36 protein-coding genes and 1 other RNA gene (2 of these 37 only partly in view) are annotated in these 44,086 nt (G+C 71.3%); 28 read left to right on the top strand and 9 right to left on the bottom strand.

Going from position 1 to position 44,086, the window contains the following annotated elements:
* From P9K36_RS13820 to P9K36_RS13810, 3 genes are all read left to right on the top strand, one after another.
* Positions 1-802, top strand: partial view of a BamA/TamA family outer membrane protein gene (locus P9K36_RS13820; RefSeq protein WP_043757642.1) — the 3' end only. Its footprint begins 1,157 nt before the window's first position; 802 of the gene's 1,959 nt are visible here — the last part of the coding sequence; its start codon lies off the left edge, out of view; its stop codon occupies positions 800-802.
* Positions 803-5,155: a translocation/assembly module TamB domain-containing protein gene (locus P9K36_RS13815; RefSeq protein ID WP_043757637.1), complete on the top strand. Its 4,353-nt coding sequence runs from the start codon at positions 803-805 to the stop codon at positions 5,153-5,155. It abuts the gene before it with no gap.
* Positions 5,156-5,284: 129 nt separating this feature from the next.
* Complete coding sequence (locus tag P9K36_RS13810; protein ID WP_043349643.1) at positions 5,285-5,602, top strand: HPr family phosphocarrier protein; 318 nt, start codon at positions 5,285-5,287, stop codon at positions 5,600-5,602.
* Between the two features lie 3 nt (positions 5,603-5,605).
* Here the strand turns inward: P9K36_RS13810 and nth are convergent, their stop codons facing one another.
* The 4 genes from nth to P9K36_RS13790 all read right to left on the bottom strand — a co-directional run bounded on the left by nth (position 5,606) and on the right by P9K36_RS13790 (position 10,046).
* Positions 5,606-6,226, bottom strand: coding sequence for an endonuclease III (nth, locus tag P9K36_RS13805; protein ID WP_236961385.1), 621 nt, complete (start codon positions 6,224-6,226; stop codon positions 5,606-5,608).
* Between the two features lie 162 nt (positions 6,227-6,388).
* A complete protein-coding gene (locus P9K36_RS13800; RefSeq protein WP_043349638.1) occupies positions 6,389-7,252 on the bottom strand; it encodes a hypothetical protein in 864 nt (287 codons plus the stop codon).
* A gap of 103 nt (positions 7,253-7,355) precedes the next feature.
* Positions 7,356-8,447, bottom strand: coding sequence for a GTP-binding protein (locus P9K36_RS13795; protein WP_043384296.1), 1,092 nt, complete (start codon positions 8,445-8,447; stop codon positions 7,356-7,358).
* 66 nt (positions 8,448-8,513) lie between these two features.
* Positions 8,514-10,046, bottom strand: a complete 1,533-nt coding sequence (locus tag P9K36_RS13790; RefSeq protein WP_051044599.1) for a D-alanyl-D-alanine carboxypeptidase family protein — start codon at positions 10,044-10,046, stop codon at positions 8,514-8,516.
* Positions 10,047-10,311: 265 nt separating this feature from the next.
* Here P9K36_RS13790 and queE point away from each other — a divergent pair, with 265 nt between their 5' ends.
* The 4 genes from queE (at position 10,312) to P9K36_RS13770 (ending at position 13,163) form a co-directional block, all read left to right on the top strand.
* Complete coding sequence (queE, locus tag P9K36_RS13785; protein ID WP_043345774.1) at positions 10,312-10,944, top strand: 7-carboxy-7-deazaguanine synthase; 633 nt, start codon at positions 10,312-10,314, stop codon at positions 10,942-10,944.
* A gap of 210 nt (positions 10,945-11,154) precedes the next feature.
* On the top strand, positions 11,155-12,438 hold the full coding sequence (locus tag P9K36_RS13780) for a hypothetical protein (protein ID WP_236961390.1): 1,284 nt from the start codon (positions 11,155-11,157) through the stop codon (positions 12,436-12,438).
* Between the two features lie 101 nt (positions 12,439-12,539).
* Complete coding sequence (locus tag P9K36_RS13775; RefSeq protein WP_158498453.1) at positions 12,540-12,707, top strand: hypothetical protein; 168 nt, start codon at positions 12,540-12,542, stop codon at positions 12,705-12,707.
* A 27-nt stretch (positions 12,708-12,734) separates the two neighbouring features.
* Positions 12,735-13,163: a hypothetical protein gene (locus P9K36_RS13770; protein ID WP_043757630.1), complete on the top strand. Its 429-nt coding sequence runs from the start codon at positions 12,735-12,737 to the stop codon at positions 13,161-13,163.
* Positions 13,164-13,171: 8 nt separating this feature from the next.
* Here the strand turns inward: P9K36_RS13770 and P9K36_RS13765 are convergent, their stop codons facing one another.
* Complete coding sequence (locus P9K36_RS13765; protein WP_043757628.1) at positions 13,172-14,083, bottom strand: hypothetical protein; 912 nt, start codon at positions 14,081-14,083, stop codon at positions 13,172-13,174.
* 175 nt (positions 14,084-14,258) lie between these two features.
* On the opposite strand from P9K36_RS13765, the gene rfbC reads away from it, so the two are divergent.
* From rfbC to rfbA, 4 genes are all read left to right on the top strand, one after another.
* Complete coding sequence (gene rfbC, locus P9K36_RS13760) at positions 14,259-14,810, top strand: dTDP-4-dehydrorhamnose 3,5-epimerase (protein WP_043345777.1); 552 nt, start codon at positions 14,259-14,261, stop codon at positions 14,808-14,810.
* Positions 14,811-14,901: 91 nt separating this feature from the next.
* Complete coding sequence (gene rfbB / locus P9K36_RS13755) at positions 14,902-15,951, top strand: dTDP-glucose 4,6-dehydratase (protein WP_043757626.1); 1,050 nt, start codon at positions 14,902-14,904, stop codon at positions 15,949-15,951.
* Entirely contained in the window at positions 15,951-16,856 is a 906-nt protein-coding gene (gene rfbD, locus P9K36_RS13750) for a dTDP-4-dehydrorhamnose reductase (RefSeq protein ID WP_043757624.1), read from the top strand. The genes rfbB and rfbD overlap by 1 nt, the downstream gene beginning before the upstream one ends.
* A complete protein-coding gene (gene rfbA, locus P9K36_RS13745) occupies positions 16,853-17,752 on the top strand; it encodes a glucose-1-phosphate thymidylyltransferase RfbA (protein ID WP_043757622.1) in 900 nt (299 codons plus the stop codon). Before rfbD ends, rfbA begins: the two co-directional genes overlap by 4 nt.
* Before the next feature lie 28 nt (positions 17,753-17,780).
* On the opposite strand, the gene P9K36_RS13740 is transcribed toward rfbA, so the two are convergent.
* Complete coding sequence (locus P9K36_RS13740) at positions 17,781-18,047, bottom strand: hypothetical protein (protein ID WP_052083618.1); 267 nt, start codon at positions 18,045-18,047, stop codon at positions 17,781-17,783.
* Positions 18,048-18,216: 169 nt separating this feature from the next.
* Here P9K36_RS13740 and P9K36_RS13735 point away from each other — a divergent pair, with 169 nt between their 5' ends.
* From P9K36_RS13735 to P9K36_RS13715, 5 genes are all read left to right on the top strand, one after another.
* Positions 18,217-19,314 carry an OpgC domain-containing protein gene (locus P9K36_RS13735; protein ID WP_043757619.1) on the top strand — a complete coding sequence of 366 codons (1,098 nt, stop codon included), beginning with the start codon at positions 18,217-18,219 and terminating at the stop codon, positions 19,312-19,314.
* Positions 19,275-20,207: a GDSL-type esterase/lipase family protein gene (locus P9K36_RS13730; protein WP_043757616.1), complete on the top strand. Its 933-nt coding sequence runs from the start codon at positions 19,275-19,277 to the stop codon at positions 20,205-20,207. The genes P9K36_RS13735 and P9K36_RS13730 overlap by 40 nt, the downstream gene beginning before the upstream one ends.
* Positions 20,208-20,263: 56 nt before the next feature.
* The gene (locus P9K36_RS13725; RefSeq protein ID WP_043757614.1) at positions 20,264-21,604 is read left to right on the top strand and encodes a lipopolysaccharide biosynthesis protein; all 1,341 of its coding nucleotides are present in this window, start codon (positions 20,264-20,266) and stop codon (positions 21,602-21,604) included.
* Positions 21,601-22,740, top strand: a complete 1,140-nt coding sequence (locus P9K36_RS13720; RefSeq protein ID WP_043757612.1) for a GNAT family N-acetyltransferase — start codon at positions 21,601-21,603, stop codon at positions 22,738-22,740. The genes P9K36_RS13725 and P9K36_RS13720 overlap by 4 nt, the downstream gene beginning before the upstream one ends.
* Before the next feature lie 341 nt (positions 22,741-23,081).
* On the top strand, positions 23,082-23,336 hold the full coding sequence (locus P9K36_RS13715) for a hypothetical protein (protein ID WP_043757611.1): 255 nt from the start codon (positions 23,082-23,084) through the stop codon (positions 23,334-23,336).
* 10 nt (positions 23,337-23,346) lie between these two features.
* Here P9K36_RS13715 and P9K36_RS13710 read toward each other — a convergent pair whose 3' ends face one another.
* Both P9K36_RS13710 and pepN read right to left on the bottom strand, forming a co-directional pair.
* Positions 23,347-25,716 (bottom strand): PAS domain-containing sensor histidine kinase, encoded by a 2,370-nt coding sequence (locus tag P9K36_RS13710; RefSeq protein WP_043384266.1) that lies wholly within the window; start codon positions 25,714-25,716, stop codon positions 23,347-23,349.
* A gap of 187 nt (positions 25,717-25,903) precedes the next feature.
* Complete coding sequence (gene pepN, locus P9K36_RS13705) at positions 25,904-28,525, bottom strand: aminopeptidase N (RefSeq protein WP_043757608.1); 2,622 nt, start codon at positions 28,523-28,525, stop codon at positions 25,904-25,906.
* Positions 28,526-28,924: 399 nt separating this feature from the next.
* Here pepN and P9K36_RS13700 point away from each other — a divergent pair, with 399 nt between their 5' ends.
* The 9 genes from P9K36_RS13700 to murD all read left to right on the top strand — a co-directional run bounded on the left by P9K36_RS13700 (position 28,925) and on the right by murD (position 39,281).
* On the top strand, positions 28,925-29,365 hold the full coding sequence (locus P9K36_RS13700; RefSeq protein WP_043757605.1) for a VOC family protein: 441 nt from the start codon (positions 28,925-28,927) through the stop codon (positions 29,363-29,365).
* A 53-nt stretch (positions 29,366-29,418) separates the two neighbouring features.
* Positions 29,419-29,817, top strand: an RNA gene (gene rnpB / locus P9K36_RS13695) — RNase P RNA component class A.
* A gap of 499 nt (positions 29,818-30,316) precedes the next feature.
* The gene (gene rsmH, locus P9K36_RS13690) at positions 30,317-31,309 is read left to right on the top strand and encodes a 16S rRNA (cytosine(1402)-N(4))-methyltransferase RsmH (RefSeq protein ID WP_043757603.1); all 993 of its coding nucleotides are present in this window, start codon (positions 30,317-30,319) and stop codon (positions 31,307-31,309) included.
* Entirely contained in the window at positions 31,306-31,719 is a 414-nt protein-coding gene (locus P9K36_RS13685) for a hypothetical protein (RefSeq protein WP_043384256.1), read from the top strand. The genes rsmH and P9K36_RS13685 overlap by 4 nt, the downstream gene beginning before the upstream one ends.
* Before the next feature lie 6 nt (positions 31,720-31,725).
* The gene (locus tag P9K36_RS13680) at positions 31,726-33,615 is read left to right on the top strand and encodes a penicillin-binding protein 2 (RefSeq protein ID WP_043384253.1); all 1,890 of its coding nucleotides are present in this window, start codon (positions 31,726-31,728) and stop codon (positions 33,613-33,615) included.
* A 10-nt stretch (positions 33,616-33,625) separates the two neighbouring features.
* Positions 33,626-35,083, top strand: a complete 1,458-nt coding sequence (locus P9K36_RS13675; protein ID WP_043757600.1) for a UDP-N-acetylmuramoyl-L-alanyl-D-glutamate--2,6-diaminopimelate ligase — start codon at positions 33,626-33,628, stop codon at positions 35,081-35,083.
* 20 nt (positions 35,084-35,103) lie between these two features.
* A complete protein-coding gene (locus tag P9K36_RS13670) occupies positions 35,104-36,552 on the top strand; it encodes a UDP-N-acetylmuramoylalanyl-D-glutamyl-2,6-diaminopimelate--D-alanyl-D-alanine ligase (protein ID WP_043757598.1) in 1,449 nt (482 codons plus the stop codon).
* A gap of 77 nt (positions 36,553-36,629) precedes the next feature.
* Positions 36,630-37,715: a phospho-N-acetylmuramoyl-pentapeptide-transferase gene (gene mraY, locus P9K36_RS13665; protein ID WP_043356717.1), complete on the top strand. Its 1,086-nt coding sequence runs from the start codon at positions 36,630-36,632 to the stop codon at positions 37,713-37,715.
* Between the two features lie 201 nt (positions 37,716-37,916).
* Positions 37,917-39,281, top strand: coding sequence for a UDP-N-acetylmuramoyl-L-alanine--D-glutamate ligase (murD, locus tag P9K36_RS13660; RefSeq protein ID WP_043384245.1), 1,365 nt, complete (start codon positions 37,917-37,919; stop codon positions 39,279-39,281).
* 13 nt (positions 39,282-39,294) lie between these two features.
* On the opposite strand, the gene P9K36_RS13655 is transcribed toward murD, so the two are convergent.
* Entirely contained in the window at positions 39,295-40,770 is a 1,476-nt protein-coding gene (locus P9K36_RS13655; RefSeq protein ID WP_043384241.1) for a PAS domain-containing methyl-accepting chemotaxis protein, read from the bottom strand.
* A gap of 263 nt (positions 40,771-41,033) precedes the next feature.
* Between P9K36_RS13655 and P9K36_RS13650 the strand changes: the two genes are divergently transcribed.
* The 3 genes in view from P9K36_RS13650 to murC are tightly spaced (at most 49 nt apart) and all read left to right on the top strand, a layout consistent with a single transcriptional unit that may run on beyond the window.
* Positions 41,034-42,200: a putative peptidoglycan glycosyltransferase FtsW gene (locus P9K36_RS13650; protein ID WP_043356321.1), complete on the top strand. Its 1,167-nt coding sequence runs from the start codon at positions 41,034-41,036 to the stop codon at positions 42,198-42,200.
* On the top strand, positions 42,197-43,306 hold the full coding sequence (gene murG, locus P9K36_RS13645) for an undecaprenyldiphospho-muramoylpentapeptide beta-N-acetylglucosaminyltransferase (protein ID WP_043757595.1): 1,110 nt from the start codon (positions 42,197-42,199) through the stop codon (positions 43,304-43,306). Before P9K36_RS13650 ends, murG begins: the two co-directional genes overlap by 4 nt.
* 49 nt (positions 43,307-43,355) lie before the next feature.
* Positions 43,356-44,086, top strand: partial view of a UDP-N-acetylmuramate--L-alanine ligase gene (gene murC / locus P9K36_RS13640; RefSeq protein WP_043356325.1) — the 5' portion only. It continues 676 nt past the right edge of the window; only the first 731 of its 1,407 coding nucleotides appear in the window; its start codon is at positions 43,356-43,358; the stop codon falls past the right edge of the window.

The following is a 44,086-nucleotide window of genomic DNA, read 5'->3' as shown; positions in this document are numbered from 1 at the left end:
GCCGGCCCTGTGGGGCACACGCAACGATCTGCTGGCCAACGCCTTCATCACGCGTGAGGTGCAGCAGAGCTATCTCGTGGATGGCGGCGGTGTCTCTGGGGCGATCCGCCACCGCTTCTCGGACACGTTCTCGGCGCAGATCGGGCTCGACGCCCAGGCGGGCCGGTCGAAGGATGCCCTCGGTACCGTCAATTACCGGCTGATCGGCGTCCCCGCCTCGGTGACCTACGATTCCACCGACAGCCTCCTCGACCCGACGCGGGGCATTCGGGCGATCGCGTCGCTGGCGGTCTATCCCGGCGCGATCTCGTCGCCCGGGATCGTCGTGGCCAAGGCGCAGGGCTCGACCTACTACGCCCTGGACGACGAAGCCCGCATGATCCTGGCCGGCCGCATCGGCTTCGGCTCGGTCTCCGGGGCGCCGCTGGGAGAAATCCCGGACAATTTCCGGTTCTTCGCCGGCGGAGGCGGCTCCGTGCGCGGCTATCCGTATCGGACCCTCGGACCAATCGGCCCCTACAACCTCCCGATCGGCGGCCGCAGCCTGCTCGAGGCTTCCCTCGAGGCGCGCATCAAGGTCACGGACACGATCGGCGTGGTGCCGTTCTTCGACGCGGGCACCGCCTTCGCCTCGGCGACGCCGGATTTCGATGAGAAGATCCGCAAATCCGTGGGCATCGGCCTGCGCTACTACACCGGTATCGGCCCGATCCGCGCGGATCTCGCCTTTCCGCTCGATCCCTATAAGGGCGGGCACGTGCGGCCGGCCGTCCTGTATCTCAGCCTGGGACAGGCGTTCTGAATGGCTCTTCGGACCGGACTCACGCGACGCCGCGCCACGCCGAACCGCGGCGGCGGCCGGTGGCTTGGCCTCGTCCTGGTCTGCCTGATTCTGGCGCTGCCCTGGGCCGTCACGCTGACCTCCGCCGAAGAGGGGGACAAGTCCGTGCTCGGCGGACTCCTGTCGCGGGCGCTCTCGACGCCCTCGTCCCGGGTGGCGATCGGCGCCATCGACGGCGCCCTGTCCTCCGACGCCACCATCCGGGACGTGGCGATCAGCGACCGCGACGGCGTCTGGCTGAAACTCGACCGGGCCCGCATCGTCTGGCGCCGGCTCGCCCTTCTGTCGGGACGCCTGGAGGTCGACAGCCTCGAGATCGGGCATCTCGACGTGCTGCGGCGACCGATCCCCGGTCCACCGCCGCCCGAAGCGAAGCCCGATGGCCGGCTGCTCCCGGACCTGCCCGTCAAGGTCGAGATCAAGGGTTTCAAGCTGGCCGAGCTGACGCTGGGCGAGGCGGTGGCCGGGCAGCCGGCGCGGCTGTCCGCGGAGGGCCGGGCGAAGCTCGGCGCCGCCAGCGAAGGGCTCGACCTCCAGGCCAGGGCCCTGCGCCTCGACACGCCGGGCCGCTTCCTGCTGTCGCTGCTGTTCGTGCCGAACGGCGAGCGGCTCGAGCTGAAGGCGAACCTCGTGGAGCCGGCGGGCGGCCTGCTCTCGAAGGCGGCCAACCTGCCCGGCACGCCGCCAATCGACTTCGAACTCGATGGAACCGGGACGTTGGACGCCTGGGGGGCCAAGCTCGACTTCACGGCCGGACCCGACATCGGTGCCAAGGGCGGTGCGAAGATCTCCCGGATCGGGGCCGAGCGGCGCCTCGCCCTGGATCTCGCGGCACGGATCGAGGGCCTGATGCCGGGCCCGGCGGCCGCGATCTTCGCCGGCACCACCAAGCTCGACGGCGGCATCGCCTTCGCGGATAGCGGCGCCTTCCGGATCGACCGGCTGGAACTGACCTCCCGCACGGCGCGTCTGGCCGCTGGCGGCAGCCTGACCCGCGACCGGGTCGCCGACCTGACGCTCCAGGCCCGCGCCCTGCCCACGGAGGGCGACGTCACCCGGGCCGGCGAGGCCGAGATCGGCAAGCTCGTCTTCGACGGCAGCCTGAAGGGACCGCTCGCGGCACCGACGGTCCGGGGCCGCCTCGACGCGGCTGCCCTGCGCAGCCGCGATTCCAGCCTGGACCGGATCGAGGCCAGCCTCGGGATCGACCCGCAGGGCGACCCATCGGCGCAGCGTTTCGCCATCACGGCGGACGGCCGGGTCGAGGGATTGAAGCTCGCCGACCCGGCCCTGCGCCGGGCGATCGGCAGCCGGGCCAACGTGACGCTCCGCGCCTCGGCCGGCGCAGACGGCGTGGTCGATATCGCGGCGCTCCGGCTCGACTCCGACACGGCGCGGGCGGCCTATGTCGGTCGCGTCGGCCAGAACACCCTGACGGGCACCGTAGACGCGGCCCTGCCGGACCTCTCGGTGTTCTCGGGTCTCGCGGGCCAGGGCCTTGCGGGCAGCCTCGACGCCAAGGCGCGGCTGAGCGGCGATCCGGCGCGCAAGGCCATCGCGGCCGACCTCGCCGTGACCACGAGCGGCCTCGTCACCGGGATCCAGGCCGCCGACCGCACCCTCGGCCGCGCACCGACCCTTCAGGGGCGCGTCTCCCAGACCTTCGACGGCTACGGCTTCGACCATCTGCGCCTGGAGGGGGCCGGCGTCGCCGCGACCCTGCAGGGCGAGGCGACGGCGTCCCGGGCGGATGTCACCGGGCGGCTCGATCTCAGGAGCCTCGCGGATCTCGACGGACGCCTCACCGGCAAGGCCAGCATCGATGTGCGCCTGACCGGATCTCTGGAACATCCGGATGTGACCGCGGCTCTGACGGCGCCGTCCGCCACCGCGGCGGGAAAGCCGATCCGGGACCTGCGCGCCGAGGCGGTCCTGCGGGACGCGCTCCTCGCCCCGGACGGAACGGTCCGACTCAGCGGCGACGTCGCCGGCAAGGCGCTCACGGGCGGTGCCCACCTCGCGCGCGTCGGCGGCGATTGGGTCCTCGACCGGCTCGGTCTCGATCTCGGCTCTGTCGCCGTCGCGGGCCACGCCATGGTCGCGGCCGACACGTGGCTGTCGGCCGGCGCGCTCACCGTGCGGGCCGGCGATCTGACGGACATCGCGCCCCTGGTCCCGGAGCCGGTCACGGGCCGACTCGACGCCGCGCTGACCCTCGCCCGTGACGGCGGCCGCCAGGATGCGGCCATCCGCGCCACCGGAGCCGCGCTCCGATACGGGGAGACCAGCCTCGCGCGTCTCGATGCGGATCTCTCGGGCCGCGACCTGCGCGCGCATCCCGTTCTCGAAGGGCGGCTCGAAGCCGACCGGCTTGTGGCCGCCGGCCAGCAGGTCGACACGATCCGGCTCCTCGCCAACGGCAGCCCCGCCTTCAGCGACGTGACCCTGACCGCCCGGTCGCGCGGCTTCAATCTCGATGGCGCCGCGCGGGTCGTTCCGGCCGAGGACACGCGGATCGAGATCCAGCGTCTGTCGGCCGCCCGGGGCGGCGATCGCTTCGCCCTCACCGGGCCGGCGGCGATCACGCTTCGGGACGGCGGCGCCGTGATCGACGGCCTGTCCATCGCGGCGGGCGCGGGTCGCATCACGGCCGCGGGCCGTGTCGGGCAGGCTCTCGACCTGCGGGTGGCGATCCGGTCGCTACCCCTGTCGCTCGCCCGGATCGCCGCGCCGAGCCTCGCCCTTTCGGGGACCCTGGACGGCGAAGCCGATCTCCACGGGCCTGTCACGCGCCCCGAGGGACGCTACGCGATCAGCGTCGCGAAGCTCGTCGCCCCGCAGACGCGGCAGGCCGGACTTCCGGCGATCGACGCCACCGCCAAGGGCACCCTGTCGGATGGGCAGGCGAGCCTGGACGGTCGAGTGACGGCAGGGCGCGGCGTCGCCCTGACGGTCTCGGGATCGCTGCCCGTGGAGGCAGGGGGGCCGTTGGACCTGCGCGCACGTGGGACCCTGGACGCATCCCTCGCCAATTCCCTGCTCAGCGTCGGCGGCCAGAGCGTCACCGGCAAGGTTGCCATCGACGGCGGCGTCACCGGTACGCTGGCGGCGCCGCGGGCGCAGGGCGCGGCGGTGCTGACCGGCGGCAGCTTCACCGATCCGCTGAACGGCCTCCGCTTCACCGGGATCGAGGGGCGCGTCACCGGTCGCGGCGACAGCGTGGTGGTCGAGCGCCTGACCGCGAGCGCCCGCAACGGCGGCCGGGTCTCGGTCACCGGCCGCGTCTCCCTCGCGCCCGACTTCCCGGGCAGTTTCCATGTCGTTGCCGACAAGGCCGAACTCGTGTCGAGCCCCTTGATGACGGCCGTGTCGAGCGTCGACGTCACGCTGGCGGGTCCGCTGGCGCGGACACCGCGGATCGCCGGTCGCGTGGATGTCGTGTCGATCGATGTCGCGGTCCCGGATCGGCTCCCGGCCACCATCCGGCCGCTGCCGGGGGTCCGCCACGTCAACACGCCGCCGGAGCTGCGCGCGCGCCTGGCGCAGCGGGCAGAGAGGAAGGCCGCGGCACGTCCCGGGCGGCGGTCCGGAAAGCCGGCCGTGCCGTTCGACGCCACCCTCGACGTGACGATCGATGCGCCGAGCCGCATCTTCGTGCGCGGGCGGGGCATCGACGCGGAACTCGGCGGCGCGCTGCGTGTCACCGGAACCTCCGCGTCGCCCAACGCGAACGGCGCCTTCTCGCTGCGGCGCGGTCAGTTCGAACTTGTCGGCCAGCGCCTGGATTTCAGCCGCGGCCGGCTGACCTTCGCGGGCAGCCTGACCACGCCGGAACTCGATTTCGTCGCCGAGACCAAGGCCACCGACGTGACCGCCCGCATCGCGGTCTCCGGCTTCGCGGACGCACCGCAATTCTCCCTGACCTCGGATCCAGCCCTGCCGCAGGACGAGATCCTGTCGCGGATCCTGTTCAAGAAGGCGTCGGCCGGCCTGTCGCCGTTCCAGGCCCTGCAGCTCGCCCAGGCGGTCGCCCAGCTCTCCGGGGGCGCCGCGGGGCCCGACATGTTCGAGCAGGCCCGCAAGAGCCTCGGCCTCGACAGCCTCGACGTTTCCACCGGCGCGAGCGGCGGGCCGGCGATCGGCGCCTCGCGCTACATCTCGGATCGGGTCAGCGTCGGCGTGAAGGCCGGGGCGAAGCCTGCCGACACGGCCGTCGGCGTCGATTTCGACGTCACCCGCCGGATCAAGCTGAAGGGCGAGGCCGGGAGCGACGGCCGCACCAGCCTCGGCGTCGGCGCCGAGTACGAGTGGTAGCCGGCCCGATCCACAGGACCGGCTTGCGCGTCCTCAGCAAGGCTACGGGATCGACACGCCCGGTCAATGGTTTAGGTTCGGCACAGGCGGCCGCCAGGGCCGCCGATCGGGCGGGAAACACGACGGACGATGGACGAGCTTTTCGAGACGGATGACGATCCGCCGGTTCCGGAGGGCGGCCTTCTCCGCAAGCTCCCGATCATCAACAGGCGGGGCCTCCATGCCCGCGCATCCGCGAAGTTCGTCCAGACCGTTGAACGCTACGACGCCGCCGTGACGGTGACCCGGGCGGGGGAGACCGTGGGCGGACGCTCCATCATGGGCCTGCTGACGCTGGGGGCCGCCATGGGCACACGCATCGCCGTCACGGCCGTGGGCCCGGATGCGGAAGACTGTCTCGACGCCATCGAGGCCCTGCTCGCCAACCGCTTCGGCGAAGACGAGTAGCGGCTAGGCCGTCGATCGGCCCGGCCACGCGCAAAGGTCGGAGACGGGGCATCGGGGGCAGGCAGGCTTCCGGGCGGTGCAGATGTCGCGCCCGTGTCGGAACAGCCAGACATGGGCATTGTCCTTGAAGCCCTCCGGCACGCTCCGGGCGAGGCCGTCGGCCACCGCGTCGACCGTCGGGCCCGGGGCCAGAGGGATCCGGTTCGAGACCCGGAAGACATGGGTGTCGACCGCGATCACCGGCTCGTGGAAGGCGAAGTTCGCCGTCACCTCCGCGCTCTTGCGGCCGATCCCCGGGAGGCGGCACATCTCCGCGGCGCTGCGCGGGACGCCGCCGCCGTAATCCGCCACCAAGGCCGCCGACAGCTTGACGATGTTGCGCGCCTTGGATGGCCCGAGCCCGACCGGCCGGATGATCTCGACGATCCGGGCTTCCCCGAGCGCCACCATGCCGGCGGGATCGCGGACCTCGGCGAACAATGCCTCTGCGACCCGCGAAACGGTCGGTCCGGTGGACTGGGCCGAGAGCAGCACGGTCACGAGCAGGCGGAACGGGTCGGTGCGGTCGAATCCGGCCTTCGGATCCGGATCCCTGTCCGCGAGACGCGCGAGGACCGCGGCCACCGTGGCGGCGTCTCCCGCCTGACCGGCTTCAGACGCCGGTCCCGCGGCGGCCTTTCGGCGCGGAGCGGATCGAATGCCATGGGTCAGGTCGCGGGTCATGGGCGCCAGCTAGGGTTCGGACGCCTCCCGCGACAGGCTCCCTGCGCGCGGCGGATTGACCGCTCAGGCCCGGGCCCGCCGCCAGGGTACCGCATTGGAGCCGGCGCAGAGGTGGAGCGTTCCGGACACGACTGCGCCGGCCCGGCGCCGGAACTCGACCTGCAGCGCGCCGCGACGGGCGAACAGCCGGGTGACCACCCGGACCAGCGATGCCTCGGCCGGGTCGGCGATGATCGGCCGCGCAGCCGTCCGGGCGTCGAGGGCGAGGAAGGTCTCGACCGCATCGCGGACGGCGGCTGGTTCGGTCACGGCCAGCATCTCGGACTCCGCGGGCTCCCAGCCTGCCGGGCGGATGCCGATCAGGTTCCCGGCCGGAACCGAACGCGGTCGCGCCGGACGGCTCGCCGCCAGGATGGGACGCGGCGGTCCCGGATCCTGCACGGGCGCGGACTCACCGACCAGGCGGAGCGGGCGGCGCAGCGCCCCGAGCCGTTCCCGCAAGGCCCGGTCCACGGCCTCGGCGGCTGCGTGCTCCACCAGGGCTGCGGCGTCAGGCTCCGCGGGCTGCCAGGGCCGGGCCCGGCCGCCCCAGACCGAATGGGGCATCGCCAGCGGGACGACCCCGCGCAGCGTCTCGCGGCCGTCGCGCGCATCCCGGCTCCAGGCCAGGGCGACGGCGACGGAACGCGCCGCCGGACGATGCTGGGCCAGCGGCAGGAGATGATCCGGGTCGCGCAGCGGATCGCTGACGGCATTGCGCACCAGCATGGCCCGCCAGGCGGCGACCGCCGCCGCATCCACGGCACCGGGCCGCTGGAGATCGACCCGCCACGTCTCGGCCTGCGGACCGGCTCCGGCATCCGGAATTGCCGTGTCGTCCGCCCGCTCGGACAGGCCGCCCTGTATCACGGTGAAGCGTCGCACCATCGCGTGTCCTGCCTGTCGACGATCCGTCCCGATCCGGGACGATCCGGCGCCTCAGGGGCGCCATTCGGCTCGATGGCTTCAAGGATGGTGCCGCCCGCCGGCGTCAGGGGCCGGGGATCGCCAGGGGGTTGTTGGTGAGCGCCGCGGCGTCCGGCGCGTCGATCCGGGGACGGCCCAGGAAGGCGTCCCAGAGCTGGCGCACGAAGGCGGGATCGAGATCGCGCAGGATCAGCACGAGCCGCGAGGTGTGGTCTGGATCAGGCCAAGCCGGCAGCGTGATCGGCGCGTGGAACACGTGCTGGACGCCGTGGACGACGAGCGGGCGCTCGGGATCGTCGGCGAGGGCGACGATGCCCTTGAGCCGCAGCAGCTTCGGACCGTGGCCGGAGCGCAGGAGGTCCATGAACATCTCGAAGGCGGGGCGCGGCACGGGCGCCGGGCTGGTCAGGCAGATCGCCTGGATCGCGGCGTCGTGGCGGTTCACGTCGGCGTGGTGGCGATCCTGCGCCAGCGCCGCGTCGCCGAGCCAGGCACGCACGTCGGCCGCCTTGCCGTCGAGACCGAACAGACCCCCGAGGAGCGCCTCCGCGGGGGCGTCCGGCGCGACGATCGGGGCGGCCGGGTTGAGCGCCGCCAAGCGTGCGCGGATGCCCGACAGGTCGCCCGCGAGATCGGTCTTGGTCAGCACGATCCGATCGGCGACCGCGGCCTGCCGCAGGGCCTCCGGATGGGCGTCGAGGGTCTCGGCGCCGGTCAGCGCATCCACCAGGGTCACCACGGCCTGGAGGCGGTATCGGAGCACCAGATAGGGATGGTAGATCAAGGCGTGGAGGATCGGTGCCGGATCGGCGAGGCCCGTCGTCTCGATCACCACGCGCCGGAACGGCCGTATCCGGCCGTTGTCGCGCTTGCGCAGCAGATCCTCGAGGGTGGCGATCAGGTCGCCCCGCACCGTGCAGCACAGGCAGCCGGCGCCGAGAAGGATCATGTCCTCGTCGACGGTCTCGATGAGCAGGTGATCCAGGCCGATCTCGCCGAACTCGTTGACGATCACCACCGTGTCGGCGAGCGCGGGATCGCGCAGCAGCCGGTTCAGCAGGGTGGTCTTTCCGGCGCCGAGGAAGCCGGTGAGCACGGTCAGCGGGATGGGCTCCGGGCGACGCGGGTCCGGAGCGGGCACGATGGTGTCTGACATAGGCGGCGAAGTGGGGTGCGTCGGGCTCCGCGGCAACGCGGCGCCACGCCGGACACCCGCGATGGCCTACTCGTCCGCCGCGGCCTTCTTGGCGGCCGGCTTCCTGGCCGGCGCCTTGGCCGCCGCCTTGGCATCGGGCTTGGCATCGGGCTTGGTCTCGCCCTTGGTCGACCCGGACCTGTGGGCGGCGGCCTTCGGCGCGGACTTGGTCAGGCCCTTGCCGGGCTTGGCCTCGGGCATCCCGGGCGTCTCGTCGGCCGTGTAGGCGCTCGCGTTCCGCGGCACGCCGTGACCCGGCTTCGCGGCGACCTTCGGGGCCGTCTTGGCGGCGGCCTTCGCGGCCTGGGCGCGTTCGAGCCGGGCCGCCTGGGCCTGCTTGGCTGCCTCAAGGGCCGCCGCGCGCTTGGCCTTGGCGGCCTCGAGCTTGGCGGCGCGGGTGTTGGCGGCGGCGGCCTTCTGCTCGGCCTCCTGCGCGTCGAGGATGTTCTGGCCTTCCGCCGGGTTGCGGCCGATCCAGACGGCGATCGGCTGAAGCGGCGCCCGCGGCGGCAGGGAGCGGGCCCGCAGGGCAGGATTGGAGAAGGCGGCCAGCGCCAGCGCCGGCGAATTCGCCGCCGAGCCGCCGATCAGTTGCGCGGCGGAACCGGGAGCGCTCAGTGCGCCGGCCCCGTCCTCGATGGCCGGCGGCTTCTTGCCGCCGCAGATGAAGGGGCGCATGTCCGGCGGCGCGGACAAGGCCGAGGCCGGGAGCGCGTCGAGGGTCGGGCTCGTCCAGCCGGCGCTCTGGCCGAAGGCGTAGTCGAACAGGTCGGCGGCCTTCACGTCGCGCTCGCGCGGGCTCGGCTGCCCCATCACGATGGTGACGATCCGCCGACCGTTGCGCGTGGCGGTCGCCACCACGTTGAAGCCGCCCGAGCAGATGAAGCCGGTCTTCATGCCATCCGTGCCGGGATAGCGTCCGAGCAGCCCGTTGTGGTTCGCCATCACGGCGCGGCCGAACTGGATCGCCGAGATCGAGAACAGGTCGTGGGAATCCGGGAAATCGCGGATCAGAGACCGGGCGAGAACCGCCATGTCGCGGGCGGAGGTCCATTGCCGCGGATCGGGCAAGCCGTTGGGATTGTACCAGCGGCTGTCATGCATGCCGATCCGCTGGGCAGTCTCGTTCATCAGTGCGGCGAAGTTGTCGACGGTGCCGCCGAGCGACTCGCCGATCGCGTAGGCGACGTCGTTCGCCGACTTGACCATGATGATCTTCAGGGCGTTGTCGAGGGTGAGCTGTGTCCCCGGCTTGAAGCCCATCTTCGAGGGCGGCTCGGCGGCGGCGGCGGCCGAGATGGTGATCATCGAGTCGAGCGAGACCTTGCCCTGCCGCACGAGATCCAGGGCGACGTAGGTGGTCATCAGCTTGGTGATCGAGGCCGGATACCAGGGATCGGTCGGCGCCTGCGCGTAGATCACCTTGCCGGAATCCACGTCCGCCACGAGGATCGGCACCGTCACGGCATTCGCGGCGCCGATCCCGATCAGGCCCGCCCCGAGCAGACCCGTCAGCGCCGCAAACCCGACGGTGACGCGTCGGTAGAGAGAAGAGGACATTCGAGCCCGACTCATCAGAGGATCGCCTGGTCGACGCCGCGGGGCGTCGGTTTTCCGGCCGGCCAGCCGGAGAGCGGCGCAACCCGGCCGGCCGAAAGCGGTCGCCGGACTGCATCTCGGCATGAACGAGTCCACCATGGCAAGAGCAAGGCGAGATCGCACCGCGCGTCTGCTCGGCGCGGTTGTCGGTGGCCCACCGGACAGGCACGGCTTATGTGCAGTCAGAGCGCGGAGCGGACCGCGCGCGGACGTGACTGGGACAGTTGTGGCTTACGCGGTCAAGGAGATTTTCCACACACTTCAGGGTGAGGGCGCCCAGGCCGGCCGCGCCGCCGTGTTCTGCCGCTTCGCCGGCTGCAACCTGTGGTCCGGTCGCGAAGCCGACCGCGCGTCAGCGGCCTGCCGATTCTGCGACACGGATTTCATCGGGATGGACGGGGAGGGCGGCGGCCGCTTCACGGATGCGGCGGCGCTCGCCGACGCGATCGCCGCCACCTGGGCGGGAGGCGCCGAGAACCGCTACGTCGTCTTCACCGGCGGCGAGCCGCTGCTCCAGCTCGACACGCCCCTGATCGAGGCCGTCCACGCGGCCGGGTTCGAGATCGCGATCGAAACCAATGGGACTTTGCCCGCGCCGCCCGGTATCGACTGGATCTGCGTCAGCCCCAAGGGAAGCAACGCCCTGGCGCAGACCTCCGGCCATGAACTGAAGCTTGTCTATCCGCAGGCGGACGCCGATCCGGCGGCTTTCGTCGGGCTCGCATTCCAGCACCGCTTCCTCCAGCCCATGGACGGGCCGGACCGCGCCGCCAGCACGGAGGCGGCGATCGCCTATTGCCGCCGCGATGCCCGCTGGCGGCTGTCGCTGCAAACCCACAAGATCATCGGCATTCCCTGACAAGATCAGCGCAAGACGGGGGACGCCGCTCGACAGTGCTCCTCCCATCGCGCGGAGAATCGGAAACGATCAGCCCTGTGTTTCAGCTGCGGAACAGGGCCGTTGAGCGCCGATGGATCTTTCTCACAGCCGCGGATCATCTCCGCGCCAGCGCGGAATGCGCACGCTTCCGAATGCCACGGGATCTGGCCGGTCGATCCCGATCCGCATGTGACGAACCTGTCCGGCCGTCAGCTTTGGCATTTCCGGGGCGGGGTACCGGTGGCGGCCGAGATAAACGGAATCCGCATCGCCGCGGATGACGCGCGGATCGCCCAGATCGGCATCCGGCGGGACACCCAAGCCCGCCCCTATCCAGCGCATTTCACCCACGCACCGGCAACCGGCGAGATCCTGCGCAACCCCGCAACCGCCGAGGAGCCGGCCACGCTCGAGATCGACCGCGGCAGCTTGACCGAGCTTCCTCTGCCGAGCGGCGTGCCGGTGCTGCTCCGGGCCGGGCGCCCGGCCGCGCTCCACCTGTTTCAGGAAAACCTGGGCGCCTTGGACACCTGGGACGGCCGGACGTTCCTGCCCCTCGGCCGTCTGCCCGCCGCTGCACCGCGAACCACGCCGACGGCGTCTCCCGCGGGGATCGCCTACACCACCGCCGACGCGCTGGTCTCGGCAGGACTTCCGCAACTCGGTCTCCGCCTCGCCTCCGGCGAAGTCGGCCTACCGCGCCTGCGCTTTCTCTCCGCTCCAGGCTGGGACGGGATCGACCTCCTCGCCCTGGCCGAACGGGACGGGCGGCTCATCCTGTGCCGCAGCACGGTCGGCTCGGATGCCCTCGCCCTGCTGGACCTCGACAGATCCGCGTCCGGAAGCCGGTTCTCAGGTCCCTGGAAAAACCGCCTGGGCGACATGTTCTGGACTGGACCCGACGGGTTCGTCGCGTTCCGGGCGGGCGGCGCAGGCGCGGCTTTCGTTGCTTGGCCGGACGGCTTCGCGCCGATCACCGCGCAAGCGCCGTGGCGCGATCGGGCCGACCAGCACCACCAGCTCGGCATCCTGGAGGGTCGCTACCACCTCGCCGCAGTGACGCCGGACCGGACGCTCCGCCCCCTCGACGGGCCGCGCCTCGCCGCCGGACCCGTCGCCTACTGGGGCGCGGACCGCTTCGACCTGCCCTGGCAGCCGCCGGCCGAGACGCTCACGCTCGGAGCGCACGCGGGCGCTCTCCTCGTTCCGCTGCTGGCCTTGCCCCGCGATACCGTGCTCCTCGCCCTGGACATCGACGCTCCGCGCGCCGCATTCCTCCAGGGCGCCGCTCTCCGCGAACCGGTGATCGGCCACGTCCTGCACCACGCCCACGGGGTTGGCCTCCACCGCCTTCCGATCACCCTGGAGGTGGCGTCACGCGGCGACGCCGACGCGCTCCTGCACGACAACGCGCTGTACCTCTGGACCCGGTCCGGGCGCAGCTGCCACGCGCTGCGGCTTCAGACGGCCTGAGGTCGCTTCCGACCCGCGCGGCGCTCGCGCTGCTCGTCCTCTGGTCGCCCCCGGTCCAGGCCGCCGCCCATCAGCTCGTGCTCATTCAGGATTCCGGATGGATGGAGCCGTTCCTGAGCGCCGAGGGCTCGCAATTCCGGCCCTTCGTCGAGGCACTGGCGGCCGCCATCCGCGTGCCGGAGGGCACGATCGCGATCGGGACCTTCGACCAGGACGGTCAGGTTCCCGGGCGCACGTCGCCGCGCATCCTGCACAAGATGCGCAAATAGGCGCCGCCGGGCCCGGACCGCACCGCCATGACGGCCCTGTTCTCGCTGAACTACTCGGCGCTGAGTCGAGCCGTGCTCGCCACACGCGGGAGTCTGGACTTCGAGGAAGCCGCCGCTCAGGCCGGCCTCGACATGGTCGCGGCCTTCTTCGGGGTCGCCCGGGGCGAAGCCGAGCGCCACCTCCCGACCGTCGATCCGGCAGCCTTCGCTACCGACGCCCCGCTGCGCCTTCTGGATCGGACGCCGCCGGCCCCGCCGGAGGAGACGGCGATGCGGTTCTATCTCTATCGCGACGCGGTGACGGGGCCGTTCCCGCTCTCCGCGCTCGTCGGCATGGCGCGTTCGGGCGCCCTGTGGGCGGACACGCCGATCCATCCGCTCGGGGGAGCGTGGATGCCGGCCGGCGGCCAGCCCGAGCTGGCGCCGCTCTTCGTGCCGGCGCCGCCGGACCTGTGACGTCCCGCTCAGCCTGCCATGGCCCTCCGCTGGGCGCGCGCCGCTCGGACCGCCAGGCGGGCGAACCGTCCGTCGACGTGCGACGGATCGGGATCCTGCCCGGCCAGGATCGTGCGGCGCAGGGCGACCAGCGCGGGATCGCCCCAGGCGTCGAGCACCAGCGCGAACGCCGCGTGGCGTCCGGCATCGAACGGGATCGGCCGACCGGGCCGGTCCCGGGCCGGATGCGCCGGATGGAGCGCGCCGCAGGGCACCCAGCCCTGCGGGATCGGCGCGGTGGCCGCATGGGTCCGTCCGAGCCGCAGCAGCTGCGGCAGGACGTGGCTCTGCGGTCCGGACCCCGCTTCGGCCGGATCGGCCCCCGGGGCGAAGACCTCGATGCGCCCGCAGCGCGTGATGAAGACCCGATCCGGGTGCGCCGCGAGCGACCGCAGGATTCCCGCATCGCCGGACGCCAGGAGCGGCCGGCCCGCCAGCGCCCGAAGCCTACGGATGCCTTCGGGATCGGCCACCCGCAGGCAGGCATCCACGGCGCGCAGGCCGAGGCCGAGGTCGAACAGGGACGCGGCGCGGTCCTGCGGCCGGATTGCCGCCGCATCGGGCCCCAGCTCGGTCAGTACGGTGCGCCCGCCCATGGCACAGGCCGCTTCGGGGAGGCAGAGCGCGACCGCTTGGCTCCAACCGTCGTTGAAACCGGTCTCGTAGGCGAACGGCCTGAGATCCGGCGGCACCACGAGGGCGAGGGCGCCCCGGGCCGTGACGATGCCGATCCCCCCATTCTCGAGGGGCCGGGCCGCCTCGTCAGGGTCCCGCGCGAAGACGGCGCCGGCTCCGTAGCTGCCGAGGCTCCACGTGCAGGCCGGATCGGCCATTTGGGCCCGCAGCAGGGTCTCCACCGCGGATCCCGGTCCGGCCGTCATCGGCTCCTCGCACGCACGCCACCGCAGCGGGCACGCCTTGACACGGACGGCGAATGACCGGAAGTCGCGGGGCATCACCGAGGTTGTGGTCGGCAAGGCGGGCGCGCGGCCCGGAACGACCGATGCGGAGACGTCCGCTGGACCTCGCGACGGGATCCGCAAGAAGGGCGCTGGCATGGACGTCATCGAGACCGAGATCCCGGACGTGAAGCGCATCGCGGTGAAGCGCTTCGGCGACACGCGGGGCTGGTTCTCCGAGACGTTCCGGGCCGACGCCCTGGCGCGGGTCGGCATCACGACGCCGTTCGTACAGGACAACCAGTCCTTCTCGGCGCCGCAGGGCACGATCCGCGGGCTGCACTTCCAGATCGCGCCCCGGGCCCAGGCCAAGCTGATCCGCGTGCTCCAGGGCGCGATCCTCGACGTCGCGGTCGACATCCGCAGCGGGTCGCCGACCTACGGAAAATACGTCGCCGTCACCCTCGACGCCGAGACGGGCGATCAGCTCTACATCCCGCACGGCTTCGCCCACGGCTTCTGCACCCTGACCCCCGACGTCATGGTCGCCTACAAGGTCGACGAATACTACAGCCCCGAGCACGACCGGGCGCTCGCCTGGAACGATCCCGAAGTCGGGATCCCGTGGCCGGTCTCGGGCGAGGCGGCGATCCTGTCCGACAAGGATCGCCGCGCCCCGCGCCTCGCCGATCTCGGCCAAGTCTTCTGAGCCGCGCGGCCCGGCCGCAATTTCGTCACGCCGGCCAGTCTTACGCTGCCCGGCTATTCCGTTTCTGACCTATCCGAAGAGGTGACACGCCATGCGCATCCTGGTGACCGGAGGCTGCGGCTTCATCGGCTCGGCGCTGGTGCTGCACCTCGTCAACGATCTCGGCCACGACGTCTGCACCCTCGACGCGATGACCTATGCGGCCAACCCGGTCTCGCTGGCGCCGCTCGCCGACAACCCGCGCCATCGCCTGGTCGAGGCCGACATCTGCGACCGCGCCGCCGTGCAGAAGGCCTTCGCCGACTTCAAGCCGCAGGCGGTGATGCATCTGGCGGCCGAGAGCCACGTCGACCGCTCGATCACCGATCCGGGCGCCTTCGTGCGCACCAACGTCATCGGCACGCAGACCATGCTGGATGGGGCGCGGGGCTATTACGAAGCCCTGCCGGAGGCGGACAAAAAGAGCTTCCGGTTCCTCCACGTCTCCACCGACGAGGTCTACGGCTCGCTGCCGCCGGACGCGTTCTTCACCGAGGAGAGCCGCTACGATCCGCGCTCGCCCTACTCGGCCTCGAAGGCGGCCTCCGACCACCTCGCCCGCGCCTGGCACGAGACCTACGGCCTGCCGGTGCTGGTGACCAACTGCTCGAACAATTACGGGCCGCGGCACTTCCCCGAGAAGCTGATCCCGCTGATGATCCTGAACGCCCTGGAGGGGAAGAAGCTGCCGGTCTACGGCGACGGCCTGAACGAGCGCGACTGGATCCACGTGGAGGATCACGCCAAGGGCCTCGTCGCCGTTCTGGAGCGCGGCCGGATCGGCGAGACCTACCTGCTCGGCGGCCGGGCGGTGCGCAACAACCTCGCGGTGGTGAAAGCGCTGTGCGCGGCCTTCGACCGGCTGCGTCCGCAGAACGCCCCGCACGAGCAGCTGATCAGCTTCGTGGCCGACCGCCCGGGCCATGACCGGCGCTACGCCATCGACTGCACCAAGGCCGAGGCCGAACTCGGCTGGCGCCCGCAGAAGACCTTCGAGCAGGCGCTGGAGGAGACCGTCGCTTGGTACCTCGCCAACGAGGGCTGGTGGCGCCCGATCCGCGAGGGCCGGTACAAGGGCGAGCGCCTGGGACTGAACGGCTGATGGACATCCTCGTCCTCGGGGGCGCGGGCCAGGTCGGCACCGAGCTGCAGGCCCTGTCCTGGCCGCACGGCGTCCGCGTGCACGCACCGGGCCGCGCGGATCTCGACATCACCGACGCGGATGCCGTCGCGGCGGCGCTCGCCGCGCGCGACTACCGGGCGGTGATCAACACCGCCGCCTACACGGCCGTCGACAAGGCCGAGTCCGATGTGGTCGCGGCGTGGCGCCTCAACGCGCTCGCGCCGGCGATCCTGGCGGCCGCCACGGCGGCGCGATCCATCCCGCTGGTCCACGTCTCGACCGACTACGTCTTCGCCGGCACGAAGCCCGACGGCGCCTACGCGCCCGACGCACCGATCGATCCGCAGAGCGTCTACGGCGCCAGCAAGGCCGCCGGCGAGCTGGCGGTGCGCACCGGCAATCCGCGCCACGCCGTCGTCCGCACCGCCTGGGTGGTGAGCCCGCACAGGGGCAACTTCGTCAAGACGATGCTGCGGCTCGCGGCCGAGCGCGATGCCCTGACCGTCGTCGACGACCAGCACGGCTGCCCGACCTCGGCCGCCGACCTCGCCGCCGCCCTCGCGACGATCGCGCAGCGCATGGCCGGGGATGCGGACGCTCCCACTGGCACGTTTCACTGCGTGAACGCCGGCGACACCACATGGTGCGGCTTCGCCGAGGCGATCGTGGCGGGCTCGGCCCGCCGCGGCGGCCGCTCGGTGCCGGTCAAGGGCATCCCGACTTCCGCCTATCCGACACCGGCCCGGCGGCCGGCCAATTCGCGCCTGTCCACCGACAGCCTCACGGCCGCTTACGGCATCGCGCCGCGGGCCTGGCAGGCAGCGCTCGACGATATCCTGGACCGGCTCGTCGGGCCGGTTTCAGAGGGAGTTTCCAAGCCATGAAGGGCATCGTTCTGGCCGGCGGATCCGGCACGCGCCTGCACCCGGCCACGCTGTCGATCAACAAGCAGCTCCTGCCGGTCTACGACAAGCCGATGATCTACTACCCGGTCTCGGTGCTGATGCTGGCCGGCATCCGCGAGATCCTGATCATCTCGTCGCCGGAGCACCTCGACAATTACAAGCGCCTGTTCGGCACCGGCGAGCAGTTCGGGCTGAAATTCTCCTACGCGCTGCAGCCGCGGCCGGAAGGCCTCGCCCAGGCCTTCGTCATCGGGCGCGACTTCGTGGGCGACGACGACGTGGCGCTGATCCTCGGCGACAACCTGTTCTTCGGCGCCGGCATGGGCGAACTCCTAGATCGCGCCGCCGTGCGCAAGCAGGGCGCGACCGTCTTCGCCTACCACGTCGACAACCCGCAGGCTTACGGCGTGGTCAACCTCGACAAGGCGGGCCGCCCGACCAAGATCGTCGAGAAGCCGCAGAACCCGGAATCCACCTGGGCGGTGACCGGCCTGTACTTCTACGACAATCAGGTGCTCGACATCGCCGCCGACGTGAAGCCCTCGGCCCGCGGCGAGCTGGAGATCACCAGCGTCAACGAGGCCTACCTGCAACGCGGGCAACTGCACGTGGAGCGCATGTCGCGCGGCTATGCGTGGCTCGACACCGGGACCCACGACAGCCTGCTGGAGGCGAGCGAGTTCGTGCGCACCCTGCAGCACCGCCAGGGCCTGCAGGTCGCCTGCCTGGAAGAGATCGCCTACCTCCAGCACTTCATCTCCCGCGACCAGCTCGTGGCCCGGGGCGAGATGTTCGCCAAGACCGCCTACGGCCAGAACCTGCTGCGGCTCGCCCGCGAGAGCGAGGACGACCTGCGGCTGCGTCGCGGCAAGTAGCCGGAGTGCCCTCGGTCGGACGCGCCTCCTATTTCGGAGCGCATCCGATGCAGATGCCCCGCATGATCCGATCGTTCTGCGCCTCGTTCGGCGTGAGCGTGCGCCGGTCGTCGGGCGTCGCCGCGCCGGCCCCCCGGCTCGGCGGCATCACACGGCCGAGGGAGGAGGTGTTCGGCGCGGTCGCCGTCGAGGCGGGACCGCCGCCGGTGCCGGTCTGAGCCTGCGCCGCCGCGGCGCTGGCCGCCAGGACCGGCAGGAAGATCGCGAGGCCGAGGGTGGTGAGCGGTCGGGTCATCTGTCTGGAACTCCGTGCCGGGCCATAACGCGGGTGTGACCATCCGGTTCGACCCCACGGGCCGATCCCTACCTTTGTTCGCCTTTGCAGAACCGATGCGGCGCCGTATCAGGAGCCGCGTTCCCGCAGCCGACATTCTGAAGCGTCGAAACCCGGAGCCGCCGCGACGATGCGGGACCCCAACGCGATCGACTTCTGGCGCGGCTTCGCCCTGATCACGATCTTCATCAACCACATCCCCGGCAACACCTTCGAGCGCTACACCTTCTCGCAATACGGCATCTCGGACGCGGCCGAGCTGTTCGTGTTCCTCGCGGGCTGGTCGATCGGCATCGCCACACGGGGTCGCGACGGCAACCCCGAGCCGCCCGGACGGAGCGTGGTGCGGCTGCTGGCCCGCACCGTCGAGGTCTACCGGGCGCAGCTCACCGTCATGCTGCTGGCGCTGGCGATCATCGCGGGCGCGGCGCTGCTGCTCGACAACCCGCTCATCCTCGAATGGCACAATGCCGGCGGCTTCTTTGCGGACCCGATCCAATCGGTCTGCGGCATGGCGCTGCTGACCTACCAGCTCGGCTACTTCAACATCCTTCCGCTCTACGTGCTGCTGATCGGTATCGCGCCCGTCTTCGTGCTCGTCGGGCGCGTCAGCCTGCTCGCGGCCCTGGCGCTCTCCGTGGGCGTGTATCTCGCCAGCCTCATCTTCGGCTGGAACCTTCCGTCCTGGCCGGGGGAAGGGGACTGGTTCTTCGATCCGTTCTGCTGGCAGCTTCTGCTCGTACTCGGCTTCGTGCTTCAGGGCTGGAACCTGCGCTCCGATATCCTGCGCCGCTGGGCGCGACGCCTGTTTCCGATGGGCGTCGTCATCGTTCTCCTGGGGATCCTGCTCGCGGTGACGGAGATCCGCCCGGATCCGATGCTCGTTCCGGAGCCGCGCCTGCTCTTCACGTTCGAGAAGACCTACCTCACACCGGCCCGGCTGCTTCATTTCTTGGGGGTATTGTTAGCGTTTGCGCCCCTTTACAGGGTACTCGCCCCCCGAATCGGTCGCATTGTCGGTTATCTAACTCAGATGGGCCGGAACTCGCTGGCTGTCTTCTCGATGGGTTCGATCCTGAGCCTGATCGGGCAGCTCGTGCGTTTCCAGACTGGCGGCGGCGTGCCGATCGATATGCTGGTCGCCGGCTCGGGCCTCGTCGGGCTGGGGTTTACGGCATGGTTCGTCGAATGGCGCAGCCGCAGCAGATCGTCGCGACCGCGGGCATGATGCGGGCGGGGTATCCTGTGCGCCCATCCCGGGCCGTCCGGACCGGTGCCGCCGGCGGGCTCGCCCCGGCGCTGGCCACCTGGGTCCTGACGGCCAGCCTGTGGGGCATTCCGGTCGGATCGGCCGCGGCGGAGCAGCCCACCATTCCAGCGCCGGGTGATCCAACCCTCTCCCTGGAGTGCCGGGTTCCCGGCGCACAATTGTACACCGTGGCCCAGCTGGGCGCCGTCAAGGCGGCACTGGCGGAGAACCGCCCGCTCAAGATCCTGGCGATCGGCGGCAGCGCGGCGCCCGGGGCGTCCGCCTCCTATCCGGCCAAGCTCGAAGCCGCCCTGGAGCACGCTCTGCCGAAGGTCGACGTGACGATCGACCATCGCGGCCTTCCGGGCGAGATCGCCTCCGGGGCCGCCGAGCGCCTGAGGACCATGGTGGCCGAGGCCGAGCCCGACCTCGTGGTCTGGCAGGTCGGCACACACGATGCCATCGCCCGCGTCGACGTCGACGCCTTCGCGAGCGCGCTGGCCGAGGCCGTCGGCTGGATCCGCTCTCACGAAATTGACGTGGTGCTGGTCGACCCGATCTATACCGCCAGCATGGCGGCCGACGTCGACTACAACCGGATCGTCGAGGCAGTCCGCACCGTCGCGACCCAGCAGGGCGTGCCGCTCGTGCGACGCTACGAGGCGCTGCATTACCTGTCGAGCCGCACGGACAAGGGCGAGGGGCACATGCTCGGCCGCCAGTTTCGGCTCAACGATCTCGGGTTGCGGTGCATGGCCGAGCATGTCGCCCTGACGATCGCAACCTCCCTGATGCGGACCGAGACGCCGAAGGAACCCAAGGCGGCCCCGGCCCAGCCGCCCTTAACCGAGCCGCAACGCGCCCCGGGCTAGACCGGACGGCCAGAGATCGGCCTCCCGCCGAGTTCAGGACGGGCGCGGAGCGCGTAGTGTCAGCCACGGCTCTCCCTCTCCGCGCGTTCCGGCACCTCCGGGCTCTGAAGACCGGTCCCCAGCGGGCGGCCCTCACGGTCTTCGCGATCCGCGTGGGGGCAGCCGGCTTCGCCTACGGCGCCCAGGTGCTCGCGGCCCGGATGATGGGCTGGGACGCCTACGGGATCTTCGCCTCGGTCTGGGTCTGGACCGCGATGCTCGGCCATACCCTGACCCTTGGCCTGTCGCAGGGCGCCTGCCGCTTCGTGCCGGGCGATCAGGCGCAGGGCGATCTCGACCTCGCGCGGGGCTATATCCGGGCCGGCGCCCTGGTGACCGGCGGTGCGGCCCTCGCCATCGCGGGGCTCGGTGCGGCCCTGCTGATGCTCGAACCGGACCTGTTCGCCCCGGCCTACTGGGCCCCGATCGCGGTCGCGCTCGGCGTGATGCCGCTCTTCGCGCTCCAGGATTACCTCGAGGGCGTGGCCCGCAGCCAGAACTGGGTCGGGCTCGCCATCGCGCCGCCCTACCTCCTGCGCCAGACCCTGATGATGGGCTGCATGATCGCGGCGATCCTGCTCGGCGCGCCGCCCCGCGCCGAAGTGGCGATGGCCTGCATGCTGATCGCCGCCGCCGGCGCCACGGGCCTGCAGGCTGCCCTGCTCGCCGCGCGACTTCGGCGGAGTCTGCCGGCCGGGCCGCACCGCTACCGGTGGCGGGCTTGGCTGGGGACGAGCCTGCCGATCGCCGCCATCGACCTCGCCAATGCCGGCTTCACCTTCGTCGACGTCATCGTGCTCGGTGCCCTGGTGAGCCCGGCGGAGGTCGGGGTCTACTTCGCGGCGACGCGGATCCAGCAATTCGTCGTGTTCGTCCACTACGCCGTCAGCGCGGCGACGCTCCAGCGCTACAGCGCCGCCCAGGCACAGGCCAACCGCTTCCTGCTCGCCGAGCTGGTCCGCCGCCAGGGCCGCATGACGGCAGCCGCGACGCTCGTGGTCGGCGGCGCGATCCTGGCCGTCAGCCCCCTGCTGCTCGCCATGTTCGGCCCGGGACTCGGCGCCAGCGTGCCGATCCTGTGCATCCTGATCGCCGGCAGCGTCGGAGCGAGCCTGTTCGGGCCGGGAGAGGACCTCCTCACCATGCTGGGCGGCGAGCGGCTCTGTGCCGGCATCACCGTGGGGAGCCTCGTCGCCGCCGCAGGTCTGTGCCTCGCCCTGGTTCCGGCCTTCGGGACGCTCGGCGCCGCCATGGCGGTGGCGCTCGCGACCATGGGCCGGGCCGCCCTTCTGGCCCGGGCCGCCGGGCGGATCCACGGGCTGCCGACCCCGGTCTGGGCCACCGGGATGGCCCGATGACCGCGGCGAACCCCCTCCGCGCGCCCTCCGACGTCGCGTTCGCGCTGACCGACGCACCGGATCCCGTCGCCTGGGATGCGCTGGTCGCAGCGAGCACCGCCCCGCATCCGCATTTCGCGCGGCACGTGATCGATGCCCATCGGGCCGCAGGACTCCTGTCGGCCGCTCTGCGCTATGTCACGGTCCGCCAGGGAGACCGGCTCGTGGCGCTGCTGCCGTATGCGCCGACCCGCGACCTGTGCGGTCTCGGCAGCCGGATCCTGCGGCCGTTCCTCTCCCCCTACGTGACCGCCACCGCGCCGCTGATCGCCGACGGCCCGGACCGGACGGCCCATGCGCGGGCGCTGGTGGCCGGGCTCGAGGCGGCTTCCGGTGGCCGGGCGTGGCGCTGGCCTCTGCTGCCGACCGGAGAAGGCGCCGTGCCGGACATGCTGGCGGAAATGCGCCGGCGCGGCTGGGCGATCGGCACGGTGGCGGCCTTCGACCGGCCGGTCATGGACCGGCGCGCCGACCAAGCGGCGTTCCTCGCCGATCATCCCAACCGGGCGCGCTTCAAGGATCTGCGCCGCCGGGCGCGCCGTCTGGCGGAGACCGGCGCCGTCGCCCATGTGAGCGCCGCGGACGGACCGGACCTCGCCCGCCTCGTTGCGGCATTTCTCGATCTGGAGCGCGTCGGCTGGAAGGGAAAGGCCGGCACCGCCATGGCCTGCCGCCCGGAGAGCGCCGCGCTCGCCCGCGCCCTGTTCACGGCGACACCGGGCCCGGTCGGCGTCCGGGCCGATGCGCTGACCCTCGACGGGCGGCCGATTGCCGTCAGCCTGGCCCTGGTCACCGGCGGCACCGCGACCCTGCTGAAGACCGCCTACGACGAAGGCCTGCGCAGCCACGCCCCGGGCCTCCTGCTGGAAGCCGAGATCGTGCGGGCCTGCCACGAGACCGGCTTCGCCGAACGCCTCGACTCGGCGACGTTGGACGGTTCGGCTCTGGAAAGCCTCTACCGCGACCGGACCCCGATCGCCGAGGTCATCGCCGTTCCGCCCGGTCGGCAGGTGATCTCCCTAGAGCGGCGCGTCCGGCTCGCCCGATTCGAGCGCGACGCGCGCGCCGCCGCCAAGCGGGCGCTGCGGCGGCGCTAGATCGGCGCGGCGCAGGTCGCACCCACGGGCGCCCTGGGGAGATTTGCGAGCGCGATCTCCGGTCATCCGCCCCGGGAAGGCCGATGACGGCGCCCGTGCTCCGCGCGCAGGCCGGCCCGGCGGCGCGCCCGAGCCAGGCCGCCAGGGCGAAGCTACGCGTTGCCCGCGACCGCATCGCTCGTATTCTCCACGTCCGGTCCGCCGCACGGACCACCTGCCGGGCCACCACCGGACCGGCCCTGGGGTTTGGCGCCGGGTAGCCATGCCGCGGGAGGACCGGCAGCCGGGCCGCTCGGAACCGCGGCCCGGTCGCGTCGGGCGATCAGCGCAGAGGGGGCATCATGGACGACTGGAAAGCGGGGCTCCGGGCGGAACTGCGGGCGATCGACATCGCCACCGGCGACGCGGCTTCGGCGCAGCTGCCGGACCTGCTGCGACGCCTGAGCCGACATCAAGCCGGGCTAGGTCGCAACCCTGTCCTGTCCCTCTATCGCCAATGGCGCATCCGGAGCTTGGCGCGGGCCGTGGCGGATGCGCGCTGGCACGTGGAACAGGGGCGCCGCGCGCGCCTCGGCGGTCTCGATCCGCGGTCGTGAGAGGGTGCGGTCAGGCCGCGGCGGATCGGCCGGCCGCGCCGCGACCCGACCGCGGCGTCTCACTCAGGGTCTTTAACCCGGGGCCGGCCGCCGCGAGGGGGACCGGCGGATCCAAACGGTCGGCCGGCACGGCCGGCAGGCGCACGAGGACGATCGTGCCCACCGTTTCCTCGGAACGGATCCGAAGCGAACCGCCATGCAGCTCGACCATCGAGCGGGTGATGGCGAGGCCCAAACCCGATCCCTTGTGGCTGCGTGTCATTTGCGTCTCGACCTGGGTGAAGGGCCGGCCGAGCCGGTCGAGATCGGAGCGCGGAATGCCGATGCCGTTGTCCTCGATGTACAGATGCGTGCACGCCCCGGCACGGCGCGCGCGCACCGCGACGCGCCCGCCGGCGGGCGTGAACTTCACGGCGTTCTGCAGGAGGTTGGCGAGGATCTGCCGGATCGCCTGCGGATCGGCTAGCAGGTCCAGCCCGGACGTCACGTCGACGCTGACGGTGATCGCCTTCTCGCGGGCGGCCGGCTCGACCGGGGCGAGCGCAGCCGTGATGGCGGCCTCCGCCGAGATCGCCTTCGGGATCAGCCGCACCCGCCGGGCCTCGAGGCGGGCCATGTCGAGGATGTCGTCGATCATGGACAGCAGATGCGAGCCGCTCTCGCGGATGTCGCGGCAATATTCGGTGTAGCGCGGGGTGCCGAGCGGGCCGAGCACGGCATTCTCCATCACGTCGGCAAAGCCGATGATGGCGTTGAGCGGCGTGCGCAGTTCGTGGCTCATATTGGCCAGGAATTCGGCCTTGGCCTGGTTCGCGGCCTCGGCGACTGCCTTCTGGTCGAGATAGCGCTCGGCGAGGTCGGCGAGCTGCTGGGTCTGAAGCTCGAGGGTCCGGCGGGACCGTTTGAGGTCCTTCACGGTCTCGATCAGTTCGCGCTCGGACGCGAGGAGCTGCTCCTGATTGCGCTTCAGGCTGGTGATATCGGTCCCAACCGAGACGTAGCCCCCATCCTTGGTGCGCCGTTCGCTGATCTGCAGCCAGCGGCCATCGGTGAGTTCGGCCTCGAAGGTCCGGGCCGCCATGCTGGTCAACGCCATGCCCGCCTCGGGTGATTCCCGACGGACCTGAGGCAGCACGCCGCGACCCATCACGTCCGTGTAGCTTCGCCCGGCCTGCGCATCCTCCGGGCTCAAGGCGTGGAGGTGGCGGAACTTGGAATTGCACAGGACCAGCCGATTGCCGGTATCCCAGAGCACGAACGCCTCCGAGATCGCCTCGACGGCGTCGCGCAGGCGCATGTCGGCCGCCGCGTTGGTCTCTTCGAGGGCCCGCTGTTCGCTGATGTCGGTGGCGATGCCGACGAGGTGGCGGCCACCATCGGCGGCGTCGGCCACGACCTCGGCCCGGGCACGCAGCCAGACATAGGCCCCGTCGGCGCCGCGCATCCGGAAGGCGTGGTCGATATGCGTCTGATTGGCGGCGAGCCCCCGGGCGAGGCTGTACAGGTCGCCATCATCGGGATGGACCAAGCCGTTGACGTCGCCGAACGAGAGATACTCGTTTTGTCGCCGGTAGCCGAGCAGCGTGTACATCGAGTCGGACCAGTAGATCCGGCCCCGGGCGATGTCCCAGTCCCACAGCCCACAGGCACCCCGGCGCAGGGCGGTCTCGAGGCGACCGCGGATCTGTTCGCGGGCGCGGTCGGCCCGGGCCGCCTGACGGGTCTGCAGCCCGTAGGCCAGTCCGACGCCGACGATCACGAGGGCGGCGGCGGCGATCAGGACGATCTGGTCGCGGGTGCGGGCGCTCCAGCCACGCAGCAGCGGCTCGATGGGCTGCAGCACCGCCACCTGGCCCGCGCCGCCCGGGAGGCTGTGCATGGCGGCGAGCACGCTCTCGCCCCCGGGGAGTTCGAGGGCCATGGCGCCGGCGCGCTCGCCGAGGCCGGAGAGCGGCTCGCTGTCGCCGAGGACGGCGGCGAGCGTCGTCCGGTCGGCGGGCAGCGGGGGATGGGCGGCGAGAATGCGGGTGTCGGGGCGGACCACCAGCAGGCGGCGGCCGGGATGCCGTTCGCTCTCCGGCATCAGCGCCCGCAGGTCCTCCGCCACGGTACCGGTCGGGTCCACCGCCCGGGCGGCCAGACGGGCGAAGCCTTCGACCTCGGCCCGGGCACCAGCCAGGATCTCGGCCCGCTGGCCCTGGATGTGAAGCGCCGCGAGCCCGACGAGGCAGGCCAGGAACACCGCCAGCGTCCCCGGCACGGCGTAGCGCAGCCAGCGTTCGGCTTGGCCGAGCCGCGGATCCCGGGTCCGCATCGGCCAGGAGATCGTGAGATTCGAATCCGCACGCGCGGAGAAGGAAGCGGAAGCCGCCTCCGGCATGGCCGAACCTCACCCGTGGGAACAGCGATCCGGTACGGGCGCCCGGCCCCCGAAGGCCCCCCGAATCTGAGTGAATACAATCACCTCGGGGGGCCGTTTGTCCACGGGTTTTTTACCATAACGACTTGACGCCCGTCGGGTGTTGCGCGGCCGCCCGGGAATCAATTTCTACCGCAGGTTCAGACGCTTAGCCGTCTCCAAGGGTGCGGGCGAGGATGTCGGCCGTGTCCCGGGAAAGGCCGGGGATCGCCTTGATCCCATTCAGCATTTCGACCGCTTTGGCGCCGCGTGATTTTTCCAGCCGACGCCATGATCCGAAGGCCGTGAGGAGCCGCGCGGCAACCTGTGGGTTGGTCGAATCAAGCGCCGCGACCGTATCGGCCACGCGGGCGAAGCCCGACCCGTCCGGCCGGGCGAACTGGGTCGGGTTGCCGAACGCGAAGCTTCCGATCAGCGCCCGGACGCGGTTCGGATTGGTCATGGTGAAGGCAGGGTGCTCCTGGAGCCGGGCGATCCGGTCGAGCGTGCCGGGTTCCGGGATCTGGGCCTGGATGGCAAACCACTTGTCGAGAACGAGGGGTTCGTCGGCGTAGCGCGTTGCGAACTCCGCGAGGGCAACCTCGCGGGTCTCGCCCGGAATCAGCGCCAGGGTGCCTAGGGCGGCGAGCCGGTCGGTCATGTTGGTCGCCTCGGCCAGCCGCTCGGCGGCGCGGGCCGCGCCGGTCCGGGGATCCCCGGCGGCGATCAGGTCGAGGGCAGCGTTGCGGAGCGACCGGCGCCCCGCCGAGGCGGCGTCGGGGCTGTAAGGGACACCCGCGTCCGGCACGAGCGCCGCGTCGATCGCTTCGAGCCGCGGCCGCAGGACCTGGCCGAGACGGGTCCGCAGATCGGAACGCCCCCGGTGGATGGCGTCGGGATCGACCTCGGCCGGGACGGCGTCGGCGGCCTCGCCTTCGCTCGGCAGCGCCAGGACCAGCGCCGCGAAGGCCGGGTCGGCCAGGGCCTCGCCGTCGAGGAAGCGGCCGAGCGCCGCCGCGAAGGCCTCGGTCCGGTCGGCGTCCGGGTCGAGGATCAGCCGCAGCGCCACGTCCTGCGCGGCCTGCCAGCGATTGAAGGGGTCGCTGTCCTGTGCCAGGAGCAGCATCCGCTGCGCATCCGTCAGGCCGAGATCGAGCTTCACCGGCGCGGAGAAGTCGCGCAGGAGCGACGGGACCGGCTCCTCGGCGACGGCGTCGAACACGATCGCGGACTCCGGGCGGTCGAGCACGTAGACACCGTCCCGCACATCCGGGCAGGTGGCGCCGGTCAGTGGCCCCGTGGCCCCCACGAGGCCGAGGGCCACGGGGATGACCAGGGGTGTCTCGTCGGAGTCGGCGGTGCCGGGCAGGCTCTGAGCGAGTTGGAGGGTGTAACGCGCGGCGGCCGGATCGTAGGCGGCCGTGACGGCGAGGCGGGGCGTACCGGGGCGCTCGTACCAGCGGGCGAACGCATCGAGGTCGCGCCCCGTCACGGCCGCGAAGGCCGCGAGGAAATCCTCCACGGTGGCGGCGCGCCCGTCGTTGTCGGCGAAGTAGCGGTCCATGCCGGCCCGGAAGGCCTCGGGACCGATCAGGGTCCGCAGCATCCGGACGATCTCGGCGCCCTTGTCGTAGACGGTCGCCGTGTAGAAGTTGTTGATCTCGGCATAGGCCCGCGGCCGCACCGGATGCCGCAGCGGCCCGGCATCCTCGGGGAACTGACGCGCCCGCAGCGAGCGCACCTCGGCGATGCGATGCACCGGCCTGGAGCGCATGTCGGAGGAGAATTCCTGGTCGCGGAAGACCGTGAGACCCTCCTTCAGGCAGAGCTGGAACCAGTCCCGGCAGGTGACGCGGTTGCCGGACCAGTTGTGGAAGTACTCGTGGGCAATGATCGCCTCGATGGCGGCGTAATCGCCATCGGTGGCGGTCTCGGGGCTGGCCAGCACGTACTTGTCGTTGAAGATGTTGAGGCCCTTGTTCTCCATGGCGCCCATGTTGAAGTCGGACACCGCGACGACGTTGAACACGTCGAGGTCGTAGGCGCGGCCGAAGGCCGTCTCGTCCCAGGCCATGGAGCGGATGACGGCGTCCAGGGCGTAGCCCGCCCGGTCCTCCTTGCCGGGCTCGACGTAGACCGCGCAGCTGACGGTGCGGCCCTCCATCGTGGTGAAGGGGGTCTCGACCTTCCCGAGCCGGCCGCCCACGAGGGCGAACAGGTAGGCGGGCTTGGGGTGCGGATCGTGCCAGAGGGCGTAATGGCGGCCGGGCCCGGCATCGCCGGCCTCGACGGGATTGCCGTTGCCGAGCAGGACGGGCGCCTCGGTCCGGTCGGCCTCGATGCGCGTGGTGTAGACCGCCAGCACGTCGGGACGATCGAGGAAGTAGGTGATCCGCCGGAAGCCGTCCGCCTCGCACTGGGTGCAGTAGACCCCGTTCGAGCGGTAGAGCCCCATCAGCTTGGTGTTGGCGGTCGGATCCACCTCCGTAACGAGGCGCAGCGCGAAGGGCCGCGGAGGCGGATCGCGGAGGATGAAGCCGGACGGCGTCGCCGCGTAGACGTCGGGCGCCAGCGGCGCCCCGTCGAGTTCGGCCGAGACCAGCCGGAGATCGTCGCCGTCGAGGGTGAGCGGAGCCGCCGGCACACCGGCCGGGTTCGGCCGCAGCGTCAAGGTCGCGTCGATGCGGGTCGCGTGCGGGTCGAGACGGATGTCGAGGTCGACCCGATCGATCAGGTAGTCGCTGGGCCGGTATTCCTCGAGGCGGATCAGCGGCGGCGTCTCGGTGCGCATTCGGCTCACTCCGGGTGCGGGATGGGCCCGTTCTGGTCCCTCGGCGCGCGCGGCGCAACGATCGGAGCTGCCGAAACGGCCCCGGAGAGACAGCGCGCCGTCGGGACAGCCTTCGCGCGTCAAACCGATCCGATCACCGCGCCGCATCGCCCGGCGCTGGCGGCCGGCCGCGGCAACGGACGCGTCCGCGGTCGTCTTTTGGCGGTAGCCTCCCTCGCGCCGGACGCCGGATCGTCACGGGACGCAGGAGCGCCAGGGTCGATTTATGGCCCGTCCGGCGCGCGCGGCCTTCTCACCGCCGGGCCGGCCGCTAGCTAGCGGTGGCGATCAGCCGGAGGCGGGACGCGCGTCCCGAACAGGACGCACGATCCACCTCCGACCAGCCACAGGATAGGTCCGATGGAATACCTGCACACCATGGTCCGGGTCGCCGACCTCGACCGGGCCCTCGCCTTCTACGTCAACACGTTCGGCCTGAAGGAGGTCCGCCGCGTCGAGAACGAGAAGGGGCGCTTCACCCTCGTGTTCCTGGCCGCCCCCGGCGACGTCGAGCGGGCCACGGCCACACGATCCCCGCTCATCGAGCTGACCTACAATTGGGATCCGGAAACCTACTCGGGCGGGCGCAACTTCGGCCATCTCGCCTATCAGGTGGACGACATCTACGCCTTCTGCGCGCGGCTGCAGGAGAAGGGCGTGACCATCAACCGCCCGCCGCGCGACGGCTACATGGCCTTCGTGAAGTCGCCGGACGGCATCTCCATCGAGATCCTCCAGAAGGGCGGCGCCAAGGCGCCGCAGGAGCCGTGGACGTCCATGGAGAACACCGGCACCTGGTAGCGCGGGTCGACTCCCTTGACCCGGACGGCCCCGCGGGCGCATCTGCCCGCGGATCAGCCGGCCGGGCGGCCGCTCCGGACGCGCGAGTGTCCGGGGAGGAAAGTCCGGGCTCCATGGAGAGACGGTGCCGGATAACATCCGGCGGGGGCGACCCCAGGGACAGTGCCACAGAAAGCAGACCGCCCCGGATCCGTCCGGGGTCAGGGTGAAAGGGTGCGGTAAGAGCGCACCGCGGACGCGGCAACGCGGACGGCACGGCAAACCCCACCGGGAGCAAGACCGAATAGGGGCGGCGCGCCCTTCGCGAGAAGGGCAGGCCGGCTCTCCAGGCCAGTCGCCCGGGTTGGTTGCTCGAGGCGGTCGGCAACGACCGTCCCAGAGGAATGGCCGCCACGTCGGCGCGCGCGAGCGCTCCGGCCCTACAGAACCCGGCTTATAGGCCGGCTGATCCACATCCCGATAAGCCCTGCGTCCTCAACGCCTTATCGGCCCGGCGCCGCGCCCGCGCCGCAGCACGCCGCGCCGAAGATTCCGGTGCGGAAAAAACCTTCGGTTAACCTTGCCGGGTTCAGATCGTTCGGCGCGGCAGCGCCAAGCTTGTGCGTTGACGATCCTCCGAGGCCCATGATACCCGGCATCCTCCCGTCAACGGCGTGTATCGGATCGCCGGGCGCAACCTGCCTTCCTGCAGGTCCCGTCCGTGCGCGGCGTTTTGCGCGCTCCGCATCCGGTGCCGTTCCCGTCACGCGCGCCGCGCTCGCGCGGCCCGGCACAGGGCACCATGAGACGCACGAGCCGCTTCCGCGTCCGGATCTCCGGACCGCGCCGATCCTCCGCCGGTTCTCGCAACCCGCGTCGCGCCCCGTCGGCGAGGCGCCCGTGAGCCGGCGCCGTCCTTCTCCCGAGAGCTCGCCCCGCCACAGCGGCGCCGTCGCGCCGTCGGAACCGCACGTGCCGGTCCTCCTCGATGAAGTCGTCGAGGCGCTCGGCACCGCGGGCGGGATCGCGGTCGACGGCACGTTCGGTGCCGGCGGCTATACCCGCGCCCTCCTGGCGGCGGATCCGGACCTGCAGGTCGTCGCGATCGATCGGGACCCCACGGCGATCGCAGCCGGGCAGGCGCTCGTCGCGGAATCCGGGGGGCGCCTGCGCCTCCTGCCCGGCCGCTTCGGCGCGCTCGACACCCTCCTGGCGGAGACGGGTCTCGCGCAGGTCGACCGGGTGGTCCTCGATATCGGCGTCTCCTCGATGCAGCTCGACGTGCCGGAACGGGGCTTCTCGTTCCGGAGCGACGGGCCCCTCGACATGCGCATGGGCTGCGACGGGCCGAGCGCCGCGGACCTCGTGAACGAGGCCGACGAGACCGTGCTCGCCGACATCCTCTATCATTACGGCGAGGAGCGTCGCTCGCGCGCGGTGGCACGGACCATCTTCGAGGCGCGCCGCCGCGGCCGGATCGAGACCACGGCGCAGCTCGCGGAGCTGGTCGCCAGCGTCGTGCGCGTCGAGCCCGGCAGCCACATTCACCCGGCGACGCGGACGTTCCAGGGCCTGCGCATCGCCGTGAACGACGAACTCGGCGAATTGGTGCGGGCGCTGCACGCCGCCGAGCGCGTGCTCAGGCCGGGCGGCCGGCTCGCCGTCGTGACGTTCCATTCGCTCGAGGACCGGATCGTCAAGCAGTTCTTCGCCGCGCGGAGCGGCCGCTCCGCGCAGGGCTCTCGCCATCTCCCGGGAGCCCCGGTCGAGACCGTCCGCAGCTTCCGTCTCGTCACCAAGGGCCCGGTCCTGCCGGGCGAGGCCGAGACCGCCCGCAACCCGCGCGCCCGGTCCGCCAAGCTGCGGGCTGCGGAGCGTACCGAATCCGACATTCCCGAACCGCTGGCGGCCCTGACCGCCCTGGCGAGCCTGCCGGATGCGGCCCGCGGAGGCCATCGCCGATGATCCGCCTGCTGAACCTGCTGGCGGTGGCCGGCCTCGTCGCCTCGGCGATCTACGCCTACTCGATCAAGTACGACACGCTCTACCAGGGCGGTCAGGTCTCCAAGCTCCAGACGGCCCTGCACAAGGAACGGCAGGCGATCGCCGTGCTGCGTGCCGAGTGGCAGCTTCTGACCCGGCCCGACCGCCTCCAGGCGGCCGTCGACAAACATCTGGCTCTGGAGCCGATCGGCACCAGCCACTTGGCGCGCCTCTCGGACCTGCCCGCCCGACAGGAGCGCGGAGACGAGATCGGCCGCCTGCTCGCCGCCACGGCGACCCCCAAAGACAAGGGCACGATCGAGCCGCGAACGACCGGCGCGATCACCCGCACCGTCACCACGACCCGCACCCCGCCGACGGCTTCGAGGTAATCCCCCGTGTCCGATGACGCCGCCCAGACCCTAGAGCCGACGGTCGAGCCCGCCGTGTCGGACCACGAGGCCGCGCTTCTCGAGGCTGCCGCGCTGGCGCATGCCGCGGGCGCGCCGCGCCCTGTCGAGGAGGAGGCGCGCGAGCCGGTGCCGCCGTCGGAGCGCGCAAAGCTGCTCCTGCGGAGCATGTTCCGGCTGGCCATCGAGCGCTCGCACATGCGCGTCGCCCTGGTCGGCCTGGTCTTCGTGGGCGTGTTCGGGACGATCTCCGCCAAGCTCCTGATGATGGCGATCTTCGGGGATCCGCCCAGCCAGGAGCACCGGGTCGCGGCCGCATCCTCGACCGCCTTCCGGCCCGACATCATCGACCGGAACGGCGAGATCCTGGCCACCGACATCCGCACGGTCTCGGTCTTCGCCGAACCCGGGAACATCTACGACAAGGACGAGGCGGTGGAACTCCTCACCGCGGTCCTGCCGGAACTCAACGCCTCCGAGCTGCGCGCCAAGCTCACCCAGCGCAAGGACAAGAAGGGCGCCGGCTTCGTCTGGGTGAAGCGCGAGCTGACCCCGAAGCAGCAGGCCGAGGTCCACCGGCTCGGCATCCCGGGCATCGGCTTCCTGCCCGACCACAAGCGCGTCTACCCGAACGGCGTCGCGGCCGCCCACATCCTGGGCGCGACGAACCTCGACGGCATCGGCATCGCCGGCATGGAGAAGTACATCGACTCCACCGGCCTGCAGGCCCTCAACAGCTTCGGGCTGATCAACAAGCAGGCGGACCTGAAGCCGGTGCAGCTGTCGATCGACCTGCGCGCGCAGTTCGCCGTCCGCGACGAGCTGGCCTGGGGCATCGACCACTTCAAGGCCAAGGCCGGCGCCTCCATGATCCTCGACGTGAAGACCGGCGAGGTCATCGCGCTCGTGTCCATGCCCGATTTCGACCCGAACGATCCCAAGGATGCGCTCTCGCCGGATCGCATCAACCGCATGAATGTCGGCGTCTACGAGATGGGCTCGACCTTCAAGGCGATGACGCTCGCCATGGCGCTCGATTCCGGAAAGTACAACGTCAACTCGACCTTCGACACCCGGGGCGGCGTGCTGAACTGGGGCCGCCAGAAGATCCACGAGTACCACGGCACCAACCGCGTCATCACCATGCCGGAGGTGTTCACCCACTCCTCCAACATCGGCTCCGCCAAGATGGCGCTCGGCGTCGGCGTGCCCGGTCACAAGGCTTTCCTGAAGAAGATGGGCCTGCTCGACCGGCTGCGGACCGAGCTGCCCGAGAGCGCGGCGCCGATCGTTCCGTCCCGCTGGACCGAGATCAACACCATCACCATCGCGTTCGGCCACGGCATCGCGGTGGCGCCGATCCAGGCGGCGGCGGCGGTGGCGGCCATCGCCAACGGCGGCGACCTGATCACCCCGACCTTCCTCAAGGCGAACCCCGACGACAAGGCGCGATCCACCCACGTCCTGTCGGGCCAGACCTCCGAGGCGATGCGCTACATCATGCGGCTCAACGCCTCCGAGGGCTCGGCCAAGAAGGCCGCGGTCCCGTACTACTTCGTCGGCGGCAAGACCGGCACGGCCGAGAAGGTGATCGGCGGACGCTACATTCACAACCGCCTGTTCACGACCTTCATGGCGGCGGCGCCGATGAACGACCCGAAGTACCTGTTCGTCACGATCATGGACGAGCCGCAGGGCCTGCCGGAATCCGGCGGCTATGCCACCGCGGCCTGGAATTCCGGCGTGGTCACCGGCAAGGTGATCGAGCGCGTGGCGCCGATCCTCGGCCTGCCGCCGCAATTCGAGCCGCCGGTGAGGCCGTTCCCGCAGATGGTCAAGCTCAACGCCTACCACGTCAACCAGCTCGGCGGCCCATGAGGGTGGATTCATGAGTGCGCGGCTCGCCGACCTCTTCCCCGAGGCCACCGGCCCGGCCGCGGACCTGACCGTATCGGACCTCACGGCCGACAGCCGGCAGGTCGCCACCGGCACGGTGTTCGTGGCGGTGCCGGGCACGAAGGCCGATGGCCGGCGCTTCGCCGCGCAGGCCGCCCAGCGCGGCGCCGCCGCGGTGGCCGGGGAGGGGCCCCGCCCCGCCGACCTGCCGGACGCGGTCGCCTGGATCCCGGTCGCCGACGCGCGCCGGTCGCTCGCTCTCGCCGCGGCCCGCCTCGCCGGCGCGCAGCCCGGGACCGTGGTGGCCGTCACCGGCACCGCCGGCAAGAGTTCGGTGGCCGACTTCGTGCGCCAGATCCTGGCCCGCCTCGGCCGCGACGCCGCGAGCCTCGGCACCGTCGGAATCGTCACGAACCGCGGCGCGCAGTACGGCTCCCTGACCACCCCGGACCCGGTGACGCTGCACCGGACGCTGGCGCGTCTCGCCGCCGAGGGCGTCACCGACCTCGCCATGGAGGCCTCCTCCCACGGGATCGAGCAGCGCCGGCTCGACGGCGTGCGCCTCGACGCGGCGGGCTTCACCAATCTCGGGCGGGACCATCTCGACTACCACGCGAGCATCGAGGAGTACCTCGCGGCCAAGCTGCGCCTGTTCACAGACCTGCTGCCGCCGGGCTGCCCGGCCATCGTCAATGCCGACGGCGCCTATGCCGAGCGGGTGATCGCCGCGGCCGAAGGCGCAGGGCGTCCGGTCCGCACGGTCGGGCGGGGCGGCCGGGATCTGCACGTCGAATCCGTCCGGACCGAGGGGTTCGCGCAGGCCGCCCGGGTCCTGTTCGCCGGCCGGGCCCGGGATCTGCGCCTGCCGCTCGTCGGCGAATTCCAGGTGGAGAACGCCCTGGTGGCGGCCGGCCTCGCCCTCGCCACACCGGCGGGCGCCGCCGATCCCGACGGCGTCTTCGCCGCGCTCGACCATCTCACCGGCGTCCCCGGCCGCATGGAGCGGATCGGCGAGGCGCGGGGCGGGCTCTGCCTCGTCGACTACGCCCACAAGCCGGAGGCCCTGGAGAGCGTGCTCGCCGCGCTCCGCCCGTTCGCGTCGGGCCGGCTGATCGTGGTCTTCGGCTGCGGCGGCGACCGCGACCGGGGCAAGCGGCCGCTGATGGGCGCCATCGCGAAGCGGCTCGCCGACGTCGTCATCGTCACGGACGACAACCCGCGCACCGAGGATCCCGCCACCATCCGCCGGGCGATCCTGGACGCCGCTCCGGGCGCAGAGGAGATCGGCGACCGCTCCGAGGCGATTCACGGCGCCGTCGGCCGGCTCGGACCGGGCGATGTCCTGGTCGTGGCCGGCAAGGGCCATGAAACCGGCCAGATCGTGGGGGATCGCACGCTGCCGTTCTCGGACCATGCGGTCCTGCGTGCCGCGATTGCCGCGGCGGCCTGAGGACGACGGGGGAATCGACGATGACCGCACTCTGGACGCGGGAGGAGCTGGAATCCGCGACGGGCGGCCGACTGATCGGCCCCGCGCGCGCCATCGGCGGCGCCTCGATCGACACCCGCACGCTCCAGCCCGGCGACCTGTTCTTCGCGATCCGCGGCGATGCACGCGACGGCCACGACTTCGTTCCCGACGCCCTGGGCCGCGGGGCCGGCGCCGCGGTGGTGAGCGCGTCCCGCCTCGGGGACCTCGCGTCCCACGGTCCCGTCCTGGCGGTGCCCGAAGCGGGCGCCGACCCGGTACTCACCGCGATGGTGCGTCTCGGCGCCGCCGCCCGCGCCCGGACAGGCGCGCAGGTCGTGGCCGTCACCGGCTCGGTCGGCAAGACCGGGACCAAGGAGGCGCTGCGCCACGTCCTGGCCGAGCAGGGGGAGACCCACGCCTCGGCGGCCTCCTACAACAATCATTGGGGCGTGCCCCTGACCCTGGCGCGGATGCCGCGCTCCACGCGCTACGGCGTGTTCGAGATCGGCATGAACCACGGCGGCGAGATCGTGCCGCTGACCGCCCAGGTCCGCCCCGACATCGCGCTCATCACCACCATCGCGCCCGCCCATATCGAACACTTCGCCTCGCTCGCCGCCATCGCGGACGCCAAGGGCGAGATCTTCTCCGGGCTCCAGCCCGGCGGCGTGGCGATCGTCAACCGCGACGTCCCGCATTTCGACCGGCTCGCGGCCCACGCGCAGGCCTCCCGGGCGGGACGGGTCGTCACCTTCGGCGAGCACCCGGATTCCGACGTGCGCGCCCTGAAGATCGTGCTCCGCCCCGACCTGTCGGTGATCGACGCGGCGGTGATGGGCCAGCCCGTCACCTACAAGCTCGGCACGGCCGGACGGCACGCGGCGCTGAACTCGCTCGGCGTCATGGCGGTGGTCCACAGCCTCGGGGCCGACCTCGCCCGCGCCGCCCTGTCTCTGGGCAGCCTGACGCCGCCGGCGGGCCGCGGCGAGCGCACCGCCCTCGAGATCGGTGGCGGCACCGCCTACCTCGTGGACGAGAGCTACAACGCCAACCCCGTCGCGGTCCGCGCGGCGCTGGCGACGCTCGCCGGGATCGAGACCGGACCCCGCGGACGCCGGATCGCGGTGCTGGGCGACATGCTGGAACTCGGCGCCGCCGCGCCCGACCTGCACCGCGGCCTCGCGGAGGCGATCGAGGCGGCACGGATCGACCTCGTCTTCACGGCCGGTCCGCTGATGCGCCACCTGTTCGAGGCCCTGCCGGTGAGCCGCCGCGGCGCCGTGACCGACACCGCCGCCGACCTGCTCGAGCCGCTCGCCCGGAATCTCAGATCCGGCGACGTCGTCATGGTAAAGGGATCGAACGGCAGCCGCATGGGCCGGATTGTCGAGGCGCTGAAAGCCCGCTACGCGGTCGATCCGACCCGGCGGACCCAGGCCGTCCCGTGACCGGCACGTCCGCGCGTTCGGCGCAGCCGGCGCCGCTCCCCGAAACCTGAGCCTGAACAAGGGGGCCGAGCGCCCGGATGCTGTACCTTCTCTCGGACCTGAGCAGCGCCTTCACGCCGCTCAACGTGTTCCGCTACATCACCTTCCGCACCGGCGGCGCGCTGTTCACCGCGGGCCTGTTCGTGTTCTGGTTCGGCCCCTGGATCATCTCGCTGCTGCGGATCCGCCAGGGCAAGGGTCAGCCGATCCGCGAGGACGGGCCGCAGACCCATCTGCTGACCAAGCGCGGCACGCCGACCATGGGCGGCCTGATGATCCTGGCCGGCGCCGTCGTGGCGATCCTGCTCTGGGCCAACCCGCGCAACCACTATGTCTGGGTGACGCTGACCGTCACGCTCGGCTTCGGTGCGATCGGCTTCTACGACGATTACCTCAAGGTCACGAAGCAGTCGCACAAGGGGTTCTCGGGCAAGTTCCGCCTCGCCCTGGAGGCCGTGATCGCCATGGCGGCCTGCTTCACCGTCGCGGTCTATTCCCCCGCCGCCCTCCAGAACCAGCTCGCCTTCCCGGTGTTCAAGGACGCCCTCCTCAATCTCGGCTGGTTCTACCCGCTGTTCGGCGCCTTCGTGATCGTCGGAGCAGGCAATTCCGTGAACATGACCGACGGCCTCGATGGCCTGGCGATCGTGCCGGTGATGATCGCCTGCGGCACCTTCGGGTTCATCGCCTATCTCGTCGGCAACTCGTTCACCGCCAGCTATCTGCAGGTGAACTACGTCCGCGACACGGGCGAACTGGCCGTGGTCTGCGGCGCGGTGATCGGTGCCGGTCTCGGCTTCCTCTGGTTCAACGCGCCGCCGGCCCAGATCTTCATGGGTGACACCGGCTCCCTGGCGCTGGGCGGCCTGCTGGGCTCCATCGCGGTGGCGACGAAGCACGAGATCGTCCTGGCCATCGTCGGCGGGCTGTTTGTCCTGGAGATGATGTCGGTGATCATCCAGGTTGCCTCGTTCAAGCTCACGGGCAAGCGCGTCTTCCGCATGGCGCCGATCCACCACCATTTCGAGCAAAAGGGCTGGAAGGAGCCGCAGGTGGTGATCCGCTTCTGGATCATCGCGGTGATCCTGGCGATGGCCGGTCTGGCGACGCTGAAGCTGCGCTGAAAAACTGTGCTAGAGGGGCGATGAAAGTGGGCGATCCCACGCTCGCCCTCATCCTGAGGTGCTGCGCAGCAGCCTCGAAGGAGCCCTCCAGCCGGCCACGCGATCCCTGGAGCCCTTCGAGACCTCCGCCGCGCGCCGGCACGACGGGATGAGACGGCGGGCGGGATCGGCCGGGTTCGGCTGCCGCATCCAGAGTTCCGCATGACCCCCGTCACCGTCTTCCAGGAAAAGACCGTCGCCCTGTTCGGACTCGGCGGCTCCGGACTTGCCACGGCCCTGGCGTTGAAGGCCGGCGGCGCGGGGGTGCAGGCCTGGGACGACAATGCCGACAGCCTCGCGCGGGCGCGGGAGGCCGGGATCGAGACGCGGGACCTGCGCGAGGCCGACTGGTCCGGCTTCGCCGCCCTCGTGCTCAGCCCGGGCGTGCCGCTGACCCATCCCGAGCCGCACTGGAGCGTCAGGCTCGCCCGGGACGCGGGCGTCGCGATCATCGGCGACATCGAGCTGTTCTGCCGGGAGCGGCGGGCCCAGGCGGCGGGGGCGCCGTTCGTGGCGATCACCGGGACCAACGGCAAGTCGACCACCACGGCGCTGATCGCCCATGTCCTCGCCCAGGCGGGCCGCGACGTTCAGATGGGCGGCAATATCGGCACCGCGATCCTGTCGCTGGAGCCCCCCGCGGCGGACCGCGTCCACGTGATCGAGATGTCGTCGTTCCAGATCGACCTGACGCCGAGCCTCGACCCGAGCGTCGGCGTGCTGATGAATATCACCCCCGACCATCTCGACCGCCACGGCACCATGGAGCAGTACGCGGCCATCAAGGAGCGCCTGATCCAGGGCGCCGGCCTCGCGGTGGTCGGCATCGACGACGCGCCGAGCCGGGCGATCGCCGACCGGCGCGGCGCCGACCTCGTGCGCGTCCACGTGCCCCACGGCGACGTGCTGTGCACCGACGCGCTGACGGTGCGCGAGGGGATCGTCCGCGACGTCGACGGCACGGCGCTCGCGGACGTCAATGGGATCGGCTCCCTCCGGGGGGCACATAACTGGCAGAATGCAGGCGTTGCGGTGGCGGTGGCGCGGGCCCTCGGCCTGTCGCCGGAGCAGATCCAGGCGGGTCTGACGTCCTTTCCGGGCCTGCCGCACCGGATGGAGGAGGTGGGACGGCGCGGCCACGTCCTGTTCGTCAACGATTCCAAGGCGACCAACGCCGATTCCACCGAGAAGGCGCTCACCGCCTTCCGGGACATCCACTGGATCCTCGGCGGCAAGGCCAAGGAGGGCGGCATCTTCCCGCTGGTGCCGTATTTCGAGCGGGTCGCCCACGCCTACCTGATTGGCGCCGCCTCGGATGCCTTCGCGGCGACCCTGGAGGGCGCAGTGCCCTACACCCGCTGCGAGACGCTCGAGAACGCCGTCCCGAAGGCTGCCGAGAACGCCGCCGCCTCGGGCGCGCCGGAGCCGGTGGTGCTGCTGTCGCCGGCCTGCGCGTCCTACGACCAGTTCCGGAACTTCGAGATCCGCGGCAACCGCTTCCGCGAGCTGGTCCAGGCGCTGCCCTGAGGGTGCGCCGCTCTCAGCGCGCGAGAACCTTGGCGGCGTCGCGGGTGGTGCCGACCGCCTGCGAGACGTTGGCCACCGACTGGACGATCGCCCCGATATTGCCGGTGATGGCCGTGACGGCGCCCGCGGCGCTCTGCATGTTCTCGGCGAGGTCCCGGGTCACGGTGCTCTGCTCCTCGATGGCGGCCGCGGTGGCCACCACGGTCTCGCGCATCACCGAGACCGAGGATCCGATCGAACTGAGCGCCTGCACGACCTCCTGCGAGACGCGCTGCACGCTGGCGATCTCGCCGTTGATCTGGCCGGTGGCGCGCGCCGCCTGATCGGCCAGCGCCTTCACCTCCGAGGCCACGACCGCGAAGCCGCGGCCCGCCGCCCCCGCCCGGGCGGCCTCGATGGTGGCGTTCAGCGCCAGCAGGTTGATCTGGCCGGCGATATCCCGGATCAGGCCGACGATGCCGGTCATCGCGGTGGCGGTCTCGGCGAGGCGCTTGGTGTGGCCATCCGCGTCCTGGACGCAGGCATAGGCGGTGTCGGTGGCGCCCTGGGAGCGCACGATGCTCTGGGACATCTCCGCCACCGACGCCGCGAGTTCCTCGGCCGCGGCCGCGACGGTCTGGACGTTGCCGGCGGTGGAATCCGCCGCCGACGAGGCCAGCGCGGCCGCCTTCGTCGAATGCGTCACCGCCTGCTCGATCTCGCCGAAATTCTGGTCGATGAGCGTCCGGAGATTGGCGAGCAGCCGGACCTGATCGCTGATGTCGGTGGCGAACTTCACCACCTTGTAGGGGCGTCCGGCGGCATCGAGGATCGGGTTGTAGGAGGCCTGGATCCAGACCTCGCGGCCGTCCTTGCCGATCCGCCGGAACTGGGCGGCCTGATAGGTTCCGTTCCGCAGGGCCGCCCAGAAGGCCCGGTACCCCTCGCTCTCGCGGTGGGCGGGGTCCACGAACAGGCTGTGATGCTGCCCGATCACCTCGTCGCGGGTGTAGCCCATCGCGGTCAGGAAATTGTCGTTGACCGCCGTCACCGTGCCGTCGAGATCGAAGGCGATGACCGCCTGCACCTTGTCGATCGCGGCGATCTGGCCGGCGCGGTCGGCCTCCTCGGTCCGCTGCTGCGTGATGTCGGTGGCGAACTTCACCACCTTGTAGGGGCGGCCGCGGACGTCGAGCATCGGATTGTACGAGGCCTGGATCCAGATCGGCCGGCCGCCGCGGCCGACCCGCTGAAATTGACCGGATTCGAATGCGCCGGACCGAAGGCGTTCCCAGAAGGCCCGGTAGTCCGGCGCGTCCCGCTGGGCCGGATCCATGAACAGGCTGTGGTGCTGCCCGACGATCTCGGGCAGCGTGTACCCGACGACGTCGAGGAAATTGCGGTTCGCCGAGAGGATCCGCCCGGCCAGATCGAACTCGATCACGCCCTGAACCCGGTCGAGGGCCGCGAGCTTGGCATGCGCTTCACGGACGTTCAGGGCAGAAAACATGGCGCGTCGGCTTCCTCTGGGCGGGCCAGGCGCAGCGCGCCTCGACCCGCCGGGGGTACACCTGAAAGTTGCAATGGGAAGATTAACATAGGGTGTCTTTATACCAGTATAAAACCGGTCGAATACAGCACTCCACCGCAGGCCGGTTTCGCGGCGGCCGAAAGCCCACGCGGCGACCATAAGGCTCCGTTTACCATTCCTGCACAGGATCAGGCCCGACCCGCGCGGATCGGCATCCGCGCGGCCTGGAGTCGTTGCCCGGCATGATGTCACGCGCGGAACGCACGCCCCTGACGGACTGGTGGTGGACCGTGGACCGCGGTCTGCTCGCGGCCCTGTTCGCGCTGATGATCGCGGGTCTGGTCTTCCTGATGGGCGGCGGCCCCCCGGTGGCCGAACGCATCGGCCTCCCGACCTTCTACTTCCTCAACCGGCAGGCGATGTACCTCGCGCCGACCATCCTGCTGATCTGCGCGGTGTCGTTCCTGTCGCTGCGCGGCATCCGGCGGCTCGCGCTGGTCACCTGGGTCTGCGGCGTCGTCCTGTGCCTGCTCGCCGGCAAGTTCGGGCCCGAGATCAAGGGCGCGCACCGCTGGATCCAGTTCGGCTCCTTCGGCCTGCAGCCCTCGGAGTTCGTGAAGCCCGCCTTCGTGGTCGTCGCCGCCTGGGCCTTCTCGGAAGGCGCCCAGCGCCGCGACATGCCGGGCGGGATCCTCGCCCTGCTGCTGCTGCCGATCACCATCGTGCCGCTGCTGCTCCAGCCCGATTTCGGCCAGACCATGCTGATTACCATGGTGTGGTGCGCGCTGTTCTTCGTGGCCGGCCTCCACCTGATCTGGGTGGCCGTCCTCGGCGTGCTGGGCCTCGGAGGCGTGTTCGCTGCCTATCTGTTCTTCCATCACGTGCGTGAGCGCTTCAACAAGTTCCTCGACCGGGATTCCGGCGGCGGCTTCCAGGATTTCTGGTCGCGGGAATCCTTCCGCTCGGGCGGCTGGTTCGGCACCGGACCGGGGGAGGGCGTGGCCAAGCGCCACCTGCCCGACGCGCATACCGACTTCATCTTCTCGGTCACCGGCGAGGAGTTCGGCGTGATCGTCTGCCTGTGCCTCGTGGCCCTGTTCGCCTTCATCGTCCTGCGCGGCCTCAAGCTCGCCCGCCGCACCGACGACACCTTCTCGCGGCTAGCGATCACCGGCCTGACCACGCTGTTCGGCCTCCAGGCCTGCATCAATATGGCGGTGAACACCCAGCTGATGCCCGCCAAGGGTATGACGCTGCCCTTCGTCTCCTACGGCGGCTCCTCGCTGATCTCGCTGGCGCTCGGCACCGGCTTCCTCGTCGCCCTGACCCGCAAGCGTCCCCGCACCGTGATGCTCAGCCAGAAGCCCCCCGGCACCGCGCCCGCCACCGTCGCCGGAGTGATGCGGTGACGGTCTTCACCCCCACGATCCTGCTCTGCGCGGGCGGCACCGGCGGACACCTTTTCCCGGCCGAGAGCCTCGCCCACGCGCTGCGCGCCCGCGGCATCCGGGTGGCCCTCGCCACCGACGCCCGGGTCGATGCCATCGCGTCCGAGTTCCCGGCCTCCGAGGTCGTCACCATCGCCTCGGCGACGCCGTCCGGCCGCTCGCCGCTGAAGCGGGCCGGCGCCGTGCTGACGCTCGGCCGCGGCTTCGGCGTGGCCGCGAAGGAGATCCGACGGATCAACCCGGCCGCCATCGTGGGCTTCGGGGGCTATCCGACCGTCCCGCCGGTGCTGGCCGGCCAGATCCTGCGCGTGCCGACGATCCTGCACGAGCAGAATGCCGTGATGGGCCGGGCCAACGCCTTCCTGGCGCGGGGCGCCCGCACCATCGCCACCGGCTTCAAGGACGTGCGCGGCGTGCCCGAGAAGGCCAAAGCCCCGCGGATCCACACCGGCAACCCGCTTCGCCCGGCGGTGATCGAGGCGGCGAAGATCCCGTATCCCCCCTTCGGTCCGGATGACGCCCTGCGGCTCCTGGTCTTCGGCGGCAGCCAGGGCGCCCGGGTCATGGGCGAGGTCGTGCCCGAGGCGATCGCCCGTCTGCCCGCCGCGCTGCGCGCCCGGCTGCACCTCGTCCAGCAGGTCCGGCCCGAGGACCTGACGGCGGTGCAGAACCGCTACCTCGCCATGGGGCTTGCGGGGATCGAGGCGGCGCCGTTCTTCAAGGACCTGCCGGCCCGCATGGCCGCGAGCCACCTCGTGGTCTCGCGCTCGGGCGCCTCGACGGTCTCCGAACTGGCGGCGATCGGCCGCCCGGCGATCCTGGTCCCGCTGCCCGGCTCGCTGGATCAGGACCAGGCTGCCAACGCCGCGACCCTCGACGCGATCGGCGCGGCGCTGGCGGTGAAACAGTCGGATTTCACGCCCGAGCGCCTCGCCGCGGACCTCACGGCCTGCTTCGAGACGCCGGCAAAATTGACCGCAGCGGCCGATGCGGCCAGAAGCGCGGGCATCCATGACGCCGCCGAGAGGCTGGCCGAGGTCGTCGTCGAGACGGCCGCCCGCACCTGATCCTCCCGGGATTCCGCACCGGCGATCCCGACACCAGACGGTTCGACCCATGAAGCTGCCCGACAAGCTCGGACCCATCCACTTCATCGGCATCGGCGGTATCGGCATGTCCGGCATCGCCGAGGTGATGCACAACCTCGGCTACACGGTGCAGGGGTCGGACGCCTCGGACAACACCAATGTCCGCCGTCTCGCCGAGAAGGGCATGCGCACCTTCGTGGGCCACGACGCCCAGAACGTCGAGGAGGCGGCCCTGGTCGTCGTCTCCACGGCGATCCAGCGCGACAATCCCGAGCTGCAAGCCGCCCGGGAGCGCCGTCTGCCGGTGGTGCGCCGGGCCGAGATGCTGGCGGAGCTGATGCGCTTCAAGTCCTGCGTGGCCATCGCAGGCACGCACGGCAAGACCACGACCACGTCGCTGGTCGCGACGCTGCTGCTGGCCGGCAACCTCGACCCGACGGTGATCAACGGCGGCATCATCAACGCCTTCGGCACCAATGCCCGCATGGGCGAGGGCGACTGGATGGTGGTGGAGGCCGACGAGTCCGACGGCACCTTCCTGAAGCTGCCGGCGGACGTCGCCATCGTCACCAACATCGACCCCGAGCATCTCGATCATTTCGGCTCGTTCGATGCCGTGAAGGACGCGTTCCGGCGGTTCATCGACAACATCCCGTTCTACGGCTTCGCGGTGATGTGCATCGACCATCCGGTGGTGCAGGATCTCGTCGGCCATATCGAGGACCGGCGGATCATCACCTACGGCGAGAACCCGCAGGC

Origin of the sequence: Methylobacterium sp. 391_Methyba4 (assembly GCF_029691625.1) — a bacterium.
GTDB lineage: Bacteria > Pseudomonadota > Alphaproteobacteria > Rhizobiales > Beijerinckiaceae > Methylobacterium > Methylobacterium fujisawaense.
The sequence above is the reverse complement of the archived record's forward strand: the minus strand, read 5'-3'. Positions and strand labels throughout refer to the sequence as shown.

What these genes read in the sequence shown, in the direction of transcription:
- P9K36_RS13815 (WP_043757637.1), top strand. Translation starts at nt 803, where the DNA reads ATGGCTCTTCGGACCGGACTCACGCGACGCCGCGCCACGCCGAACCGC.
- P9K36_RS13810 (WP_043349643.1), top strand. Translation starts at nt 5,285, where the DNA reads ATGGACGAGCTTTTCGAGACGGATGACGATCCGCCGGTTCCGGAGGGC.
- P9K36_RS13800 (WP_043349638.1), bottom strand. Translation starts at nt 7,252, where the DNA reads ATGGTGCGACGCTTCACCGTGATACAGGGCGGCCTGTCCGAGCGGGCG.
- P9K36_RS13795 (WP_043384296.1), bottom strand. Translation starts at nt 8,447, where the DNA reads ATGTCAGACACCATCGTGCCCGCTCCGGACCCGCGTCGCCCGGAGCCC.
- P9K36_RS13790 (WP_051044599.1), bottom strand. Translation starts at nt 10,046, where the DNA reads ATGTCCTCTTCTCTCTACCGACGCGTCACCGTCGGGTTTGCGGCGCTG.
- P9K36_RS13775 (WP_158498453.1), top strand. Translation starts at nt 12,540, where the DNA reads ATGGAGCCGTTCCTGAGCGCCGAGGGCTCGCAATTCCGGCCCTTCGTC.
- P9K36_RS13770 (WP_043757630.1), top strand. Translation starts at nt 12,735, where the DNA reads ATGACGGCCCTGTTCTCGCTGAACTACTCGGCGCTGAGTCGAGCCGTG.
- P9K36_RS13765 (WP_043757628.1), bottom strand. Translation starts at nt 14,083, where the DNA reads ATGACGGCCGGACCGGGATCCGCGGTGGAGACCCTGCTGCGGGCCCAA.
- rfbC (WP_043345777.1), top strand. Translation starts at nt 14,259, where the DNA reads ATGGACGTCATCGAGACCGAGATCCCGGACGTGAAGCGCATCGCGGTG.
- rfbB (WP_043757626.1), top strand. Translation starts at nt 14,902, where the DNA reads ATGCGCATCCTGGTGACCGGAGGCTGCGGCTTCATCGGCTCGGCGCTG.
- rfbD (WP_043757624.1), top strand. Translation starts at nt 15,951, where the DNA reads ATGGACATCCTCGTCCTCGGGGGCGCGGGCCAGGTCGGCACCGAGCTG.
- rfbA (WP_043757622.1), top strand. Translation starts at nt 16,853, where the DNA reads ATGAAGGGCATCGTTCTGGCCGGCGGATCCGGCACGCGCCTGCACCCG.
- P9K36_RS13740 (WP_052083618.1), bottom strand. Translation starts at nt 18,047, where the DNA reads ATGACCCGACCGCTCACCACCCTCGGCCTCGCGATCTTCCTGCCGGTC.
- P9K36_RS13735 (WP_043757619.1), top strand. Translation starts at nt 18,217, where the DNA reads ATGCGGGACCCCAACGCGATCGACTTCTGGCGCGGCTTCGCCCTGATC.
- P9K36_RS13730 (WP_043757616.1), top strand. Translation starts at nt 19,275, where the DNA reads ATGGCGCAGCCGCAGCAGATCGTCGCGACCGCGGGCATGATGCGGGCG.
- P9K36_RS13720 (WP_043757612.1), top strand. Translation starts at nt 21,601, where the DNA reads ATGACCGCGGCGAACCCCCTCCGCGCGCCCTCCGACGTCGCGTTCGCG.
- P9K36_RS13715 (WP_043757611.1), top strand. Translation starts at nt 23,082, where the DNA reads ATGGACGACTGGAAAGCGGGGCTCCGGGCGGAACTGCGGGCGATCGAC.
- P9K36_RS13710 (WP_043384266.1), bottom strand. Translation starts at nt 25,716, where the DNA reads ATGCCGGAGGCGGCTTCCGCTTCCTTCTCCGCGCGTGCGGATTCGAAT.
- pepN (WP_043757608.1), bottom strand. Translation starts at nt 28,525, where the DNA reads ATGCGCACCGAGACGCCGCCGCTGATCCGCCTCGAGGAATACCGGCCC.
- P9K36_RS13700 (WP_043757605.1), top strand. Translation starts at nt 28,925, where the DNA reads ATGGAATACCTGCACACCATGGTCCGGGTCGCCGACCTCGACCGGGCC.
- P9K36_RS13685 (WP_043384256.1), top strand. Translation starts at nt 31,306, where the DNA reads ATGATCCGCCTGCTGAACCTGCTGGCGGTGGCCGGCCTCGTCGCCTCG.
- P9K36_RS13675 (WP_043757600.1), top strand. Translation starts at nt 33,626, where the DNA reads ATGAGTGCGCGGCTCGCCGACCTCTTCCCCGAGGCCACCGGCCCGGCC.
- P9K36_RS13670 (WP_043757598.1), top strand. Translation starts at nt 35,104, where the DNA reads ATGACCGCACTCTGGACGCGGGAGGAGCTGGAATCCGCGACGGGCGGC.
- mraY (WP_043356717.1), top strand. Translation starts at nt 36,630, where the DNA reads ATGCTGTACCTTCTCTCGGACCTGAGCAGCGCCTTCACGCCGCTCAAC.
- murD (WP_043384245.1), top strand. Translation starts at nt 37,917, where the DNA reads ATGACCCCCGTCACCGTCTTCCAGGAAAAGACCGTCGCCCTGTTCGGA.
- P9K36_RS13655 (WP_043384241.1), bottom strand. Translation starts at nt 40,770, where the DNA reads ATGTTTTCTGCCCTGAACGTCCGTGAAGCGCATGCCAAGCTCGCGGCC.
- P9K36_RS13650 (WP_043356321.1), top strand. Translation starts at nt 41,034, where the DNA reads ATGATGTCACGCGCGGAACGCACGCCCCTGACGGACTGGTGGTGGACC.